This is a genomic window from Burkholderia sp. Bp9142 (assembly GCF_003853415.1).
GTDB lineage: Bacteria > Pseudomonadota > Gammaproteobacteria > Burkholderiales > Burkholderiaceae > Burkholderia.
Window position 1 is genome coordinate 111,545 of record NZ_QTPP01000007.1, and the last position, 56,001, is coordinate 167,545.

50 protein-coding genes, 1 tRNA gene and 1 pseudogene (2 of these 52 only partly in view) are annotated in these 56,001 nt (G+C 68.6%); 17 read left to right on the plus strand and 35 right to left on the minus strand.

The window, feature by feature from the left end:
* The 4 genes from DIE22_RS10440 to DIE22_RS10460 form a co-directional block, all read right to left on the minus strand.
* Nucleotides 1-25, minus strand: partial view of a hypothetical protein gene (locus DIE22_RS10440; RefSeq protein WP_124498086.1) — the 5' portion only. 563 nt of this gene lie to the left of the window's left edge; 25 of the gene's 588 nt are visible here — the first part of the coding sequence; the start codon lies at nt 23-25; the stop codon falls past the left edge of the window.
* 33 nt (nt 26-58) lie between these two features.
* Nucleotides 59-619 (minus strand): hypothetical protein, encoded by a 561-nt coding sequence (locus DIE22_RS10445; RefSeq protein ID WP_124605048.1) that lies wholly within the window; start codon nt 617-619, stop codon nt 59-61.
* A 480-nt stretch (nt 620-1,099) separates the two neighbouring features.
* Nucleotides 1,100-1,408, minus strand: coding sequence for a type II toxin-antitoxin system RelE/ParE family toxin (locus DIE22_RS10455; protein ID WP_124498088.1), 309 nt, complete (start codon nt 1,406-1,408; stop codon nt 1,100-1,102).
* A complete protein-coding gene (locus tag DIE22_RS10460) occupies nt 1,405-1,683 on the minus strand; it encodes a YlcI/YnfO family protein (RefSeq protein WP_124498089.1) in 279 nt (92 codons plus the stop codon). Before DIE22_RS10460 ends, DIE22_RS10455 begins: the two co-directional genes overlap by 4 nt.
* Before the next feature lie 168 nt (nt 1,684-1,851).
* Between DIE22_RS10460 and DIE22_RS10465 the strand changes: the two genes are divergently transcribed.
* From DIE22_RS10465 to mctP, 3 genes are all read left to right on the plus strand, one after another.
* Complete coding sequence (locus DIE22_RS10465; RefSeq protein WP_124498090.1) at nt 1,852-2,769, plus strand: spermidine synthase; 918 nt, start codon at nt 1,852-1,854, stop codon at nt 2,767-2,769.
* Between the two features lie 198 nt (nt 2,770-2,967).
* On the plus strand, nt 2,968-3,210 hold the full coding sequence (locus tag DIE22_RS10470; protein WP_011657556.1) for a DUF3311 domain-containing protein: 243 nt from the start codon (nt 2,968-2,970) through the stop codon (nt 3,208-3,210).
* The gene (gene mctP, locus DIE22_RS10475; RefSeq protein ID WP_124498091.1) at nt 3,207-4,757 is read left to right on the plus strand and encodes a monocarboxylate uptake permease MctP; all 1,551 of its coding nucleotides are present in this window, start codon (nt 3,207-3,209) and stop codon (nt 4,755-4,757) included. The genes DIE22_RS10470 and mctP overlap by 4 nt, the downstream gene beginning before the upstream one ends.
* An 87-nt stretch (nt 4,758-4,844) precedes the next feature.
* On the opposite strand, the gene DIE22_RS10480 is transcribed toward mctP, so the two are convergent.
* The 5 genes from DIE22_RS10480 to DIE22_RS10500 form a co-directional block, all read right to left on the minus strand.
* Nucleotides 4,845-5,300 carry a VOC family protein gene (locus DIE22_RS10480; protein ID WP_124498092.1) on the minus strand — a complete coding sequence of 152 codons (456 nt, stop codon included), beginning with the start codon at nt 5,298-5,300 and terminating at the stop codon, nt 4,845-4,847.
* Between the two features lie 245 nt (nt 5,301-5,545).
* Nucleotides 5,546-6,499, minus strand: a complete 954-nt coding sequence (gene tal, locus DIE22_RS10485) for a transaldolase (RefSeq protein ID WP_124498093.1) — start codon at nt 6,497-6,499, stop codon at nt 5,546-5,548.
* A 167-nt stretch (nt 6,500-6,666) separates the two neighbouring features.
* Nucleotides 6,667-7,878 carry a benzoate/H(+) symporter BenE family transporter gene (locus tag DIE22_RS10490; protein WP_124498094.1) on the minus strand — a complete coding sequence of 404 codons (1,212 nt, stop codon included), beginning with the start codon at nt 7,876-7,878 and terminating at the stop codon, nt 6,667-6,669.
* 57 nt (nt 7,879-7,935) lie between these two features.
* Entirely contained in the window at nt 7,936-9,111 is a 1,176-nt protein-coding gene (locus DIE22_RS10495; RefSeq protein ID WP_124498095.1) for a vWA domain-containing protein, read from the minus strand.
* Between the two features lie 20 nt (nt 9,112-9,131).
* Nucleotides 9,132-9,974 (minus strand): AAA family ATPase, encoded by an 843-nt coding sequence (locus DIE22_RS10500; RefSeq protein ID WP_124498096.1) that lies wholly within the window; start codon nt 9,972-9,974, stop codon nt 9,132-9,134.
* Between the two features lie 245 nt (nt 9,975-10,219).
* On the opposite strand from DIE22_RS10500, the gene DIE22_RS10505 reads away from it, so the two are divergent.
* Nucleotides 10,220-10,579: a c-type cytochrome gene (locus DIE22_RS10505; RefSeq protein ID WP_124498097.1), complete on the plus strand. Its 360-nt coding sequence runs from the start codon at nt 10,220-10,222 to the stop codon at nt 10,577-10,579.
* A gap of 40 nt (nt 10,580-10,619) precedes the next feature.
* Entirely contained in the window at nt 10,620-10,979 is a 360-nt protein-coding gene (locus DIE22_RS10510; protein ID WP_011885615.1) for a c-type cytochrome, read from the plus strand.
* A 72-nt stretch (nt 10,980-11,051) separates the two neighbouring features.
* Here the strand turns inward: DIE22_RS10510 and DIE22_RS10515 are convergent, their stop codons facing one another.
* Nucleotides 11,052-11,519 carry a DUF1841 family protein gene (locus DIE22_RS10515; protein WP_409364632.1) on the minus strand — a complete coding sequence of 156 codons (468 nt, stop codon included), beginning with the start codon at nt 11,517-11,519 and terminating at the stop codon, nt 11,052-11,054.
* A gap of 213 nt (nt 11,520-11,732) precedes the next feature.
* Between DIE22_RS10515 and DIE22_RS10520 the strand changes: the two genes are divergently transcribed.
* On the plus strand, nt 11,733-12,662 hold the full coding sequence (locus DIE22_RS10520; RefSeq protein ID WP_124498099.1) for a DMT family transporter: 930 nt from the start codon (nt 11,733-11,735) through the stop codon (nt 12,660-12,662).
* 98 nt (nt 12,663-12,760) lie between these two features.
* On the opposite strand, the gene nth is transcribed toward DIE22_RS10520, so the two are convergent.
* Both nth and rsxB read right to left on the minus strand, forming a co-directional pair.
* Nucleotides 12,761-13,405, minus strand: coding sequence for an endonuclease III (gene nth / locus DIE22_RS10525; RefSeq protein ID WP_124498100.1), 645 nt, complete (start codon nt 13,403-13,405; stop codon nt 12,761-12,763).
* Complete coding sequence (gene rsxB, locus DIE22_RS10530) at nt 13,402-14,418, minus strand: electron transport complex subunit RsxB (RefSeq protein ID WP_124605049.1); 1,017 nt, start codon at nt 14,416-14,418, stop codon at nt 13,402-13,404. The genes nth and rsxB overlap by 4 nt, the downstream gene beginning before the upstream one ends.
* Before the next feature lie 156 nt (nt 14,419-14,574).
* On the opposite strand from rsxB, the gene DIE22_RS10535 reads away from it, so the two are divergent.
* Nucleotides 14,575-15,207 carry a TetR family transcriptional regulator gene (locus tag DIE22_RS10535; protein ID WP_124498102.1) on the plus strand — a complete coding sequence of 211 codons (633 nt, stop codon included), beginning with the start codon at nt 14,575-14,577 and terminating at the stop codon, nt 15,205-15,207.
* Between the two features lie 96 nt (nt 15,208-15,303).
* On the opposite strand, the gene DIE22_RS10540 is transcribed toward DIE22_RS10535, so the two are convergent.
* Nucleotides 15,304-16,791 (minus strand): polyhydroxyalkanoate depolymerase, encoded by a 1,488-nt coding sequence (locus tag DIE22_RS10540; protein ID WP_124605050.1) that lies wholly within the window; start codon nt 16,789-16,791, stop codon nt 15,304-15,306.
* Nucleotides 16,792-17,000: 209 nt separating this feature from the next.
* Complete coding sequence (locus DIE22_RS10545) at nt 17,001-18,830, minus strand: glycoside hydrolase family 15 protein (RefSeq protein ID WP_124498104.1); 1,830 nt, start codon at nt 18,828-18,830, stop codon at nt 17,001-17,003.
* Between the two features lie 166 nt (nt 18,831-18,996).
* Here DIE22_RS10545 and DIE22_RS10555 point away from each other — a divergent pair, with 166 nt between their 5' ends.
* Nucleotides 18,997-20,244, plus strand: a complete 1,248-nt coding sequence (locus DIE22_RS10555; RefSeq protein ID WP_124498105.1) for a lactonase family protein — start codon at nt 18,997-18,999, stop codon at nt 20,242-20,244.
* 108 nt (nt 20,245-20,352) lie between these two features.
* Here the strand turns inward: DIE22_RS10555 and DIE22_RS39295 are convergent, their stop codons facing one another.
* The 3 genes and pseudogenes from DIE22_RS39295 to DIE22_RS10565 all read right to left on the minus strand — a co-directional run bounded on the left by DIE22_RS39295 (nt 20,353) and on the right by DIE22_RS10565 (nt 26,039).
* The gene (locus DIE22_RS39295) at nt 20,353-20,616 is read right to left on the minus strand and encodes a DNA translocase FtsK (protein WP_407061797.1); all 264 of its coding nucleotides are present in this window, start codon (nt 20,614-20,616) and stop codon (nt 20,353-20,355) included.
* A pseudogene (locus tag DIE22_RS38695) lies at nt 20,613-25,314 on the minus strand (DNA translocase FtsK); the annotation flags it as partial. The gene DIE22_RS39295 and the pseudogene DIE22_RS38695, both read right to left, overlap by 4 nt.
* Before the next feature lie 179 nt (nt 25,315-25,493).
* The gene (locus DIE22_RS10565; RefSeq protein WP_124498107.1) at nt 25,494-26,039 is read right to left on the minus strand and encodes an META domain-containing protein; all 546 of its coding nucleotides are present in this window, start codon (nt 26,037-26,039) and stop codon (nt 25,494-25,496) included.
* Between the two features lie 227 nt (nt 26,040-26,266).
* Here DIE22_RS10565 and purT point away from each other — a divergent pair, with 227 nt between their 5' ends.
* From purT to DIE22_RS10590, 4 genes are all read left to right on the plus strand, one after another.
* A complete protein-coding gene (gene purT, locus DIE22_RS10570) occupies nt 26,267-27,481 on the plus strand; it encodes a formate-dependent phosphoribosylglycinamide formyltransferase (protein ID WP_124605051.1) in 1,215 nt (404 codons plus the stop codon).
* A gap of 18 nt (nt 27,482-27,499) precedes the next feature.
* Nucleotides 27,500-27,694, plus strand: a complete 195-nt coding sequence (locus DIE22_RS10575) for a DUF6726 family protein (RefSeq protein ID WP_124498109.1) — start codon at nt 27,500-27,502, stop codon at nt 27,692-27,694.
* Between the two features lie 82 nt (nt 27,695-27,776).
* Nucleotides 27,777-28,160: an MliC family protein gene (locus DIE22_RS10580; RefSeq protein ID WP_124498110.1), complete on the plus strand. Its 384-nt coding sequence runs from the start codon at nt 27,777-27,779 to the stop codon at nt 28,158-28,160.
* Nucleotides 28,161-28,592: 432 nt separating this feature from the next.
* On the plus strand, nt 28,593-30,170 hold the full coding sequence (locus DIE22_RS10590) for a DEAD/DEAH box helicase (protein WP_124605052.1): 1,578 nt from the start codon (nt 28,593-28,595) through the stop codon (nt 30,168-30,170).
* 128 nt (nt 30,171-30,298) lie between these two features.
* On the opposite strand, the gene gluQRS is transcribed toward DIE22_RS10590, so the two are convergent.
* Nucleotides 30,299-31,192 carry a tRNA glutamyl-Q(34) synthetase GluQRS gene (gene gluQRS / locus DIE22_RS10595; RefSeq protein WP_124605053.1) on the minus strand — a complete coding sequence of 298 codons (894 nt, stop codon included), beginning with the start codon at nt 31,190-31,192 and terminating at the stop codon, nt 30,299-30,301.
* 22 nt (nt 31,193-31,214) lie between these two features.
* A complete protein-coding gene (locus DIE22_RS10600; RefSeq protein ID WP_124498113.1) occupies nt 31,215-32,072 on the minus strand; it encodes a sulfurtransferase in 858 nt (285 codons plus the stop codon).
* A 221-nt stretch (nt 32,073-32,293) separates the two neighbouring features.
* Between DIE22_RS10600 and dnaE the strand changes: the two genes are divergently transcribed.
* From dnaE to DIE22_RS10615, 3 genes are all read left to right on the plus strand, one after another.
* Entirely contained in the window at nt 32,294-35,827 is a 3,534-nt protein-coding gene (gene dnaE, locus DIE22_RS10605) for a DNA polymerase III subunit alpha (RefSeq protein WP_124498114.1), read from the plus strand.
* A 311-nt stretch (nt 35,828-36,138) separates the two neighbouring features.
* On the plus strand, nt 36,139-37,233 hold the full coding sequence (locus DIE22_RS10610; protein WP_124498115.1) for a glycosyltransferase family 9 protein: 1,095 nt from the start codon (nt 36,139-36,141) through the stop codon (nt 37,231-37,233).
* Between the two features lie 267 nt (nt 37,234-37,500).
* Complete coding sequence (locus tag DIE22_RS10615; RefSeq protein ID WP_124605054.1) at nt 37,501-38,679, plus strand: glycosyltransferase family 9 protein; 1,179 nt, start codon at nt 37,501-37,503, stop codon at nt 38,677-38,679.
* A gap of 138 nt (nt 38,680-38,817) precedes the next feature.
* On the opposite strand, the gene DIE22_RS10620 is transcribed toward DIE22_RS10615, so the two are convergent.
* The 3 genes from DIE22_RS10620 to DIE22_RS10630 all read right to left on the minus strand — a co-directional run bounded on the left by DIE22_RS10620 (nt 38,818) and on the right by DIE22_RS10630 (nt 41,975).
* The gene (locus tag DIE22_RS10620) at nt 38,818-40,098 is read right to left on the minus strand and encodes an O-antigen ligase (RefSeq protein WP_124498117.1); all 1,281 of its coding nucleotides are present in this window, start codon (nt 40,096-40,098) and stop codon (nt 38,818-38,820) included.
* A gap of 136 nt (nt 40,099-40,234) precedes the next feature.
* Complete coding sequence (locus tag DIE22_RS10625) at nt 40,235-41,077, minus strand: glycosyltransferase family 2 protein (protein WP_124498118.1); 843 nt, start codon at nt 41,075-41,077, stop codon at nt 40,235-40,237.
* A 145-nt stretch (nt 41,078-41,222) separates the two neighbouring features.
* Nucleotides 41,223-41,975 (minus strand): glycosyltransferase family 2 protein, encoded by a 753-nt coding sequence (locus tag DIE22_RS10630; RefSeq protein WP_124605055.1) that lies wholly within the window; start codon nt 41,973-41,975, stop codon nt 41,223-41,225.
* Nucleotides 41,976-42,198: 223 nt separating this feature from the next.
* On the opposite strand from DIE22_RS10630, the gene msbA reads away from it, so the two are divergent.
* Both msbA and DIE22_RS10640 read left to right on the plus strand, forming a co-directional pair.
* Nucleotides 42,199-43,950: a lipid A export permease/ATP-binding protein MsbA gene (gene msbA, locus DIE22_RS10635; protein WP_260426649.1), complete on the plus strand. Its 1,752-nt coding sequence runs from the start codon at nt 42,199-42,201 to the stop codon at nt 43,948-43,950.
* Between the two features lie 83 nt (nt 43,951-44,033).
* Nucleotides 44,034-44,426: an RcnB family protein gene (locus tag DIE22_RS10640; protein WP_124498121.1), complete on the plus strand. Its 393-nt coding sequence runs from the start codon at nt 44,034-44,036 to the stop codon at nt 44,424-44,426.
* Nucleotides 44,427-44,485: 59 nt separating this feature from the next.
* Here DIE22_RS10640 and DIE22_RS10645 read toward each other — a convergent pair whose 3' ends face one another.
* From DIE22_RS10645 to purD, 13 genes are all read right to left on the minus strand, one after another.
* Nucleotides 44,486-45,058: an aromatic acid exporter family protein gene (locus tag DIE22_RS10645; RefSeq protein ID WP_124605056.1), complete on the minus strand. Its 573-nt coding sequence runs from the start codon at nt 45,056-45,058 to the stop codon at nt 44,486-44,488.
* A gap of 36 nt (nt 45,059-45,094) precedes the next feature.
* Nucleotides 45,095-46,354, minus strand: coding sequence for an MFS transporter (locus DIE22_RS10650; protein WP_124498123.1), 1,260 nt, complete (start codon nt 46,352-46,354; stop codon nt 45,095-45,097).
* Nucleotides 46,351-47,316 carry a PRC-barrel domain-containing protein gene (locus tag DIE22_RS10655; protein ID WP_124605057.1) on the minus strand — a complete coding sequence of 322 codons (966 nt, stop codon included), beginning with the start codon at nt 47,314-47,316 and terminating at the stop codon, nt 46,351-46,353. The genes DIE22_RS10650 and DIE22_RS10655 overlap by 4 nt, the downstream gene beginning before the upstream one ends.
* 258 nt (nt 47,317-47,574) lie before the next feature.
* Nucleotides 47,575-48,687 (minus strand): collagen-like triple helix repeat-containing protein, encoded by a 1,113-nt coding sequence (locus tag DIE22_RS10660; RefSeq protein WP_124605058.1) that lies wholly within the window; start codon nt 48,685-48,687, stop codon nt 47,575-47,577.
* A 460-nt stretch (nt 48,688-49,147) separates the two neighbouring features.
* Nucleotides 49,148-49,483 carry a YggL family protein gene (locus DIE22_RS10665; RefSeq protein WP_124498126.1) on the minus strand — a complete coding sequence of 112 codons (336 nt, stop codon included), beginning with the start codon at nt 49,481-49,483 and terminating at the stop codon, nt 49,148-49,150.
* A 521-nt stretch (nt 49,484-50,004) separates the two neighbouring features.
* A tRNA-Met gene (locus tag DIE22_RS10670) sits at nt 50,005-50,081 on the minus strand.
* A gap of 204 nt (nt 50,082-50,285) precedes the next feature.
* Complete coding sequence (gene rng / locus DIE22_RS10675; protein WP_124605059.1) at nt 50,286-51,755, minus strand: ribonuclease G; 1,470 nt, start codon at nt 51,753-51,755, stop codon at nt 50,286-50,288.
* 8 nt (nt 51,756-51,763) lie between these two features.
* Nucleotides 51,764-52,396 carry a nucleoside triphosphate pyrophosphatase gene (locus DIE22_RS10680; RefSeq protein ID WP_124498128.1) on the minus strand — a complete coding sequence of 211 codons (633 nt, stop codon included), beginning with the start codon at nt 52,394-52,396 and terminating at the stop codon, nt 51,764-51,766.
* Between the two features lie 51 nt (nt 52,397-52,447).
* Nucleotides 52,448-52,918, minus strand: coding sequence for a 23S rRNA (pseudouridine(1915)-N(3))-methyltransferase RlmH (rlmH, locus tag DIE22_RS10685; RefSeq protein ID WP_044844705.1), 471 nt, complete (start codon nt 52,916-52,918; stop codon nt 52,448-52,450).
* A gap of 19 nt (nt 52,919-52,937) precedes the next feature.
* Complete coding sequence (gene rsfS / locus DIE22_RS10690; RefSeq protein ID WP_124605060.1) at nt 52,938-53,390, minus strand: ribosome silencing factor; 453 nt, start codon at nt 53,388-53,390, stop codon at nt 52,938-52,940.
* A gap of 4 nt (nt 53,391-53,394) precedes the next feature.
* The gene (locus DIE22_RS10695; RefSeq protein WP_124498130.1) at nt 53,395-54,108 is read right to left on the minus strand and encodes a nicotinate-nucleotide adenylyltransferase; all 714 of its coding nucleotides are present in this window, start codon (nt 54,106-54,108) and stop codon (nt 53,395-53,397) included.
* Nucleotides 54,109-54,148: 40 nt separating this feature from the next.
* Nucleotides 54,149-55,069 carry an oxygen-dependent coproporphyrinogen oxidase gene (hemF, locus tag DIE22_RS10700; protein WP_124605061.1) on the minus strand — a complete coding sequence of 307 codons (921 nt, stop codon included), beginning with the start codon at nt 55,067-55,069 and terminating at the stop codon, nt 54,149-54,151.
* 130 nt (nt 55,070-55,199) lie between these two features.
* Nucleotides 55,200-56,001 carry the 3' portion of a phosphoribosylamine--glycine ligase gene (gene purD / locus DIE22_RS10705; RefSeq protein ID WP_124498132.1) on the minus strand. It continues 479 nt past the right edge of the window, so the window shows 802 of its 1,281 coding nt (coding positions 480-1,281); the start codon falls outside the window, past its right edge; its stop codon occupies nt 55,200-55,202.

Consider the following 56,001-nt stretch of genomic DNA (forward strand, 5'->3'; position numbering starts at 1 on the left):
CTGCAATCATTCGAATCAATGCCATTGTGCTGGGTCTCTCGTAGCGTGGTGGGTAACGTTATTGAATTGCCTCGAGGAAGGCGGGATCGGCGTATAGCTCGCCGAGCAACTTCTGTACGGCGAGCGGATATTCTTCGCGTGCTTTCGGTACGGCAATCATTGCCGCGAACGCCGAATCCCATTGCGTGCGCGCGGATTTGACCTTGTCGTAGCGCACAGCGCCGGCGCGCATCACGATAAAGCGCGCCGACAGTCTCGCGGCGCCGGTTGCCATGCCGACGTCGATGTCGTTTTCCAATAGCGTCGCCTTGATCTCGACATCGCTTTGCGGCGAGAGCTTGCCGGCCAACAGCAATTCCTTCGTCATGGCGTCGGCAAGATAGGCGCCGAACGAATCCCCAACCGGGGATTTCATCAGGTTGGCGCGCAACGGGACCGGGTACCGATTGGTGGTATCCGCATGGGATTCGAACGTGCCGATTTTCGCGTGTGCCGTAGCGGCGTTCTTGAGCGACTGGATATTGTCGACAGCAGGGGAATACGGCGGAGCAACCATCGAGCAAGCGGCCAGTAGCACAATTGGCGTGATCAGGCCGACTGTACGGACAACGTTGCGCATATTTGAACTACCTCTGATTATTAAAATCGGCTTACACGGGGACTGTAAAACAATGCGGCCCGATGCGCGATCGGCGGATGGGCACCTGAGGTCTTGTCTGGTGGAATTCGATTTTGGCCTCCGTTCGGGAATATCGGCACGGAACCGCGAATCTTGAATGAACGGAAACGACGCACCGGGTCCAGGGCGGGCAGGCGAGCCGAGGCGGTTCCGGTTCGATGTCGAATCGGCCGGATCATCGATCCGTTCGGGCGGTTGCTCGGCGCGGTGCTTGGCGAGCCGGGGCTGCACGCGCTCGCGTATGACGCGCGGCTCGCGAGCCCGGCGAATGCGATGCTGTCGTTCGAGCAGAAGCTGGTGCAGTGGCGGGCGATTCGCGATCGACGCCCTGCCACGCGACCAGCAACCCCCATCCCCATCTGTAGCGCTTCGCCGGAAACCAGACAGTTTTGTCGTTCGGGGCCATGTGGCGCCACGTCGTCAGTGGTAGTCGCTTTCTCGTTGGTGGCGCACTGCGAGGATCGTCACCGTGCGACTGTCATCGATCTCGAACAATGCGACGTAGCCGGATGCCCCGAATGGAATGATCAACGCCCGCAGAAACGGCATGGACGGATGGACTTTACGGCAGGTGAACGGAGACGATTCGAGCGTGGCGATTCCTGAAACGATGGCCGCCAGTGCACGTTCGGCCCGTTCGACCTCCGCATCGTCGCGGTCGACGACGAAAGCATAAAGCCGGTCCAGGTCGTCCGATGCCGCGGACGTAAAGCGAACCGTATAGGTCATCGAGTCTGCCGCTTCCTGTCACGCAGCGTATCGAGTCGTCGACCCAGTCTCTCCAGCACTTCGGCCGACGACACATACTCGCCGGTGCGTCGAGCCTCGTCGCGCGACGCCATACCGCGCGCAATGAATTCGCTTTGGAGACGTCGACGTTCGATGCCTTCGCGAATCGACTGCTCGACGAAGCTCGACAGCGTTTCGCCTTCTTCAAGGACATTCTCGGCGGCATCGCGCAATTCCGGTTCGACCCGGACAGACGGAAAAGTCGCAGTTTTCATCGTGGCCTCTTTTGCATCGCAATTGCGATGCATTATCCCGTATGCCCGAATCGCATGCAAGTCGACCGAATGGCCGGCCGATCTGCCGTGCGCTCGCCCGGCGGCCGCCATCCCCCACCAATGCTATCCTCTCGTCCGCTCATCCAGCATCACCCAGCGAGATTCAACATGACCCGACTGATCAAGCGCGCGTCCGCCGAGGCGCGCGCATTCAAAAAACGCAAGCCGTCCGCCTACAACGGTTCCGAAAAGCTCCAGCCGCCGCGCGTGAAGCGCCGCCCGGAGATCGACGAACACGACGACGTGCCCGTCCTCGATGCGCCGCGCAAGCCGCGCTTCGCGCCCGTCACGTTCTCGGAGGAGCGCGGCGTGCGCTTCCTGCACTTCGGTACCGAATGGGTGCAGGGCGCGATGCGGATTTCCAAGCCGCTTCACATCGAGCTCGAATACGCGCAGCAGATGATGGCGTGGCTGCTGTTCCTCGAAACGCCCGAGCGAATCGTCCAGCTCGGGCTCGGCACCGGCGCGCTGACCAAGTTCTCGCACCGCTTCCTGCCGCACGCGAAGGTCGAGGCGGTCGAACTGAACCCGGCCGTGATCGTCGCGGCGCGCACGATGTTCGCGCTGCCGCCCGACGACACGCGCCTCGTCGTGCACGAAGCCGACGCATGGGATTTCGTGAACGACCCGGCCAATCGCGGCACGACGGGCGCGCTGCAGATCGACCTGTACGATGCAACCGCACGCGGCCCGGTGCTCGACAGCGTCGCGTTCTACCGCGCGGTGCGCGGCTGCCTCGCCGACGCGGGCATCGCGACGATCAACCTGTTCGGCGACCATCCGAGCTTCGTGCGCAACATGAAGCACCTGAACGCGGCGTTCGATCATCGCGTGATCGCGCTGCCGGAAGTGCACGACGGCAACCGGATCGCGATCGCGTTCTCGGGCCCCGCGCTCGACGTGTCGTTCGCGCAGCTGGAAGCACGCGCGAAGCTGATCGAGGACACGCTGAAGCTGCCCGCGCGCAAGTGGGTGAAAGCCTTGAAAGAAACGACGGGCGCACGCGAATCCTCGTTCGCGATCTGACGTGTCATGCACCGGCGGCATGCCGGTGCAACCACGCGACAAGGGGCGGATCACCTCGGGTTCGCCCCCGCTTGACCGCGTGCTCGCGGCTCCTATACTGGCGCGAAGCCAGGGGAGCCGCAGCCTACCCGTTTTGTGCTCCTCTCGGTGCCGTACCCGCTCAACAAGATCGATAACCGGGATAGATGAGGAGACGTCATGGCTCACGATGCCGACGCCAACCGGGCCGCCAAGCGCTGGCTCTGGCTGCTGGTGCTGCCGCTGATCGCGATGGTGTGGGTACCGTCGTACAGCAAGATCGAACCGCAATGGTTCGGATTTCCGTTTTTCTACTGGTACCAGCTGCTTTGGGTCTTCATCAGCGCGGTGATTACCGCGTTTGTATATTTCAAGACCAAGAACGCGTGGAAGGCGAGCGGCCCGCAAGGAGGTGCGCGATGAATCTCGGCGCAACCGTCGTCTTCGTCCTGCTGTTCATCGGTGTCACGATCATCGGTTTCCTGGCCGCGAACTGGCGGCGCGGCGATCTCGCCCACCTCGACGAATGGGGCCTCGGCGGCCGCCGCTTCGGCACGATCGTCACGTGGTTCCTGCTCGGCGGCGACCTCTACACGGCCTATACGTTCGTCGCGGTGCCCGCGCTCGTGTTCGGTGCCGGCGCGATGGGCTTCTTCGCGCTGCCGTACACGATCCTGATCTACCCGTTCGCGTTCATCGTGTTCCCGAAGCTGTGGAGCATCGCGAAGCGCCACGGCTACGTGACGGCCGCCGACTTCGTGAACGCGCGCTACGGCAGCCGCATGCTCGCGCTCGCGATCGCGGTGACGGGCATCCTCGCGACGATGCCGTACATCGCGCTGCAGCTCGTCGGCATCGAAGTGGTGATCGGCGCGCTCGGTTTCGACACGACGGGCTTCGTCGGCGACCTGCCGCTCATCATCGCGTTCGCGATCCTCGCCGCGTACACGTACACATCGGGGCTGCGCGCGCCCGCGATGATCGCGATCGTGAAGGACATCCTGATCTACGTCACGATCGCCGCGGCGGTCATCGTGATCCCCGCGAAGCTCGGCGGCTTCGGCCACATCTTCGCGTCGGTGCCGCCGGCGAAGCTGCTGCTGAAGGCGCCCGACGCGACGAGCCTGAACGGCTACAGCGCGTACGTGACGCTCGCGATCGGCTCGGCGCTCGCGCTGTTCCTGTATCCGCACTCGGTCACGGCGATCCTGTCGTCGTCGTCGGGCAACTCGATCCGCCGCAACATGGCGATGCTGCCCGCGTACTCGTTCGTGCTCGGCCTGCTCGCGCTGCTCGGCTACATGGCGCTCGCGGCGGGCGTGAAGGACATGCCGCAGTACGCGCCGTACTTCAAGGCGTTCGGCCCGAACTTCGCGGTGCCCGCGCTGTTCCTCGAGTATTTCCCGTCGTGGTTCGTCGGCGTCGCGTTCGCGGCGATCGGCATCGGCGCGCTGGTGCCGGCGGCGATTATGTCGATCGCGGCCGCGAACCTCTATACGCGCAACATCCACCGCGAGTTCGTGAACCGCAACATGACGCACGACCAGGAGACGCACGTCGCGAAGCTCACTTCGCTGATCGTGAAGGTCGGCGCGGTCGCGTTCATCCTCGGGCTGCCGCTGACCTATGCAATCCAGCTGCAGCTGCTAGGCGGGATCTGGATCATCCAGACGCTGCCCGCGATCGTGCTCGGCCTGTACACGCGGCTGCTCGACCATCGCGGCCTGCTGATCGGCTGGGCGGCCGGCATCGTGTGCGGCACGTGGATGGCGGTCTCGCTGAAGCTGGCGAGCTCGATCTTCACGATCCACCTGTTCGGATTCGCGATTCCCGGCTACGCGGCCGTGTGGTCGCTGGTCGTGAACCTGGTGGTGGCGGTGGCGGTGAGCGTGCTGGTGCGCGTGATGGGCATGGCGCATGCGGAGGACCGCACGCGGCCGGAGGACTATCTCGACGTCGTCGAGGGGTGATACGGACGGCGCGGCCGCGGGCCGCGCGTCGTGCGGGAAGCGACAACGACGCCCGCCGCTGCGAAGCGGCGGGCGTTGTCGCTGGCGTCAGCCCTGTGCGCGTTTCGCGAGATCCTCGCGCTGCGACAGGTCCTCGACGTTGACCATCCAGTGCACGCCGAAACGATCCTTCGCCATCCCGAAGCCGAGCGCCCAGAACGTCTTGCCGAACGGCATCGTCACTTCGCCGCCGTCGGCGAGCGCATTGAACAGCTTCTGGCCTTCCTCGACCGTCGCCGGATTCAGCGACAGCGAATAGCCGGCGTGCGTGCCGCCGCCCGGCTGGCTGCAGTCGCCGTCCGAGCACATGATCATCGAGTCGCCGATCGTGAAGCTCGCATGCATTACCTTGTCGGCCATCTCCGGTGCCATCGGGTGATCGGGATTCGGCGGCGCATCCTTGAAGTGCATCTTGAACATCGTCTTCGCGCCGAGCGCCTTTTCATAGAACTGCAGGGCTTCTTCCGCGCGGCCGTAGAACGTCAGATACGGTTGGACTTGCATCGTTGTCTCCTGTTGACCGGGCCGGCGTGTCGGTGCCGGCGCGGGTACTGCCAAGATTGACCGGGACGAGCACGCCGGGATGCGGCCGGCGCACTCGTGACGTGGATTGTAGTGCGCGCGCCTGACGATGGAATGAAAATAAAAACGGCCGCGAACACGAGGTTCGCGGCCGTTCGCGGCGCGTGCTGACGGCTGTTGTCAGGCCTGCTGACAGTTCAACTGACCGCGATGACGTGCCGTGCGGCTCAGCGCAGCGCGTCGATCAGCTTCTCGAGCTTCACCGCGTCGGCGGCGAACACGCGGATGCCTTCGGACAGTTTTTCCGTCGCCATCGCTTCGTCGTTCAGCTGGAAGCGGAACGAAGCCTCGTCGATCGCGACGCGCTCGGTCGGCTTGTCGTGCAGCGCGTCCGGCGACAGCTTGCGCTCGACCGTGTCGTTGCTGTCTTGCAGCGTCTGCAGCAAATCGGGGCTGATCGTCAGCAGGTCGCAGCCCGCGAGCTCGGTGATCTGGCTCGTCGTGCGGAAGCTCGCGCCCATCACTTCGGTGTTGTAGCCGAACGTCTTGTAGTACGTGTAGATGCGGCGCACCGACTGCACGCCCGGGTCGTTCGCGCCGCCGTTCTTCGTTTCATCCCAGTCGGCGCCGGCCTGCTTCTTGTACCAGTCGTAGATGCGTCCGACGAACGGCGAGATCAGTTGCGCGCCGGCTTCCGCGCACGCGGCGGCCTGAACCAGCGAGAAAAGCAGGGTCATGTTGCACTTGATCCCTTCCTTCTGCAGCACCTCGGCGGCGCGAATCCCTTCCCACGTCGACGCGAGCTTGATCAGGATGCGCTCGCGGCCGATGCCGGCGGCTTCGTACAGCTTGATCAGTTCGTGTGCCTTGTCGATCGAGCGCGTCGCGTCGAACGACAGGCGCGCATCGACCTCGGTCGACACGCGGCCCGGGATCAGCTTCAGGATCTCGGTGCCGAATGCGATCAGCAGGCGGTCGATGATGAAATCGGTGGGTTCGTTGCGGTGATCGCGGACGGTTTTCTCGAGGATCGGCTTGTAAGCGTCCTTCTGGACGGCCTTCAGGATCAGCGACGGGTTCGTGGTCGCATCCTGCGGCTTGTATTGCGCAAGCTGCTGGAAATCGCCCGTGTCGGCGACGACGGTCGTGTACTGCTTCAGCTGGTCGAGTGCGGTAGTCATGGCGATTCGGGAGGAGGGCGCGGGGCGCCGGGGTTCTCACGGGCCGCGCGAGCGCGGCAGCGAAGCGAGGCGGCGCCGGGCACCGCCTCCGAGCGGCTATTTTAGGCCCGATTCGCGTCGCGCACGTTTTGGCGTGCCGTTTGCAGTGCGCTCCCCGTCACACGGCGCTACGCGGGGCGCCGCGCGTTCAGGATCACCTGCGTGACGATCCCCGCGACGAGTCCCCAGAACGCCGAGCCGATCGACAGCAGCGTGAGGCCCGACGCGGTGACCATGAACGTGACGAGCGCGGCTTCGCGCTGCTTCACGTCCTGCATCGCGTTCGCGAGCCCGCTCATGATCGAGCCGAACAGTGCGAGCGCGGCGACCGACACGACGAGCGCCTTCGGCAGCGCAGCGAACAGCGCGGCGATCGTCGCGCCGAAGATCCCGGCGATCAGGTAGAACACGCCGCACCACACGGCGGCCGTGTAGCGCTTCGCGTGATCCTCGTGCGCTTCGGGGCCCGTGCAGATCGCCGCGGTGATCGCCGCGAGATTCACGCCGTGCGAGCCGAACGGCGCGAGCAGCAGCGAGGCGAGGCCGGTGGTCGCGATCAGCGGCGATGACGGTGTCGGGTAGCCGTCCGCGCGCAGCACCGCGATGCCCGGCACGTTCTGCGACGCCATCGCGACGACGAACAGCGGGATGCCGATGCTGACGATCGATGCGATCGAGAGCGCGGGCATCGTGAACACCGGTTGCGCGAGCGAGATGTGGAAGCGGCTGAAGTCGAGCAGGCCGAGGCCGCCGGCCACCGCGGTGCCGACGATCAGCGTCGTGACGATCGCATAGCGCGGCGCGAGCCGCTTGACGATCAGGTAGGTGAAGAACATCGCGAGCACGAGCGCGGTCTGGAACTGCGCGGCGCGGAAGATCTCGATGCCGATCTCGAACAGGATGCCCGCGAGCAAGGCGGCCGCGATGCCGGCCGGAATGCGCCGCATCAGCGTGTCGAACAGCCCGCTCACGCCGACCGCGGTCAGCAGCAGCGCGCACACGACGAACGCGCCGATCGCCTCCGGATACGGCACGCCGGGCAGCGACGCGATCAGCAGCGCGGCGCCGGGCGTCGACCACGCGACCACGACGGGTGCACGAAAGCGCAGCGACAGGCCGATCGTCGTCAAGGCCATGCCGATCGACAGTGCCCAGATCCACGACGAGATCTGCGCGTCGGTCAGGTGCGCGGCGCGGCCGGCCTGGAACATCAGCACGAGCGAGCTCGTGTAGCCCGTCATCATCGCGACGAAGCCGGCGACGAGCGCGGAGACGGACGTATCGGTGAAAAAGCGGCGGCCGCCGGCGCCGCCAGCGCTCGCGGTGGGCGAAGGGTTCATGCTATCTCCGGGGGGAGGCCGCGCGGACGCGGCCTTCGTGTCTGCAGGGTGGGTGCGTTACTTGCTGAGTGCGCGCATCGCGGTTTCGAGGCCCGCGAGCGTGAGCGGATACATGCGCTGGCCGAGCAGGTCGCGGATCACCGCGACCGATTGCCGGTATTCCCATAGCCGCTCGGGCTCGGGGTTCAGCCATGCATGGTGGGGGAACTGGTCGGCGAGGCGGCGCAGCCAGACGGCGCCGGCTTCCGGGTTGTTGTATTCGACCGAGCCGCCGGGCTGCAGCACTTCGTACGGGCTCATCGTCGCGTCGCCGACGAAGATCAGCTTGTAGTCGGGCGTGAACTTGTGCAGCACGTCCCACGTCGCGGTGCGCTCCGAGTGACGGCGGCGGTTGTTCTTCCACAGGTGGTCGTACACGCAATTGTGGAAGTAGTAGAACTCCAGGTGCTTGAACTCGGCCTTCGCGGCCGAGAACAGTTCCTCGGTGCGCTTGATGTGGTCGTCCATCGAGCCGCCGACGTCGAGCAGCATCAGCACCTTCACGTTGTTGTGGCGCTCGGGCACCATCCGCAGGTCGAGCCAGCCGGCGTTCGCGGCCGTGCTGCGGATCGTGCCGGGCAGGTCGAGTTCCTCGGCCGCGCCTTCGCGCGCGAAGCGGCGCAGGCGCCGCAACGCGACCTTGATGTTGCGCGTGCCGATCTCGACCGAGTCGTCGTAGTCGCGGTACGCGCGCGCCTCCCACACCTTGACCGCGGTGCGGTTGCCGTTCGACGGGCCGCCGATGCGCATGCCCTCGGGGTTGTAGCCGCCGTGCCCGAACGGCGACGTGCCGCCGGTGCCGATCCACTTGTTGCCGCCTTCGTGGCGTTCCTTCTGCTCGTCGAGCAGTGCCTTCAGGCGCTCCATCAGCTTGTCGAGGCCGCCCATCGCCTCGATCTGCGCCTTTTCCTCCGGCGACAGCTCGCGCTCGAGACGCTTCTCGAGCCAGTCGAGCGGAAGGTCGAACGCGTCGGACGGCAGCGCGGACACGCCGTGGAAATACGCGCCGAACGCCTGGTCGAACTTGTCGAAATACTGCTCGTCCTTGACGAGCGTCATGCGTGCGAGGAAGTAGAACGCGTCGATCGACGGCGAGATCAGCCCGGCCCTCAGCGATTCGAGCAGCGTCAGGTATTCCTTCACCGAGACGGGCAGCCTGGCTGCGCGCAGCGCGTAGAAGAAATTGAGCAGCATGGCCGGGCCTTCGCGGGGGGTTACCGGCTGTGCCGGTTCATGTAGACGAGCCGCTCGAGCAGGCTCAGGTCCTGCTCGTTCTTCAGCAGCGCGCCCGCGAGCGGCGGCACGATCTGCTTCGCGTCGGCGCCGCGCAGCGCGTCGGCCGGGATGTTCTCGGCGAGCAGCAGCTTCAGCCAGTCGAGCAGCTCGGACGTCGACGGCTTCTTCTTCAGCCCCGACACGCCGCGCAACTCGAAGAAACCCTGGAGCGCCGCGTGCAGCAGTTCCTCGCGGATGTTCGGGAAGTGGACCGCGACGATCTTCTGCATCGTCGACGCGTCGGGAAACTGGATGTAGTGGAAGAAGCAGCGGCGCAGGAACGCGTCGGGCAGCTCCTTCTCGTTGTTCGACGTGATGATGACGAGCGGGCGGTGCTTCGCGCGCACCGTCTCGCGCGTCTCGTACACGTGGAATTCCATCCGGTCGAGCTCGCGCAGCAGGTCGTTCGGGAATTCGATGTCGGCCTTGTCGATCTCGTCGATCAGCAGCACGCTCGGGTGCTCGGCGTCGAACGCCTGCCACAGCACGCCCTTCACGATGTAGTTCGAGATGTCCTTCACGCGCGCGTCGCCGAGCTGCGAGTCGCGCAGCCGCGATACCGCGTCGTATTCGTAGAGGCCCTGCTGCGCCTTGGTCGTCGACTTGATGTGCCATTGCAGCAGCGGCATGTCGAGCGCGGCGGCCACTTCCTCGGCGAGCATGGTCTTGCCGGTGCCGGGCTCGCCCTTGATCAGCAGCGGGCGTTGCAGGGTCAGCGCGGCGTTGACCGCGAGCTTCAGGTCGTCGGTGGCGACGTAGTGCGAGGATCCATCGAAACGCATGGCGGCGCTCTTTCCTGATCGCAAAAAAACCCAGTATAAGTCAGAAGGGCTGTCCGGTTGGGCCGGGGCCGCGTATCGTTGCGGGGCTGCGGCGGGGCGGGCCGGGGCGCCATATGGACGCGTTCCCCGCCGACGCGGTACAATCTGGCCGTTTTTTTTGGCCTGCGTGGCGATCCGATCAGCAAAACGGCGCGGGCCGTTGCCGCTTCGGCGCCAGTTTCCCCTCAAGCTAGGTTACAAGAGCTATGAACAAATTCGTCGGCAAACACGTCGTTGTCGCAGCGCTCGTGGCGCTCGCGGGCAGCGCGCAGGCGGCCGGTGTGGTCGGCAACCCGAAGGACGGGGCAGGCAAGGCCGCCATGTGCATCGGTTGCCACGGCATCCAGGATTACCGCGCGGCGTACCCGGAGGTCTACCGGGTGCCCGTCATCGGCGGCCAGAACCAGCAATACCTCGAGAACGCGCTGAAGGCCTACCGCAAGAAGGATCGTCACTTCCCGTCGATGAACGCGATCGCCGGTTCGCTGACGGACCAGGACATCGCGGATCTGGCGGCCTACTACGCCGCCCAGAAGGCCGACACGAAGGACAATCCCTACAAGTAAAGCGCGCGCCGCCGATCTGACCGGCGGGACAGGAGCATTCATGAACAACGCATTCAAGACGGCGGCGGTTGCACTGGCGGCCGGCCTCGCGATCGGTACCGCGCATGCGGCGGACACCACGAAGGGCAAGGAGCTGGTCGAGTCGCACAACTGCGCGGCCTGCCACGGCGCGCAGCTGAACAAGCCGATCAACGCCGAGTATCCGCGCCTCGCGGGCCAGCACGCCGACTACCTCGTGTGGGCGATGCGCCAGTACCAGATGGGGCTGACGAACCCGCTGCTCGGTCGCAACAACGCGATCATGCAGGCGCAGGTCCAGAACCTGTCGGTCAGCGACATGAAGGACATCGCGGCCTACATCGAGTCGCTGAAAGAGACCGATCTCGTCTTCAAGAAGTAAGCGCGCCCGGCCTTCCCGGTCCGTGCAGCAAGCATACCCCGCCGCGGCGGGGTATTTTTTTGCCCGCGCCGCTCAGTCGCGCGACGCGCGGCGCAGGATGCGCTGCAGGTACGCGTCCGTATCGGGCGGTGTGCCGGTGCGCTGCGCTTCCCAGATCGTCTCGCCGAGGCACTCCATGATCATGTGCTGCGCCTCGTGGGCCGAGTCGAGCTTCGCGGCCAGCTTGTCGTGCGCGGCGCGGATGCCGGGCGGCTGGTCGATCGACAGCTGCTCGCTGATCGCGAGGTGCATCGACAGGTGCAGGAACGGGTTCGTGCGGCCTTCCTCGGGCGTGTAGTCGCGCGCGGCGGCGCCGTCGGCGTCCGCGAGGTCGTCGTGGTATTCGGGGTGCTCGACGATCCAGTCGGCTGCCATCGCTTCCAGCGGCGTCAGGATCTCGCCGGCGCGCTGCTTGCGCCAGGTCTCGGTGAAAAAGCGACGGACTTCGTCGCGACTCGGATTGAACATGGTGGGGAAACGTCGTGATTCGGGCGGCGTCATGCCGCGTCGCGCATTGTACGCCGGGTCGGCGCACGGTGCTGGCGGCGGGTGGCGCGCGAGCGGGGCAGGCCCCGTGGCGCACCGCGGGCCGCGCCGGCCGGCGCCAGCCGCCGCGGCCGCGGCGCAACGCAACGGGTAAGCGCGGGGCTAGGCTGCCGGCCGGCGCGCCGCTACACTCCGACGATTCCCGTCGTCGCGCTCGCACCGTTCATCATGTCCGCCACCTCCCGCTCATCGTCCGCCGCGCTGCAGGGCGCGCTCTATGTCGCGCTGTCCGCCGCCGCATTCGGCGCGATGGCGATCTTCGGCCGTTATGCGTATGCGGCCGGCGTCGACGTGCTCGGGCTGCTGATCGTGCGTTTCGCGATCGGCGGCGCGATCCTCGCCGCGATCGCCCGGCACCGCCGCGTCGCATGGCCGCGCGGCCGCACGCTCGCGCCGCTCGTGGCGATGGGCGCGCTCGGCTACGTCGGGCAGTCGTTCTGCTATTTCAGCGCGCTCCAGCATGCGCAGGCGAGCCTCGTCGCACTGCTGCTGTACCTGTATCCGGCCTTCGTCACGCTGCTGGCCGCGTGGTGGCTCGGCGAGCGCCTCACGCGCGCGAAGGCGGTCGCGCTCGTGCTCTGTGTCGCCGGCTCCGCGCTGATGGTCGGCGGCGGCCACGGCGAGCCGCTCGGCATCGCGCTCGCGCTGGCCGCGGCGGTGATCTATTCGCTGTACATCGTCGGCGGCACGAAGGCGACGCGCGGCGTCGATCCGCTCGCCACCACCGCGATCATCTGCCTGTCGGCAACCGCGACGCTCGTGGCGATCGCAGTCGTGCGAACCGCGGCGTTCGGCGCGCCGCCGCGCTGGCCGGCAACGGCCGCCGGCTGGGCGTCGATGCTCGCGATCGCGCTGGTGTCGACGGTCGCCGCGATGCTCGCGTTCTTCGCCGGGCTCGAGCGGCTCGGGGCCGCGCGCACGTCGATGCTGTCGACGCTCGAACCGGTCGTGACGGTCGCGCTCGCGGCGCTGCTGTTCGGCGAGGCGCTGTCGCCGCTGCAGTGGGCTGGCGGCGTCGCGATCCTCGCGGCCGTGCTGGCGCTCGTGCGCGCGGGCGGCGCGGCGGCCGACGACGCGACGGCGACGTCCAACGCATAGCAGGGAAGGGGAAAGCCGCCGGCGCCGCAATGGCGCCCATGGGCGGTACCGCGCCCGGTTCGGTCGGCCGCGTGCGGTGCGTCAGCCGCAGCCGGCGCTCACTCGTTCGGCGGCGGCGTTTTCGGCCGGAATTCGCACAGCGGCTCGATCGCGCAGTGCCAGCATTCGGGCTTGCGCGCCTTGCACACGTAGCGTCCGTGCAGGATCAGCCAGTGATGCGCATCCTGCAGGAATTCCTTCGGCGTGAACTTCTCGAGTGCGGCCTCGACGGCCCGCACGTCCTTGCCCGGCGCGAGTCCCGTGCGGTTCGCGACGCGGAAGATGTGCGTGTCGACCGCGATCGTCGGCTGGCCGAACGCGGTGTTCAGCACGACGTTCGCGGTCTTGCGGCCGACGCCCGGCAGGCTCTCGAGCGCTTCGCGATCGGCCGGCACCTCGCCGTCGTAGCGCGCGAGCAGGAGGTTGCACGTCGCGATCACGTTCTTCGCCTTGGTGCGGTACAGGCCGATCGTCTTGATGTAGTCGGCGACGCCTTCCTCGCCGAGCGCGACGATTTGTCGCGGGGTGTTCGCGACCGGAAACATCTTCCGCATCGCCTTGTTGACCGACACGTCGGTCGCCTGCGCGGACAGCATCACCGCGATCAGCAACTCGAACGGCGTCGTGTATTCGAGCTCGGTGGTCGGGTGCGGATTGAGGCTTTGCAGCGTTTCGTAGATCGCGCGTCGTTTGGTGGCGTTCATGGACGGTTCTTGTCGGGCGGCGCGCACGGGCCGTTCCGGTCGGCGTTGTTGTCTGGATCGTCGCTGTCGTCACCGGCCGCCGCGGCCTCGGCATCGCGCTGCGCCTGCTGTTCGGCGAGCCGCTTGCGGCGGGCTTCGGCCGCGTCGATCTGCGCCTGCACGGCCGCGCTCACGCCTTCGGTGTTCTTCGGCCCGGCGCCTTGCTCGGAGAGTTCGTCCTTCTTCTTGCGTGCGCGTTCGAGCGCGGCGGCGATGATCGCGCGTTTCTTCGCGTCGGCGTCGTCGGCCGGGGCGGCGCCCGGCGTGCCCGGCTGCGTGCCGGGCTCTCCCGCGGCCGGCGCCGCCTTGGCCGCGCCGGCGCTGGCGCTGGCCGCGCGGCGGGCGGCGGCGCGCGCTTCCGCGGCCTCGCGTTCGCGGCGCTGGCGCGCGAGCCGGCGGTCGTGGCGTTCGCGCGCGGCGTCCGCCTGTTCCTGCGACCACGCGTCCCAGCCGGTGCGCTCGCCGGTCACGGGGACCATCGCGATGCAGTCGACCGGGCAGGGCGGCACGCACAGGTCGCAGCCCGTGCACAGCGATTCGATGATCGTGTGCATCTGTTTCGGCGCGCCGGCGATCGCATCGACCGGGCACGCCTGCATGCACAGCGTGCAGCCGATGCACAGGCTTTCGTCGATGAACGCGACGGCGCGCGGATGCTCGGTGCCGTTGACGGGGTTCAGCGGGATCACGGGCTTGCCGAGCAGGTTCGCGAGGCGTGCGATGCCTTCGGCGCCGCCGGGTGGGCACTGGTTGTAGTTCGCGTTGCTGGCGGCGATCGCGTCGGCGTACGGACGGCAGCCGTTATAGCCGCACTTCGTGCATTGCGTCTGGGGAAGCAGATCTTCGATGCGATCCGCGAGGGTCTTGGAATCGGTCACGGTGACAACGGGCGCAGCAGCGCCGAATGGCTCTCGGCCGCGTCGGGCGCGGCCGGAAAGGTTTGCCAAACCTTGATTATCGCCGATTTCCCGCATTGCGCTGGAGGCCGTCTGTGCGCATAATCGAACCGCTTTTTTGCAGGGGCTCAGCAGGAGGGCGGCCGCATGCGGCGCGCCCGTTCCAGGGCAGCCGGCGCCGAGGCGGTGGGGGTGCCGGTCCGGATCACGCGGCTCACATAGCAAAACGCCACCATGAATCAGCCAAAAATCAAAAGAGATCCTGAAGGTACACGCCGCCGCATCCTGATGGCGGCAGCCGAGGAGTTCGCGAGTGGAGGGCTGTTCGGCGCACGCGTCGATCAGATCGCGCGCCGGGCCGAAACCAACGAGCGCATGCTCTATTACTACTTCGGCAGCAAGGAGCAGCTGTTTACGGCCGTGCTCGAACACGCGTTCTCCGCGCTGACCGAGGCCGAGCGCGTGCTCGATCTCGATGGCGTCGCGCCCGTCGAAGCCGTCACGCGGCTCGCGCATTTCGTGTGGGACTACTACCGCGACCATCCGGAACTGCTGCGGCTCATCAACAACGAGAACCTGCACGAAGCGCGCTACCTGCACAAGTCGACGCGGATCCGCGAGATGATGTCGCCGATCGTCGCGAAGCTCGGCAACGTGCTGATACGCGGCCAGAAGGCCGGGCTGTTCCGCGGCGACGTCGATCCGCTGCACTTCTACGTGACGCTGTCGGGGCTCGGCTACTACATCGTGTCGAACCGCTTCACGCTCGCCGCGACGCTCGGCCGCGACTTCAGCGAAGCCGACGAGCGCGCGGAGATGGTCAGGATGAATACCGAGGTGCTGCTCGCGTATCTGCTGCGACGCTGAGCCGATGGGCCGATAGCGGCCCACCCGCGGCCGCCGGATGGAAAAACGCCGCCGTGCGCAAGCAACGGCGGCGTTTTTGCGTCGGAACGCGGGACGTCAGGCGGCCTTGCGCGCGCGAACGGGCTTGGCGCGCGTGCTGCCCGCGCGCTTCGCGGCCGGTGCGGCCTTCGCGATTGCCGTCTTGGCGGGCGCGACCGTCGCGGCCGGTGCCTTCGCGCGCGTGCGCTTCGCGGTGACGGTGCGCGCCGTCGCTTCAGGCTGCGGCTTGGCGGCAGGCACGGCGCCGATCGTCGTCGCGTCCTGTGCATCGGGGGGCAACTTCGTCGCGCCGTTCTTCGGTTCCGGCGCATGCTCGCGGATGAAGTCGCGCAGTTGCGGGTAGATGATCGTGCGCCAGCGGCGGCCCGAGAAGATCCCGTAGTGACCGCACTTCTCGGCGGTCAGGCTGCGGCGGTCGTCCTGCGGGATGCCCGTGCACAGCTCGTGCGCGACGTGCGTCTGGCCGCTGCCCGAGATGTCGTCGAGTTCGCCCTCGATCGTCATCAGCGCGGTGTGCTTGATGTCCTGCGGACGCACGCGCTCGCCTGCGACATCCCACGTGCCTTCCGCGAGCCGGAATTCCTGGAACACGACGCGGATCGTCTCGAGGTAGTACTCGGCGGCCATGTCGAGCACCGCGTTGTACTCGTCGTAGAAGCGGCGGTGCGCCTCGGCGTCGTCCTCGTCGCCGCGCAGCAGGCTCTGGTAGAAGTCCCAGTGCGATTGCGCGTGGCGTTCCGGGTTCATCGCGACGAAGCCCGTGTGCTGCAGGAAGCCCGGATACACGTGGCGGCCTTCGCCCGGATAGTTCGCGGGCACCGTGTGGATCACGTTGTTCTCGAACCACGCGGTCGAGTGCTGCGTCGCGAGCGAGTTCACCGACGTCGGGCTGCGGCGCGCGTCGATCGGGCCGCCCATCATCGTCATCGTGAGCGGCGTGTCCTCGCCGCGGCTCGCCATCAGCGAGATCGCCGCGAGCACCGGCACCGTCGGCTGGCACACGGAGATCACGTGCAGGTTGCGCGCGCCGATGTGACGGATGAATTCCTGGATGTACGCGATGTAGTCGTGCAGGTGGAACGGGCCGACCTCGACCGGCACCATCCGCGCGTCGATCCAGTCGGTGATGTACACCTTGTGATCCTGCAGCAGCGTGCGCACGGTGTCGCGCAGCAGCGTCGAGTGGTGGCCCGACAGCGGCGCGCAGACCAGCACGACCGGCTCGTCCTTCAGCTGCGTGACGGCGTCGGCGTCGTCCGAATAGCGCTTGAAACGCAGCAGCCGGCAGAACGGCTTCTCGACGATCGTCTGCTCGACGATCGGGATGTTGTGGCCGTCCTTGACGATCTGATGAAGGTTGAATTCGGGCTTCTCGTAATCCTTGCCGAGCCGGTACATCAGTTCGTAGGCGGCGGCCATCCGCGTCGCGCCAGGCACCAGCGAGAACGGGCTGGACGGATTGGCGAACGACTTGGAAGCGGCCTGGGCCCAGGCCGTGAGCGGGCTCAGCATGGCCCGCTGGAATTCGTGCAGTTGGTAAAGCATGCAGACTACTCCCGCTTGGGGGACGGTGCTGGGCGGCGTGGGGCGTCGCGGCGTGCCGTGTGGGTCAGCGACCGGCCATGGTGCAGTGCGGCCGGACAATCGAGTCGATCATATCGGACAACGATGAATGTTGCAATGCAACATTTCCTCGATTTTTCATCAAAGTTTTGCGAATTGACGATCTCTGACCAAGCTTGCCCCGCCGCCGGTCAGCGCCCCGTCGCCATGGCCGGCGCGGGCTGGCCCGCCGCGCGCGCCATTGCCTCTTCGTGGTGCATCAGGTTCATCGCGGTATGCACCAGCGCCACGTGCGAGAACGCCTGCGGGAAATTGCCGACGAGCCGGCCTTCCACCGGGTCGTATTCCTCGGCGAGCAGCCCGAGGTCGTTGGACAGCGCGAGCAGCCGGCTGAACAGCCGGTGCGCGTCGTCGATCCGGCCGAGCAGCGCGTAGTTGTCGACCAGCCAGAAGCTGCACGCGAGAAACGTGCCTTCGCCGGGCGGCAAACCGTCGTCGTACTCGGTCGTGCGGTAGCGCATCACGAGCCCGTCGTGCAGCAACTCCCGCTCGACCGCGTCGACCGTGCCGACGATGCGCGGGTCTTCCGGCGGCAGGAAGCCGAGCAGCGGCATCAGCAGCACGCTCGCGTCGAGCTCGTCGCTGCCGTAGCTCTGCGCGAACGCCTGCTTGCCTTCGTGCCAGGCGTTGTCGCACACGTCCGCGTGGATGCGGTCGCGCAGCGCGCGCCAGCGGTCGAGCGACGCGGGCAGCCGGAACATCTCCGCCGACTTGATCGCGCGGTCGAACGCGACCCACGCCATCACCTTCGAGAAGGTGAAATGACGGCGGCCGCCGCGCGTCTCCCAGATGCCCTCGTCGGGCTCCTGCCAGATCTTCTCGAGATGGTCGAGCAGCGCGCACTGCACGGACCATACCGTGTCGTCGGCCTGCAGGCCGCCCACGCGCGCGAGGTGCAGCGCGGCCATCACTTCGCCGAACACGTCGAGCTGGAGCTGGTTCGCGGCGCCGTTGCCCACGCGCACCGGTTTCGAATCCTGGTAGCCGGGCAGCCAGTCGAGTTCCATTTCCGGCAGCCGGCGCTCGCCCGCGATCCCGTACATGATCTGGATCTGCTCGGGCGAGCCGGCCATCACGCGGCCGAGCCACGTGCGCCACGCGCGCGCCTCGTCGTAGTAACCGCCGCGCATCAGCGCGAGCAGCGTGATCGTCGCGTCGCGCAGCCAGCAGTAGCGGTAGTCCCAGTTGCGGTTGCCGCCGATCTTCTCGGGCAGCGACGTGGTCGGCGCCGCGACGATGCCGCCGGTCGGCTCGTACGCGAGCGCCTTCAGCGTGATCAGCGAACGGCGCACGGCCGCCGCGTAGCGGCCCTGCACCTGGCAGCGGCCCGACCATTCGAGCCAGTAGTTCTCGGCGCGTGCGAGCAACGACAGCGGATCGCGCGCGGGCGGCAGCCGCAGGTGCGATGCCGCGTAGCTGAGCGAGAACGGCACGCGCTCGTCGGTGCTCACCGTGAATTCCGCGAGCGTATGGAGGTTCTTGCCGGTGAGCGCGACCGGCGTGCGCAGCACGACCGTATCCGGACCGGCGATTGCTTTCACCCCGTCCTCGCGCGACAGCTGCGTGACCCACGGAATCGAGAAACCGTAGTCGAAGCGCAACACCAGCTCCATGCGCATCTTCATCGTGCCGCGCCGGCCGACGACGATCCGCACGAGTTCCGACCAGCCATTGCCCGGCGGCATGAAGTCGATCACGGTGACGGCGCCGCCGGCGCTTTCGTAATCGGTTTCAAGGATCAGCGTGTCGCCACGGTAGCGGCGTGTCGTGTGCGTGATCGCGGCGTCGGCGGCCGGCGCGAGCAGCCAGCGGCCGTGCTCGGGGGTGCCGACCAGCGCCGCGAAACAGGCGCCCGAATCGAAGCGGGGCCAGCACAGCCAGTCGACGGAGCCGTCTTTCGAGATCAGCGCGGCGGTGTGGCCGTCGCCGACGAGGGCGTAGTCTTCGATCAGGGCAGGCATGGGCAAGCGGTCCTTGGGTTATTCGAGTTCACGATGCAGGCTGCGGCGCCCGGGCTTCACGCGTCGGCGTCGCGCCCCGTATACTCGGCCGGGCGGCGGAGCGCATGAACGGCCGGCGTTTCGTCCTATCTCAACACTTGAAGCGACTCGATGCAAGGAGGATTCAATGCCCAACCGTTTACGCGAGCATGACGCACGCGCTTCGACACGACGGTTCCCGCTTAGGCTCGCTCACTGGATGAAAGGTTTCGCGATCGTGCTTTCCCTGTCCGCGACCCACGCTTTCGCACAACAATCGCCGGCACCGGCCGACGGCGTCTACAACCTGCTCGTCGGCACCTATACGGGGCACGGCAGCGACGGGATCTATGTGTACCGCTTCGATACGAAAACGGGCAGCGTCGCGCCCGTGTCGTCGGCGAAGACCGTGAACCCGTCCTATCTGTTGCCGAGCCGCGACGGTCGCACCGTCTATGCGGTCAACGAACTGCCCGGCGACAATGGGCCGGCGGCGCAGCGCGGCGGCGTCAGCGCGTTCGGCTTCGATCCGAAGACGGGCACGCTCACGTTCATCGACCGCGTATCGTCGGAAGGGAACGATCCTTGCTATCTCGCGCTGTCGCCGGACGGCAAGTACCTTGTCACGGCCAACTACTCGGTCGCGGCCGATCCGGGCGGCAGCTTCGCGGTGTTCCCGGTCCGCGACGGCGGCGCGGTCGGCCCGGCCGTGCTGACGGCGCATCACGAAGGCACGGGGCCCGTGAAGGGGCGCCAGGACGGCGCGCACGTGCACTCGACGGTGTTCTCCCCGGATGGCCGCTACCTGTTCGTGCAGGATCTCGGCGCGGACAAGCTCTACGGCTACCGCTACACGGTGGACGGCAGCCGCGGGCTGATCAGCCCGACCGACACGCGCTACACGCCCGTGAAGGCCGGCTCCGGCCCGCGTCACCTGGTGTTCAGCGCCGACGGCCGGTTCGCGTACGTGACGAGCGAACTCAACGCCTCGGTCGAGGTGTTCGGTTACCACGACGGCAAGCTGACGCCGCTCGAGACGCTGCCGATGACGGTGCCGGGCTTCAAGGGCAAGGTCGGCGGCGGCGCGCTCCACCTGTCGCCGGACGGCCGCTTCCTGTACGCGAGCAACCGCGGCGACGTGAACGACATCGTGATCTACGCGGTGAACAAGGCCGACGGCCGGCTGAAGACCGTCGGCCGCCAGTCGAGCCTCGGCAAGACGCCGCGCGAATTCCTGATCGATCCGACCGGCAAGTGGCTGATCGTCGGCAACCAGGACAGCGACACGTTCTACGTGTTCAGCCGCGATGTCGAAACGGGGCAGCTCGGCCCGAATCCGCAGAAGGTGGCGCTCGGCAGCCCGGTCGACTTCAAGCTGGTGCCGGTCGCGCAGTAAATCGCGGTCCATGCAAGAAGGGCGCTGCCTCGGCAGCGCCCCCTTGGCGTTCGGGCGGCCGCTTGCGCGGCGCGCCCGTATCGGTCGGCGGCCGTGCGGCCGCCATGCTCAGTCGGCCGCGGCCGGCACGAGCACCTCGCGGCTGCCGTTGATGCCCATCGGCGACACGAGGCCGGCCGCTTCCATCTGCTCGACGAGGCGCGCGGCGCGGTTGTAGCCGATGCGCAGCTGGCGCTGCACCGACGAGATCGACGCGCGCCGCGTGCGCACGACGAACGCGACCGCTTCGTCGTACAGCGGATCGGCTTCCGCGTCCGGTGCGTCGCCGAACAGGTCCTGCGTCGCACCGTCGGCCGCCGGGCCGTCGAGAATCCCTTCCTCGTACTGCGGCTCGCCGAACTGCTTCAGGTATTCGACGATCCGGTGCACTTCCTCGTCCGCGACGAACGCGCCGTGCACGCGCTGCGGGTAGCCCGTGCCCGGCGGCAGGAACAGCATGTCGCCCTGGCCGAGCAGCGATTCGGCGCCCATCTGGTCGAGGATCGTGCGCGAGTCGATCTTCGACGACACCTGGAACGCGACGCGCGTCGGGATGTTCGCCTTGATGAGGCCGGTGATGACGTCGACGGACGGGCGCTGCGTCGCGAGGATCAGGTGGATGCCGGCCGCGCGCGCCTTCTGCGCGAGGCGGGCGATCAGCTCCTCGATCTTCTTGCCGGCGACCATCATCAGGTCGGCCAGCTCGTCGATCACGACGACGATCAGCGGCAGCTTCGACAGCGGCTCGGGATCCTCGGGCGTCAGCGAGAACGGGTTGCCGATCTTCTTTTCCTTCGCCTCCGCGTCGCGGAGCTTCTGGTTGAAGCCCGCGAGGTTGCGCACGCCGACGGCCGACATCAGCCGGTAGCGCTTCTCCATTTCGCCGACGCACCAGTTCAGCGCGTTCGCCGCGAGCTTCATGTCGGTGACGACCGGCGCGAGCAGGTGCGGGATGCCTTCGTAGACCGACAGCTCGAGCATCTTCGGGTCGATCATGATCAGGCGCACCTCCTCGGGCGTCGCCTTGTACAGCAGCGACAGGATCATCGCGTTGATCGCGACCGACTTGCCCGAGCCCGTCGTGCCGGCGACCAGCATGTGCGGCGCCTTCGCGAGATCGGTGACGACCGGGTGGCCGGTGATGTCCTTGCCCATCGCGATGGTCAGCTGCGACGCCGAATGCTGGTACTGGCGCGATTCGAGGATTTCCGACAGTCGAATCATCTGGCGTTTCGCGTTCGGCAGCTCGAGGCCCATGCAGGTCTTGCCGGGAATCGTCTCGACGACGCGGATCGACGTGAGGCCCAGGCCGCGCGACAGGTCCTTCATCAGGCCGACGATCTGGCTGCCGCGCACGCCGAGCGCGGGTTCGATCTCGAAGCGCGTGATCACCGGGCCTGCCGATGCGCCGACCACCGTCACCGGCACCTTGAACTCCTGCAGGCGCTGTTCGATCACCTGAGCCGTTTGCGCGAGGTGTTCCTCGGTGATCGTTTCGACGTCGCCGGAGGCGGGCTCGAGAAGATCGAGCGTCGGCAGTTCGACGTTGAATGACGCGGGCGCGTGGAATTCGAACGCGTTCGGGCGCGGCGGGCGCACCGCTGCGGCCGACGTGTCGGGGGCCGGGGCGCTCGATTCCGCGGGCGCGGCGGTATCGGCTGCAGTCGGCAGGGTGGCCGCGGGAAACGTTGTGGCCGGGAGCGGCGCGGTCGGGACGGGCGTGCCGGTCGTCGCGGGCGTTGCGCCGGCGCCGGCGCCGGGCATGGCCCAGCTCGCCGGCGAAGCGGCGGGAGCCAGCGGGGTGGCGAACGGCTGGGCCTGCGCCGGGGCGGACACGACGGCTTGCGACGGTGTCGCCGCGTCGACGGCTGCGCTAGGCGCGGAGAGGGTCGGCAATGCCGGCGCCGACGGGGGCGCCGCGGCCGGGCTCGTCGGGGCGAGTGCGCCGGAAGACGATGCCGGAACGGCGGCGGCAGGCGCGATGCCGGTTGCCGTTAGCGCTGCGCCAGTCGGCATGGACGGTTGACCGATCGCCGAAGGCGTGGCCGATGCGGCCGGCGTTGCGGTAAAGGGGCTACCCGACGCAGCGGAAGACCCGGCGGCAGGCGGCACCGGCGTGCTTGGCGCCGGTTGCGATGCGATTGCGCCGAAGGACGTGCCGGCCGATGCCGGGGCCGGGGTGGCCGCTGCGGTCGGAGCTGTCGCGACAGTCTGCGCGGTGGTCGTGCCTGAGGCGCCTGTCGCAGACGTCGCGGCCGCTGCGAACGGCGCGGATACGGGAGGCAGCGCCGTGATCGGGCTGGACGCGCCCACGGCGGACATCGGGACGGATGCCGCCCCTGCCGCGGTCGGTGTGGACCCGAAAGGCTGCGCGGCGGCCGATCCGGAAGCGCTGGTTGCCGACGCCGGGACGGAAGCCGCAGCCGCGCTTGGCGCGGCGGCGAAAGGCTGTGCGGCGGCCGGACCAGAGGTGCCGGTCACCGGTGTCGGGACAGCCGCCGCCGCGGGGGCGGACGGCTGCGTGGAGGGCAGGGCGGAGGCGCCCGTCGAAGGCTTCTCGGCCAGCGTCGTCGGTGCGGGCACTGGCGTCACCGTGCCGGATGCCGGGCCCGCAGCGCCGATCGCCGACGATGCAGCCGCCGGCGTACGATCGCTGGAAGCGTGGGTGGTGTCCGTCATACCCGCCGGCGTGGACGGCGCAACCGAGGCAACGGGTGCTGCCGATGCGGCCGGTTGCGACAGCGAACCGGACGCCGTGTTCGTTACGCCGGCAAACGAACGTGTGGCGGTGACAGGCGTGCTGTCCGAGATGTTCGCCGGTGCCGGCGCAGCAGAACCGGGCGCGGTGCCGACAGGCGACGACGCGCCAGCTGCCGAGGCCGTCTGCGCTGCCGCGAAGGGTTCCGCGGGCAACGGCTTCGACCACGACACGGGCGCAGTGCCATTCGCGCAAGCCGGTTCAGTGCTCGAGGAGGTCGACGCCGCAGGCGTCGGCGGCGTCGCACGTTGCGTGTCTGCGGGCAACGGCGCGGCTTCGCCGGCCTGCTGTTCCGCTGCGTTCCAGACCGTTCCCGTCACGGCGTCGGCCGGTGCGGGATTCGAAGCGGCCAAGGACGCCGTCGTTGCCGCTGCGACGGGCATCGCGTCGGCCAGCGGACGCGCCGGCGTTGCAGCGCCCGACGACGCGGGGAGGCGCGTGATCGGCGCAACCTGCTGGACGGGCTTCACGCCGTCGGGGGTTGCGGTTGCGTCTTGTTTCGCGTCGACCGCTACGGCGGTATCGGCAGGATGCGCGGATTGCGATTGGAACTGGCCGACGATCCCGGCGGCCGTTGCCGCATCCCTCGCATCGACGGGGTGACCCGTGTCGCTTGCCGTCGGTGCGACGACGGCCGCAGGCGCTTCGACGGCCGCGGGTGCCGTCACCGGCTCGCCCGTGCCCGACAGCGGTGCGGCAACCGGGCTTGGGTGCAACGCGCCGAATCCGGAAACCGGCTGGCTGACGATGTCTTCCCATGGCGCGAAGTCGATCGGCGCATCGAATACCGGCGCGGCAGCGACATCGGCGTCATGCCGATGCTCGCCGTCCGCATGACGCGTCGGCGCATTGGCCTCGCTGCCGAGATCAGACATGGCATGCCGCGCCGTCTCACCGAACGCCGGGGTGCCGGTATCGACTGCATCAACAGCAGGCGCGCGCAGGCTCGACTCGGCCGGCATGAACGCATCCAGCACGATCGGTGGGTCGTCGTCGTATGCCGCCGGCGCGGCGGCGAGCGCGTCCGGACGGCCTGCGTCGTGGGGGGCGACCTGATGCGCATCCGGAACGACCGCGGCCGGTACGGCCGTCGATGCCGACGCGGCCACGCTGCCTGCCGCGGCAACCGAGCCGGCCTCGGTCGCTGCGGCGGCCGGCGCCGGCGACGCATCGGCCGACCGTACACCGTCCAGCGCCGCCCACTGCGCGGTGCTGGCCTCGATGGAGCGTAGCGTGTCGTGAACGCTCGGCGCCGGCGTGATCGGCTCCGCGGGCTGTTGCACCCACGCGTAGAGCGGCGCGCGTGCCGGTGTCGGCGGCGCGGGGCGGCGTCGTGCCGCATCCGGCGACTGGCCGGCGGCGCCGGCTCCCGTTGCCGGGGTGACTGGGCGCGCGGGCGTGCGCGGCGGTGTCGCGCCGACCGGGCGCGGCGTGACCGCGGTGCGCGGCGCGGCCGGCTGCTTCAGCGCGGCCGCGGCCGGTCGCGCGGTGGCCGGTTGCGGCCGAACCGGCTCGAACCCGGCCGGAAGCGGGGCCGGGTTGGGGCGCGCTACCTGTGCGTTCGCGGCGGCGCGCGCGAGGCTGGCGGTGCTGCCGGTCGTCGGGGGCGGCATCGCACTCGTCGTGCCCGGTGCGGGCGGCGCGGGCATGCGACTGGCCGGCGTCGGCTTCAGCCAGCCCGACGGCGCGACCGGCTCCGCGAGCGGACGCGGCGCGGCCTTGCTGCGCGGCGTCGGCCGGGCCTGCGGATCGGGTTTCCAAAGCGTCGGGCGCGAATACCGGCCGTTCTGCCGCGGCGCCATCGAGTTGACGGTATGGGCGGTGGTCGGCTGCACGATGTCGTCGTCGCGGTGCAGCGCGCTGCGCGGCAGGTCGGCGACGCCGCGCACATCGTCGTCGTCGACGTCACGCGCGAGCTTCACGCCGAACGACGTGTCGACCCACGCGGCGAACTGCCGCCAGCCGATGCCGGTCAGCCAGGGCAGGCCCGCGAACAACAGCACGACCATCGCGACCGGCGTGCCGATCGGGCCGAGCAGATGCGCGAAGCCGTTCGAGAACGCGTGGCCGAGCGCATTCGTGTCGGGGCCCGACAACGGGCTCGTCAGCGCGCAGCTTGCGACGAACACGGCCGCGAAGCCGAGCCACAGGCGAATCGAGCCGCGCCCGGCGAGTCCGCCGCCGCCGGGCAGCATCGCCTGAACGAGACGCCAGAAGAGAAGGAGGAACCAGACGGCGGAGATGCCGAACCAGCCGAAGACAACCGTGTGCATGCTTTGATGAAACAGGAAGAGGGCGGGAGCGCGGTGCGCGACCCGCCGAGTTTAACCGGCCGGCGAACAGGACTCTAAGGCAGCATGAAGGCGTCGATGCGCTTTCATGCGGCGGGACGCATGCGTCCGGGATCCGCGCGTGGCGAAGGCGGCCGGGCGGCCTTCGCCCGCGCGCTGCATCAGGGGCTCCGGCGCGTGAAGGTCAGCGTCGCGCCGGCTTCGGTCACGATCTGCAATTGCTGCGGCTCGCGCATCTGCACGCCGGTCTTCCCGATGTGCGCGAGCGCATCGAGGTACGCGTGCTCGAGCTGGCCGCCGAGCGCGTTCGGGCATGCCATGCGCGTGCCGGCGAGCGGCCCGAAGCTCAGCAGGCCGTTCTTGAGCGCATAGGTACCCATGTAGCGGTTGCAGCCCGAAAAGCCGCTGGCGCGCCGGACGCCCGATTCAGTGGACAGCGCGAGCTTGATCGGCTCGCCGTTGTCGCCGTGCGGAATCGTGCGCGGCGTGCCGTCGGCGTTCAGCCAGCTCGTGAGCTCCCAGCTCGTGTCGTCGAGCAGCTGGACGGCGGCGGGGTTGTACGGGTCGGGTGCGGGGGCGGCGGAATCGGGGTGGGTCGGCATCGCGCAGGCGGCGAGAAGCGTGGCAAGCGTCAGCGTGCAGAGCGGCGCGCGCAACGGGCGAAGCAGGCCGGTGCGTGCGCGTGCGGCTGCGGACAGGTGGGACATGAGCCTCGTTCCTCATCGGATTCTGATCAAGGCGTAAGAGTAACGCACCCGCCCCGCGCGAGGCGAGCCGACACTTCGCGCGTGAAAACGTTCGCAGCCCGCCCGCGGGCCGCGCGCGGCGGGGCAGCGGCGCGACGAAACCGGCCGAACCGGTGCGGGTGCGCGTGGGGTGCGCGTGTTAACATCGAAGCCGTTTTCGTCCTCCAACAGAACCAGCGGGAAATCACATGCAGATCGGTCAGCGGCTCGGTACGCCGCTTTCTCCCTCGGCCACGCGCGTCATGCTGCTCGGCGCGGGCGAACTCGGCAAGGAAGTCATCATCGCGTTGCAGCGGCTCGGCGTCGAAGTCATCGCGGTCGACCGCTACCCGGACGCGCCGGGCCACCAGGTCGCGCATCGTGCGCACGTGATTGACATGACCGACGCCGCCGCGCTGCGCGCGGTCGTCGAGGCCGAGCGTCCGCACCTGATCGTGCCGGAGATCGAGGCGATCGCGACCGACGCGCTCGCGGCGATCGAGGCGGCCGGCCTGGCCGAGGTGATCCCGACCGCACGCGCGACGCAGCTCACGATGAACCGCGAAGGCATCCGCCGGCTCGCGGCCGAGGAGCTCGGGCTGGCAACTTCGCCGTACGCGTTCGCGGAGTCGTTCGACGCGTTCAGCGCGGCCGTCGCGCAGATCGGCATGCCGTGCGTCGTGAAGCCGGTGATGTCGTCGTCGGGCAAGGGGCAGTCGGTCGTGCGGACCGAAGCCGACGTGAAGCCCGCGTGGGACTACGCGATGGCGGGTGGCCGCGTGAACCACGGCCGCGTGATCGTCGAGGGCTTCATCGATTTCGACTACGAGATCACGCAGCTGACGGTGCGTGCGATCGACCCGGCGACGCTCGAGACGTGCACCTACTTCTGCGAGCCGGTCGGCCACGTGCAGGTGGCGGGCGACTACGTCGAATCGTGGCAGCCGCAGCCGATGAGCGCGCTCGCGCTGGAAAAGTCGCGCGAGATCGCGCACCGGGTGACCGAGGCGCTCGGCGGGCGCGGGATGTTCGGCGTCGAGCTGTTCGTGCGCGGCGACGACGTCTGGTTCTCCGAGGTGAGCCCGCGGCCGCACGACACCGGCCTCGTCACGCTCGCGTCGCAGCGCCAGTCGGAGTTCGAACTGCACGCGCGCGCGATTCTCGGGCTGCCGGTCGATCCGACGCTCGGTTCGCCGGCCGCGTCGGCGGTGATCTACGGCGGGCTCGACGAGCGCGGCATCGCGTTCGAGGGCGTGCGCGACGCGCTGGCCGTGCCGGGCGCCGACCTGCGCCTGTTCGGCAAGCCGGAAAGCTTTGCGAAGCGGCGCATGGGCGTCGCGCTCGCGACCGGCGCGACCGTCGACGAAGCCCGCGAACGCGCGAAGCGCGCCGCGGCGGCCGTGCGGCCCGTGTCGGCGCGCTGACCGGACCAGGAGAGAAAGATGGCGTCGGCATTGCGGCGGATCGGACGTATCGGGAAGCTCGGCGCCGCGCTGGCGCTGGTCGCGAGTCTCGCGGGGTGCGGCCTCGCGGCCGCGCCGTGCCGGGTCGTGTCGGCCGGGCTGAAGATCGTGCCGGTCGTCGGCCATGTGGCGGCCGCGCCGACCGACGCGTGCGCCGACGTCATCGATCCCTGAGCGACCAACCATCGACACATGACCAACGATGACAGCGCGCCCCGCGAGGGCGCGCTGTCACCCGTCCCGTGAGAGGACCTGCATGATTCGCCAAACCGTCACCGCGCTCGCGCTGGCCGGCACCGCCGTTTCCGTCGCGCATGCCGCGCAACTGACCGTCGAGGAAATCGACGCCGATGCGCGCCAGCAGACCGTCTATCAGTGCGCGAACCAGAAGCAGCCGGTACGCGTGTCGTACTGGCGCGCGGGCAACGGCCAGAGCTTCGCGCTGGTGCCGGTCAACGGGCAGCAGCTGTTGTTCGTCGACACCGTTTCGGCATCGGGCGTGCGTTACCAGGCCGGACGCTATACATGGTGGACGAAGGGCAAGGAAGGGACGCTGCGCGACGAGATCGCCGACCCGCATGCGGCACCGCTGCTTGGCGACTGCGTACAGGTCGAAAAGAAGAAAAAGAACCAGGGCTGAGCGCTGCGCGTGATCGGATGCGTCATGCGAGCGTGCCGATCGCCGTAACCGGCGCGGCCAGCCGGGTGGGGTCCCGAACCCGACGGTGGCTCGGGCCGCGTCCCGGACTCGCTGGCCGCCTGGTGATTGTTCGATCGACGTGACCGGGATTTGACCCCGAATGCCGGCCGTCGGCCAATGGGGATAGTCCGACTGCCCAACGCATCGCCCGCGCCCAGCCTGCCGGCGCATGCCGCGAACCGTCATCGGGGCTGTTCGCGGTGTTGTCACGGACAGATGGCCGCGCAGTGCTACAATACGCCCCTTTCCGCCGGCATTCGCGCCGAACGGAGTCCGCACGGCCTGTGGCGCCCGCTGTTCGAATCGAACCGGTCCCAAGCGCCAGAGCGGCGCCGCGCGGCGCGCCGCGGCTCCGTCTACTTCCGAAATGAGATGAGCGCAGGCCCGGCCGGCCTGACGCACGATGTCCCCGCCGCGCCTTTTGAGCGAAACGCCACCATGTCCGATTCTGTCGCCAAGCCAGCCGACGCAACCTTCGATCAATTCGGCCTTGCCGCCGATATCCTGAAAGCCATTGCGGAGCAGGGCTATACGACGCCGACGCCGATCCAGGCGCAGGCCATTCCGGTCGTGCTCGCCGGCCGCGACGTCATGGGCGCCGCGCAAACGGGTACCGGCAAGACCGCGAGCTTCTCGCTGCCGATCATCCAGCGGCTGCTGCCGCAGGCCAACACGAGCGCGTCCCCGGCGCGCCACCCGGTGCGCGCGCTGATCCTCACGCCGACCCGCGAACTCGCCGACCAGGTCGCCGCGAACGTGCACGCGTACGCGAAGCACACGCCGCTGCGCAGCGCGGTCGTGTTCGGCGGCGTCGACATGAATCCGCAGATGGCCGAGCTGCGCCGCGGCGTCGAGATCCTGATCGCGACGCCGGGCCGCCTGCTCGACCACGTGCAGCAAAAGACCGCGAACCTCGGTCAGGTCCAGATCCTCGTGCTCGACGAAGCCGACCGGATGCTCGACATGGGCTTCCTGCCCGACCTGCAGCGCATCCTGAACCTGCTGCCGAAGGAGCGCCAGACGCTGCTGTTCTCGGCGACGTTCTCGGGCGAAATCAAGAAGCTCGCGTCGACCTACCTGCGCAGCCCGCAGACGATCGAAGTCGCGCGCAGCAACTCGACCAACGCGAACGTCACGCAGATCGTCTACGACGTCGCCGAAGGCGACAAGCAGGCCGCCGTCGTGCAACTGCTGCGCGATCGCGGGCTCAAGCAGGTGATCGTGTTCTGCAACAGCAAGATCGGCGCGAGCCGGCTGGCCCGCAACCTCGAGCGCGACGGCGTGGTCGCATCGGCGATCCACGGCGACAAGACGCAGATCGAGCGGATGCAGGCACTCGATGCGTTCAAGCGCGGCGAGATCGAGGCGCTGGTCGCGACCGACGTGGCCGCGCGCGGTCTCGACATCGCCGAACTGCCGGCCGTGATCAACTTCGACCTGCCGTTCAACGCGGAAGACTACGTGCACCGGATCGGCCGCACGGGCCGCGCGGGCGCGACGGGCGATGCGCTGTCGCTGTGCAGCCCGAACGAGCGCAAGCAGCTCGCCGATATTGAAAATCTGATCAAGCGTCCGCTCGACGTGCAGACGCTCGCGCTCGACAAGCCGGCGCGTCATCGTCAAGACGACCGTGGCGGCGAGCGCAGTGAGCGCGGTGAGCGTAGCGAGCGCGGTGAGCGCGGTGAGCGTAGCGGCGATCGCGGCGGCCGGCGCGAGCGCGACGAGCATCGCGGTGCGTCGGGGCGTCGTTCGGGCGGTTCCGAGCGCGGCCATCACCGTCGCCACGAGGCGCCGGTCGACGATTTCTTCCTGAAGCCGTACGAACCGTCGGCACCGGCGACGCAGCCGGAAGAGACGAAGTCCGCGCAGCAGCCCGAGAAGAAGGGGCCGAAGCGTCAGGTCGCCGCGCTGCTCGGCGGGTTCGGGATGCCGCGCAAGCCGTCGGCGTAAGCGGGCGGTTCAGGCGGTCGGTGCGGCGCGTGAGCGCTGCCGCACAAGCGGGTGCATGCGATGAGCATGTGCCCGTTTTTCATTGGGCGAGACGATGGCGAAGGGGCGAGAGGCGGCCTGCGGGCGATTCAACCGGCGCGCGGCCCGAAGCGCCGTGCCCACGCATCGGTCGCGGCCGCGTAGAACGCATCCAGCGTATCGCCCGGTGGGTCGCCATCGGCCGCAAGGCCGAGATGCGCGGCGGCCGCCCGCAGCGCCGGCAGCGGATCGTCGCGTTCGAGCGCGATCGCACCCGTCTGCTTGCTGAGCTTTTCGCCGTTCGCATCGACGACGACGGGCACATGCAGGTAGCCGGGCGTCGGCACGCCGAGGCAGCGCTGCAGATAGATCTGGCGCGCGGTCGAATCGAGCAGGTCGGCGCCGCGCACGACGTGCGTGATGCCAGCGTCGGCATCGTCGACCACGACCGCGAGCTGATACGCCCATTGGCCGTCCGCACGCTTCAGCACGAAATCGCCGACGTCGGTCGCGAGGTTCTGCGCTTGCATGTGCTGCCAGCGGTCGTCGAACGTGACGATCGCATCGGCGCCGTCCGGCACGCGCAGCCGCCATGCACGCGCGGGCTTGCCGTGCAGGCCGGAGCGGCAGGTGCCCGGGTACGCGAGCGTCGTGTGGCGCTCGTGCGCGGCGCGCAGCGAATCGGCGATTTCCCTGCGCGTGCAGCCGCACGGGTAGACGAGCCCCGCGGCGACGAGCCGTTCGAGCGCGGCCGCATAGGCGGCATCGCGCGTGCTTTGCCAGACGGGTGGCTCGTCGGGCGTCATGCCGAAATGCGCGAGCGTCGCGAGGATGTCGTCGGCGGCACCGGGCACCGTGCGCGGGCCGTCGATGTCCTCGATGCGCACGAGCCACGCGCCGCCGTGTGCACGCGCGTCGAGCCAGCTCGCGAGCGCACCGACCAGCGAGCCGAAATGCAGCGGGCCGGTGGGCGACGGCGCGAAGCGGCCGCGGTAGCCGTTCATCGGGGCGCGGAGCGACGCGCGCCTACGCGGCGGCGCTGGCTGCCTGCGCGCAGGCCGGGCACGACTTGCCGGGCACGTAGCTCGGCGATTGCTGGGCTTCCGGCGTGACGACCGCGCGGCACGCGAAGCACGTGACGTTCTCGGTCGGCTGCAGCTGCGGGTTCAGCGCGGTGCGGTAGTCGAACACGAAGCAGTCGCCGTGATAGTGCGCGCCGCCGACTTCCTCGAAATACTTCAGGATTCCGCCCTCGAGCTGGTACACGTTCTCGATGCCGATTTCCTTCATGTGGATCGCCGCCTTCTCGCAGCGGATCCCGCCGGTGCAGAACGACACGACCGTCTTGCCCTCGAGATCGGCGCGGTTCGTGTCGATCACTTCCGGGAACTCGCTGAACTTGTCGATCCGGTAGTCGAGCGCGTCGTCGAACGTGCCGACGTCCACTTCGAATGCATTGCGCGTGTCGAGCATCACGACCGGGCGGCCGGCATCGTCGTGGCCGCGGTCGAGCCACGCCTTCAGCGTGCGCGCGTCGACCGACGGCGCGCGGCCGAGCTCGGGCTGGATCGCCGGCTTCTTCATCGTGATGATCTCGCGCTTCAGGCGCACGAGCATCCGCCGGAACGGCTGCGAATCGGACAGGCTCTCCTTGAACTGCAGCGTCGCGAACTTGCCTTCGAACAGCGGATCGTGGCGGATGTAGTCGATGAACGCATCGGCCGCTTCGCGCGGGCCGGCGATGAACAGGTTGATGCCTTCCGGCGCGAGCAGGATCGTGCCGCGCAGGCCGAGTTCGTTGCAGCGCGCGGTGACGAGCGGGCGCCATTGCTCGGTCGCGTCGAGCGACACGAAGTGGTAGGCGGCGAGGTTGACGATGGTCATGATGGTCCGACGGAAAACGGCCGCGGCCGTGCGGCGGGCGCACGGCGGCCCCGCAAAAAAGGGTGCGAAGCCGGGGCGATGATTCGAAAACCCGTATTATCCCGCAAACTGCGCATGCGCCGGCACCTGAGCGTTCGGCCGACGTCGCGGGCATCGGCCGAACGGCCGGGCGCGGGGATTTTTTGGGCAGCCTGCGCGACGACGCGGCTACAATAACGCCCATGTCAGATCCCCGCTTCGTCCATCTTCGCGTTCACTCCGAATTCTCGATTGCCGACGGCATCGTGCGTCTCGACGACATCGTCCAGGCGGCGGCCGCAGACGGCCAGGGCGCGCTCGCCCTCACCGATCTTGGCAACGCATTCGGCCTCGTCCGTTTCTACCAGGAAGCCCGCGGCAAGGGCATCAAGCCGATCGCCGGCTGCGACGTCTGGATCACCAATCCGGACGATCGCGACAAACCGTCGCGCCTGCTGCTGCTGGTGAAGGACAAGGTCGGCTACCTGAACCTGTGCGAGCTGCTGTCGAAGGCGTGGCTCACGAACCAGTACCGCGGCCGCGCGGAACTCGACGCGAGCTGGCTCGACGGCGAACTGTCGCAAGGGCTGCTCGCGCTGTCGGGCGCGCAGCAGGGCGATATCGGGCTCGCGTTCGCGGCCGGCAACGAGGAAGCCGCGCGCCGTCATGCCGAGCGCTGGGCGAAGGTGTTCCCGGGCGGTTTCTACATCGAGCTGCAGCGTTACGGCCAGCCGGGCGCCGAGGCGTACATCCAGCAGGCTGCGACGCTCGCCGCGTCGCTGAAGCTGCCGGTCGTCGCGACGCATCCGACGCAGTTCATGACCGACGACGATTTCACCGCGCACGAAGCGCGCGTGTGCATCTCGGAAGGCGACATGCTCGCGAATCCGCGGCGCCAGAAGCGCTTCACGACCGACCAGTACTTCCGCACGCAGGACGACATGGCCGCGCTGTTCGCCGACCTGCCGTCGGCGATCGCGAACACGGTCGAGATCGCGAAGCGCTGCAACCTGAAGCTCGAGCTCGGCAAGCCGAAGCTGCCGCTGTTCCCGACGCCGGACGGCATGTCGCTCGACGACTACCTGGTCCAGCTGTCGAAGGAAGGGCTCGAGAAGCGCCTCGAACAGCTGTATCCGGATGCCGCGGAGCGTGACGCGCAGCGCGACACGTACTACAAGCGGCTCGAATTCGAGTGCGGGACCATCACGAAGATGGGCTTCCCGGGCTACTTCCTGATCGTTGCCGACTTCATCAACTGGGCGAAGAACAACGGCGTGCCGGTCGGCCCGGGCCGCGGCTCGGGTGCCGGTTCGCTGGTCGCGTACGCGCTCGGCATCACCGATCTGGACCCGCTGCGCTACAACCTGCTGTTCGAGCGATTCCTGAATCCGGAGCGCGTGTCGATGCCCGACTTCGACATCGACTTCTGCCAGCACGGCCGCGATCGCGTGATCCAGTACGTGAAGGAGAAATACGGCGCGGACGCCGTGTCGCAGATCGCCACCTTCGGCACGATGGCCGCGAAGGCGGCCGTGCGCGACATCGGCCGCGTGCTCGATCTCGGCTACATGTTCACCGACGGCGTCGCGAAGCTGATCCCGTTCAAGCCGGGCAAGCACGTGACGATCGCCGACGCGATGAAGGAAGAGCCGCAACTGCAGGAGCGCTACGACCACGAGGACGAAGTGCACCAGCTGCTCGACCTCGCGCAGCGCGTCGAGGGCCTGACACGCAACGTCGGGATGCACGCGGGCGGCGTGCTGATCGCGCCCGGCAAGCTGACCGATTTCTGTCCGCTGTACACGCAGGGCGACGACGGCGGCGTCGTCAGCCAGTACGACAAGGACGACGTCGAAGCCGTCGGCCTCGTGAAGTTCGACTTTCTGGGTCTCACGACCCTGACGATCCTCGACTGGGCCGAGCGCTACATCCGGCGCCTCGATGCGTCGAAGGCCGACTGGTCGCTCGCGCAGGTGCCGCTCGACGATCCGGCATCGTTCCAGATCCTGAAGAAGGCCAACACGGTCGCCGTGTTCCAGCTGGAAAGCCGCGGGATGCAGGGCATGCTGAAGGACGCGCAGCCCGACCGCTTCGAGGACATCATCGCGCTCGTGTCGTTGTACCGTCCGGGCCCGATGGACCTGATCCCGAGCTTCTGCGCACGGAAGCACGGCCGCGAGAAGGTCGACTATCCGGATCCGCGCGTCGAACCCGTCCTGAAAGAGACCTACGGCATCATGGTCTATCAGGAGCAGGTGATGCAGATGGCGCAGATCATCGGCGGCTACTCGCTCGGCGGCGCCGACTTGCTGCGTCGCGCGATGGGCAAGAAGAAGCCCGAGGAGATGGCCAAGCACCGCGAGATCTTCGCCGAGGGTGCGGCGAAGAACGGCCTCACGCGCGAGAAGTCCGACGAGATCTTCGACTTGATGGAGAAGTTCGCGGGCTACGGCTTCAACAAGTCGCACGCGGCGGCCTACGCACTGCTCGCGTATTTCACCGCGTGGCTGAAGGCGCACCATCCGGCCGAATTCATGGCGGCCAACATGACGCTCGCGATGGACGACACCGACAAGGTGAAGATCCTGTTCGACGACTGCGTCGTGAACAACCTCGCGGTGCTGCCGCCGGACATCAACCAGTCGCATTACCGGTTCGAGCCGGTCGCCGAAGCCGACGGCAAGCGCTCGCGCACGATCCGCTACGGCCTCGGCGCAGTGAAGGGCAGCGGCCAGAACGCGATCGAGGAAATCCTGCGTGCGCGCGAGGAAAAGCCGTTCAGCGACCTGTTCGACTTCTGTGAGCGGATCGACCGGCGCGTCGTCAACCGCCGCACGGTCGAGGCGCTGATCCGCGCCGGCGCGTTCGATTCGCTGAACGCGAACCGCGCGCAGATGCTCGCGTCGGTGCCGCTCGCGATGGAAGCGGCCGAGCAGGCCGCGGCGAACGCGATGCAGGCTGGCCTGTTCGACATGGGGGCCGAGTCGCCGCACGCGCATGCGCTCGTCGACGAACCCGCGTGGGACGACAAGCGCCGCCTGCAGGAAGAGAAGGGCGCGCTCGGCTTCTACCTGTCAGGCCACCTGTTCGACGCGTATCGCGACGAAGTGCGCCGGTTCGTGCGGCAGAAGGTCGGGGACCTGAAGGAAGGGCGCGACAAGCTCGTCGCGGGCATCATCGCGTCGCTGCGCACGCAGATGACCCAACGCGGCAAGATGCTGATCGCATTGCTCGACGACGGTTCGGGCCAGTGCGAGATCACGATCTTCAACGAGCAGTTCGAGGCGAACAAGGCGCTGTTCAAGGAAGACGAGCTGCTGATCGTGCAGGGGCAGGCGCGCAACGACGCGTTCACCGGCGGCATCCGCTTCACGGCCGACACGGTGATGGATCTCGAGCGCGCGCGCAGCCGCTACGCGCAGGCGGTGCGGCTCACGATGAACGGTAATGCCGATGCGGCGGCGCTGCGCCGCGTGCTCGAGCCGCACGTGTCGAAGGACGATCCGGCGGCCGCGCCCGCGGTCGAGGCGCCCGCGCCGCGCGGCGGCGGGCGCGACGGCGGCCGTCGCCCGCAGGCACCGCTGCCGAACGGGCTCGCGGTCCAGGTTCACTACCGCAATGCGCGCGCGCAGGGCGAAATGCGTCTTGGCGACGCGTGGCGCGTGAAGCCGAGCGACACGCTGCTCGCGGAGCTGCGCGCGACATTCGACGGCAGCGTCGTCGAAATCACGTACTGACCGCGTCCCCACCTGACGGTGTCGCATCCGCGGCCCGTCGCATCGCCATCGTGCGGTGCGGCGGGCCGTTTTCATTTTGGCGGATGCTTGGGACTGTCATCCGGACGCTATACAATCCGTCGCGCACGACGCAGATGCGGCGCCGTCCGCGGGCCAGGCGGCATCGCGCGCTTGAAAACGGGGATGGTTCCACGCGGCGCGCCATGCAGCGCGGTGCCGCGAGCGACCACGCGACATGGCCGGCACGGACGGGGGCGCCAGGATGCCGGTCGGTACGCGACGATAAAAATGCCGATAGCTGGACCAAGACAATGGCCAACGGGAAACCGACGCGGCGGATCCTCGTGATCCGGATTGATTTTCTGGGCGACATGCTGTGCACGACCGCTTTCCTCGGCGCGCTGAAACAGCGCTGGCCGGACGCGGAACTGCACGTGGTCGCGAACCGCTACAACGCGGCCGCGCTGGCCGGCAACCCGGACGTGCACACGGTCCACACGTATGTGTACAGCCGTCAGTGCGAGCGCAACGACCGCCCCGGACGGATGCGCGCATTTTTCGACCGGCTGCGGCTCGTGCGCCGGCTGCGCCGCCTGCGGTTCGATCTCGTGGTCGTGCCGAACGGCGGCATGCATTGCAGCAGCATCCAGTTCGCGCGGCAGCTCGGCGTGAAGGATTGCCGCTGGCACGATGCCGATTCCGAATTCGACGATCGCCAGCCCGAACATGTCGCGTCGCGGCCGATATGCCATGAAGCGCTGTCGGGATTCCGGCTCGTGCCCGAACTCGGCCGCACCGGTCTCGACGGTCTCGCGCTGTCCGTCCACCCGGACCGCGCGCTGCAGGACACGTGGTATCGGCTGCTCGGGCCGCGCACGAAACCGCGCGTCGGGCTGTTCGTCTCGAACAAGGCGGCCGAGCGGCGCTGGCCGGCCGATCGCTGGCGCGACCTCGGCCGGCGGCTCGCGCCGGTCGCCGATGTGATCGTGTTCCGCGACCCCGCCGTGTCGGCCGGTGCCGACACCGACGGCGACGCGTGGCGGGACGTGAACGCCCGGCACGTCACGCCATCGTCGGTGGTCGAACTGGTGGCCGCCGCGAGCCTGCTCGACGCGATCGTGTCGGCCGACAGCGCCCCCGTGCATCTCGCGTCGGCGCTCGGCGTGCCGGTCGCCGGGCTGTTCGAGGACCGTCCCGAGAAATACCTGCGCTGGCATCCGCTCGGCGTGCCGCACGTGATCCTGCGGGCCGGCGCGACGGTCGATGCGATCGGCGTCGACGCGCTCGAGCGCGCGGTGCTGCATCTGTTGACGCCGGCCGGGCAGGCCGGCGACGCGACGAGCGCCGCGATGCCGCTGCCGGGTATCACGCTCGCGGCACCCGGGGTTGGCGCGATCGTTTCGTAGCGGCCCGGAACGCGGGCGGCGCCGGCATTGCCGGCACTGCCATTGGACGGGCAAGCGGGAGCAAACGCGCGCAAGGAGAAGCAGAGGCCGCAGGCCGCGTCGCGAGCGTCGCGTCGTTGCCGCGTTGCCGCAAAGGGCGGCACCGGCTACCGGCCGCCGCCGAGACGTGCCACCCACACCCGAAGCCCGCGCCCCGGCGCCACGCCATCGGCCGCAAAATCCTGTACATTGCGAGCCTTGTCCAGCCAGCTAGACGGAACGATCGCCGTGGCCCTGTTTTCTTCCGCCCGCCCGCCCAGAACCATCCTCGTCGCCGCACCGCGCCGCATCGGCGACGTGCTGCTGACGACGCCGCTCGTGCGTTCGCTGAAGGCGCGCTGGCCCGATGCACAGATCGACATGCTGGTGTTTCGCGGCACCGAGGGCGTGCTGGAGCACAACCCCGACGTGCGGCGCGTGATCGTCGTCGCGCAGCGCGCCGGGTTCCCGGAGCGGCTGCGCGATGCGCTGTCGATGTGGCGCCGCTACGATCTCGCGTGCGCGGCACTGAGCTCCGACCGGCCGCGCTTCTATAGCTGGTTCGCCGGCCGCAAGCGCGTCGGCCTCGTCGATCCGAACCGTGTCACGCTGCTTACGCGGATGATGCTGAACGGCATTGCGATCAATCACCACGAGTCCGCGCATACGGTCGTCAGCACGCTGGCGCTCGCGCCGGTGATCGGCATCGAGCCGGTGTCCGAGGTCGTCGCGCCGGGCATCGGCGACGATCCCGCGCGGCGCGCGCGATTCGACGCGTGGCTCGCGGAGTCGCCGGCCATCCGCGACGGCAAGCCGCTCGTCGTGCTGCATCCGTATCCGATGTTCCGCTACAAGCAATGGCGGCTCGAAGGCTGGGTCGAGATGATCGAATGGCTGCGCGCGCAGGGGTTCGCGATCGCGCTGTCGGGCGGCCCGGCCGATCGCGAGCGCGAGTACGCGGAGCAGGTCGCGGCCGAGGCGGGCGGCGACGTGCTGAACCTGGTCGGCCGCCTGACGTTCGGCGAAAGTGCGGAGCTGGTGCGGCGCGCGCGGCTGTTCATCGGGCCCGATACGGGCGCGACGCACGTCGCGGCCGCGACGGGCACCGACACGATCGCGCTGTTCGGTCCGTCCGACCCGGTGCGCTGGGGGCCGTGGCCGCAGCACTGGCCGCCGACCGAAAACCCGTGGGCGCTGCGCGGCTCCGCGCGGCACGGCAACGTGTGGCTGCTGCAGGGTGAGGGCGATTGCGTGCCGTGCCGGCACGAGGGCTGCGAGCGCCACGTCGACAGCCATAGCGACTGCCTCGTCAATCTTGGCACGCAGCGTGTGAAGGCGGCGGCGGCGGAGATGCTCGGGCTGAATCCGCCGGGCGCCGCCGACACGGTCGTCGACACGTCACGGCTGCATCGCGCGCGCTCGGACTGACGCGCGAAAGCCGGACGTTTCCTGATTAGACAAGCGGAGCGTGGCGACGCGTCGCGTCGATGGCGCGCGGCCGCGCGTGTGTCGCCATCGAGCCGATCCGGCCGCGCCCCGCGCCGGTCCGGTGCGAGGCGGAGCGGGTTACGCGCTGCGCCGGATCGCCGACGTCTCGCGCGGCAGCGCTTCGCCGCGCTCGGCGCAGCCGAGCAGGATGCCGGCGAGCAGCACCAGCAGGTGACCTTCGGCGAAATCGAGCAGCAGCGAATTCGCAAGGCTGCCGATCGCGAAGATCGCGAGCCACGCGAGCAGCAAGTGCTGCGAACGCGGGTCGAGCGTGCGGCTGCCGCGCGCGATCTGCACGATCAGGTTCAGGAACAGCAGTACGCCGAGCGTGCCGAGCTGTACGGCCATCAGCAGGTATTCGTTATGCGGGTTCGACGTGAGCTGGCCTTCGGCGGCCGTCTTGCCCGCCGTGAGCTTCTGGAACTCGAACTCGAGACCGCCCGAGCCGTAGCCGATCACGGGGCGCTGGCGGTACAGCTCGAGCCCCTTCTTGTACCACTCGAGACGCAGCCCGGTCGACGTGGCCGCATCGGTCTGCCGATACTGCTGCACTTCCGTCACGACCTTCACGAGGCGGCCGTCGTGCACCGTGCACGCGGCGACGACGAGCGCGACGCCGGCCAGGACCAGCGCCCCGGCGGCGAGCCCCGCGCGCAATGCCGACCGGCGGCGCAGCAGCAGCACGAAACGCACCGCGACGACGAGGATCAGCAGCAGCGCGATGAGCTGTCCGGTGCGCCCCTGCAGCATCACGAACACGTTGATCAGCGACCACGCGGCGACGGCTGCATACGCGGCGCGCGATAGCGCGGTGCGGGCCGACAGCGCGAGGTCGGCGGCCTGATAGAACAGCAGCGCGCCGAACATGCCGGCCGCGATGTGGTTCTTGAACACCCACGCGCGCGACAGCGGCAGATCGGTCGCATGCGCGGGCCCGATCGCGGTCAGGCCGAGATAGTTGGTGGTCGACAGCAGCAGGATCACGCACAGCGTGCCGAACCACGCGCGCCGCACGATCGGCGCCCAGTTCGAATGGCGGAAGGCGAGTACGGCAAACGGCAGCAGCAGCAGCTTGTCGTACTTGGCGACCCAGTTCCACGCCTTCGGGTGCGGCGCGACCGTATAGGCGACGCTCGCGGCCAGCGCCGCGAGGATCAGCAGCGCGGCGAGCGATGCCGGTTCGGTGACGAACGAGCGCAGGTCGCGCCAGAATTCGGGGGAGATCACGAGCGCGGCCGCGAACAGCCCGCAGAACACGTTGGTCAGCGCGGTCGAGACGGGCACCATGCAGAGCGCGATGACGGCGAAGGCGCGGGCGGCGGTCAGGCGCCGCGTGGCGGGAGCGGAAAACGAAAGCATCGGAACCTGTCGAATGGACGAATGCGGCATGCGGGCACCGTGCTGCGCGCCGCGCGCCCCGCGGCGGCAGTGCCCGGGACGAAGCGCGCAGTATACGCGAAGCGGCGTCCGTTTCCGCGTCGTTTCCGGGGTCTGATCAGCTGAATGCGCGCTTGATCCGCGAGCGCAGCAGCGCGCGCTTCAGGCGCCCTTCGACGGCCGGCGTGTCGAGCGCGACGCGCGAGCCGGCCGGCTCGCCGCGATGCAGGTAATAGCGGTCGAACGTGGCCTGCGTCATGCCCCATTTGTTGAGGAACTGGCGGCGGCCGTCGTTCTTGACGATCTTGCCGGTGCTCTTCTGCTGGAAGTGGTAGACGAGGCTGTCGCCGACGCCAAGGAAGATCCGGCAGCCGGCGTCCCAGAATTTCATCGAGAAGTCGTTGTCGCTGCTCATCCCCGGCGACAGCTCGCTGCTGTAGCCGCCGATGCGGTTCCACCAGTCGCGGTGCACGAGCGTCGGCGGCCAGGTCGAGCCGAGCCAGTCCGCGCGCGCGAGCCGCGGCGTGGCCGCGACGAGGCCGGCCGCGTCGAACTGTTCGGCGTCGCGGCCGAAATTGCTGACGACGACGCAGGGGTTGCGCGTGTCGACCGGCTCGACCATCGTGCCGGACAGCATGAACAGGTCGGTCGGCATCTGCTCGATGCGCCGCGCGAGCGCCGCGTCCCAGCCGGGGCAGCAGTACATGTCGTCGTTCATGTAGACGACGTAGTCGCGCGTCGCGCGCGCGGCGGCCAGGTTCACCGCGTGGCAGATGCCGATGTTGGCCGGCGACGCGGTGTGCTCGATGCCTTCGCTGCGCACCCAGTCGAGCGTGCCGTCCGAGCCGTCGTTCACGTGCACGATGATCTGGTGGTCGTACGCCGAATGACGGCGCAGGCTGTCGACGACGAGCTTGAGGTACGGCAGGTTGTTCCAGGTCGGGATGATGATGGAGAACATGGCGGTCGGATTCGGTGGTCGTCGTGTCGGTGGCGCGTGGCGCGGCGCCGCGCTCGGGCGCGCATGGCACGCGGGCAGCCCGGCATTGTAACGCCGGGCCGGCCGCATGCCGGCGGCGTCAGGGGGGAGGCAGGGCGGGGCGTGCTCAGCGGGCCGCTTCGTGGCCGAGCTTCAGGAACCGGTAGTACACCGTTTCCGCGTTGAACACGGCGATCATGAAGCCCGCCCGGCCGTCGAGAAACCCGCGTCGCAGCACGTAGGTCCTGACGAACGCCCATGCGCCGCGCGCGAGCGCCTTGCCGAAGCCGCCGCGCTGGCCGGCCGCGCGGCGCTGGCGCGCGCCGGCCGTCGAATACGCATCGAGCTTGCGCACGACGGTTTCGAAATCCTCGTACGAATAATGCATCAGCTTGCCCGGCAGCCGCTGCGCGGGCGTGTCGAACACGAGTCGTTCGTGCACCAAGTCGTCGGAGAAGCGCGCGCTGCCGCGCCGGAACAGGCGTGGCACCCAGTCCGGATACCAGCCGCTGTGGCGGATCCACTGGCCGCAGAAGCTCGACAGCCGGTCGAGCGCGTAGACCTGCGCGGCCGGCGTGCGGATGGCCGCGCGGATCGACTGCGCGAGTTCCGGGCTGACCACCTCGTCGGTGTCGAGCGACAGGATCCAGTCGGTGTCGAGCGCGTCGAGCGCGCGGTTCTTCTGCGGGCCGAAGCCGGGCCAGTCGCGCTCGACGATCACGCGGGCGCCGTGCGCGCGGGCGATCGCGACGGTATCGTCGGTGCTGCCGCCGTCGATCACGACGACGTCGTCGGCGAAGGTCAGCGCGTCGAGGCACTGCGCGAGCCGCGCGGCCGCGTTGAGGGCGATGAGGGCGACGCCGAGGGTGGGTTCTGCCATGAAATCGTCGAAAAGGCGGAGAAAACGGTGAGCGGCAGTATACCCGCGCGCCGGCCGGCGGCCGCTTCGGCAACGGCCGTGCCGGCGGGGGCAGTGCAGCTATAATGTTGGGCCTTTTTCGGCACCCGCCGGACGGGGCGCATCCCGGGCAGCCATGCCCCGGGCGCCGCGTCGCGGCTCAAGAAGGATTGCCTTGGAAACCCAGAACACTCTTCGCAAACCGATGGACGGCACCGGCACGTCGCCGGTCACGGTCCTCAAGCGCCTGTGGCCGTATATCCGGCCGCTCATCGGCATCGTGCTGCTCGCCGTGATGACGATGGGCGTCGTCGCGGCCACGGAAGCCGGGATTCCTGCGCTGCTCAAGCCGCTGCTCGACCACGGCTTCGGCTCGCACGGCAGCGACCGCGCGAAATGGTACGTGCCGATCGCGGTGATCGGCCTCGCGCTCGTGCGCGGCGTGTCGCAGTACACGTCCAACTACCTGCTCAACTACGTGTCGAACCGCATCCTGCTGCAGCTGCGGCTCGAGATGTTCCAGCGGATGCTCCACACGGGCGCGTCGTTCTTCCAGCGCGAGACCGCGAGCACCGTGATCAACGCGATCGTGTTCGAGGTCAACCAGATCCTGTCGGTGCTCACGGGCGTGATGGTCACGCTCGTGCGCGACTCGCTGACCGTCGTGTTCCTGCTCGGCTACCTGTTCTACCTGAACTGGCGGCTCACGCTGATCGTCGCGGTGATCCTGCCGGGCATCGGCTGGCTCGTCAGCAAGATCAGCCGCCGCCTGCGCCGCCTGAACCGCGAGCACCAGACGCTGACGAACGAGCTGTCGTACATCGTCGAGGAGACGGTCGGCGGCTACAAGGTCGTCAAGGTGCACAACGGCGAGGCGTACGAGATGGACCGCTTCACGACGATGAGCAAGCGCCTGCGCGGCTACGCGATGCGCATGACGATCTCGGGCGGGCTCGCGCAGCCGCTCACGCAGTTCCTCGCGTCGATCGCGCTCGCGGTCGTGATCACGATCGCGGTCGTGCAGTCGTCCAACGACCAGACGACGGTCGGCGGCTTCGTCGCATTCGTCACGTCGATGCTGCTGGTGATTTCGCCGCTCAAGCACCTGATCGACGTCAACCAGCCGCTGCAGCGCGGGATGACGGCCGCCGAACTGATCTTCGGGCTGATCGACGAGCCGGCCGAGCCGCAGGGCGGCGGCCGCGCGCTGCCGCACGCGCGCGGCGAGATCGAATTCCGCGACGTGTCGTTCGACTACGGCGCATCCGAGCGGCCGACGCTCGACCGCATTTCGTTCAAGGTCGCGCCGGGCGAGATGATCGCGCTCGCGGGGCCGTCGGGCAGCGGCAAGACGACCCTCGTGAACCTCCTGCCGCGCTTCTTCGATCCGACGGGCGGCGCGATCCTGGTCGACGGCGTGCCGGTGGCCGACTACGACATCCACGCGCTGCGCGGCCAGATGGCGATGGTCAGCCAGGACGTCGTGCTGTTCAACGACACGATCGCCGCGAACGTCGCGTACGGCCAGACGCCCGATCGCGCACGCGTGCAGGCGGCGCTCGAGGCCGCGAACCTCGCCGACGCGGTCGCCGCGATGCCAGACGGGCTCGACACGCTGGTCGGCGGCAACGGGATGCGTCTGTCGGGCGGCCAGCGGCAGCGGCTCGCGATCGCGCGCGCGATCTACAAGGACGCGCCGATCCTGATCCTCGACGAGGCGACCTCCGCGCTCGATTCGGAATCCGAGCGCCACGTGCAGGCCGCGCTCGAGCGGCTGATGGAAGGGCGCACGACGCTCGTGATCGCGCACCGGCTGTCGACGATCGAGCGTGCGGACCGGATCCTCGTGCTCGAGGCCGGCAAGATCGTCGAAACGGGCAGCCACGACGAACTGCTGCGCCATGGCGGACTGTACGCGCACCTGCACCGGATCCAGTACCAGCAGCAGGCGGCGTGACGGCGGGTCGTGCGGGTGTGCTAGTCTTGACCGGGCAGGTCCAGTTGTTTCCGATTCGACGTGACGACACGGAGGAAAGAACGATGAGGAAGATGCACGGGATGATGCTGGCCGCGCTGATCGCGGCGGGTGTCGCGGCACCTGCCGCGATGGCGCAGGGGCACGGCAACGACGACAACCACGGCAATCACGGTGACCGCGGCATGCAGCGCGGCCACGGCCCGAAGCACATGCCGCCCGGCCAGGCGATGCATCGCGACGACGACGTACCGTCGCGCTGGGCCGATCAGCCGCGTCGCGACTGGCACAAGGGCGACCGGCTCCCGAACGAATTCCGCGATCGCCAGTACGTGGTCGACGACTGGCGCGGCTATCACCTGAGCCCGCCGCCGCGCGGCTATCACTGGATCGGCGTCGGCGGCGACTATCTGCTCGTGCAGATCGGCTCGGGCATCGTGCTGCGGGTCGGCCCGTAGCGTTTCCCGCCGATCATCGATTCATCCGGCTGCCGGGGCCGTGCGTCCCGGCAGCCGCGTCACTTCTTGTGGTCCGCCGCCCGGCGGAACCAGCGCCGCTCGATCCGCGACATCGCCCAGCACACGGCCAGCGCGCAGACGGTGCCGAGCGCAACTTCCCCGAGCCGCATCAGCGGAATGTCCCATAGCGGGCCGTTGCCCGGAAACAGCAGCACGATCGTCGCGGTCACGCCGCCGAGCCGTGCCGCGCTGCCGACGTTCAGGCACCAGCAGCCGACGATCGTGATCGCGACCGCAAGCGCATAGGCGACGAGGCGGTCGCCGCCGAGCGCTGCGCCCGCGAAGCCGACCAGGCCGCCGATCATCGCGCCGATGAACTGGTCGCGCGACAGCGACATCGTGTCCGAATAGTTGTGCTGCGTGACGGCGATCGCGGTGATCGCCGCCCACACCGCCTGCTCGGTGTGCAGCGCACGGCCGATCGCGTACGCGAGGCACGCGCCGCAGACGGCCTGCAGCGCCATCAACGTGCCTTGCGTGAGCCGTTCACCGAAGGTCAGCCCCTTGAACAGATCGAAGATCGACTGCTGGATCTGCTGGCGGGCCTCGTTGAGTGTCCTGATCGTATCCATCGTGTCGGGCCTGGAATCGGGTGCGGTGCGAGCGCGTCAGTGCGCCTGTTCGGACGATGCGGCGGCCGGCTCGCCGGTGGTCGCATCGCCGTTTTCGACGCGCGTCTCGGGCATCGCGAGCCAGACCAGCAGCGCCGCGAGCGCGCCGGCCGCGGCGAGCCCGAAGAAGCTGATCGCGTTGCCGAAGTGATCGGCGACATAGCCGGCCACGGCCGTGCTGAGTGTCGCGCCGATCCCGGCCGCGAGCCCGAACAGCCCGATGCACAGGTTGTAGCGGCCCTTGCCGCCCGCGACGTCAGCCGCGATCAGCGGCAGCATCACGCCGAACACGGCCGCGCTGATGCCGTCGAGCATCTGCACCGGTACCAGCAGGTACGGGCTGCTCACGCCGGCGAACAGCAGCGCGCGCACCGGCAGCGCGGAGAAGCCGAGCAGCAGGATCGGCCGGCGTCCCCAGCGTTGCGCGGAGCGGCCGACCCACGGCGACAGCATCGCGACGATGGCCTGCGGCACGATGATGCACGCGGCGATCACGAGCTGCACGTTCTCGCCCATCCCGGCCGTCACTTCGCCCGCCGCGAGGTTGAGCATCGCCGCGTTCGACAGGTGGAACAACACCACGCATGCCGCGAAGATCAGCATCCGGCGATCGCGCAGCAGCTCGAGCAGCGTCTCGCGCTCCTCGCCTTCGTCGTGATCGTCGGGCGTCGACGCATGCGGGATCACCTCGTGCGTCGGCTGGATCATCGCGAGCGCGAACAGCGCGGGCAACGCCAGCACCGCGGTCAGCCAGAACACCGCGCGCGCGGAGAAATACTCGCCGGTGAGCCCCATCAGGCCCGCCGCGACCGCGCTGCCGATCGACGCCCAGCGCGCATTGCGGCCGAGCCGGTCGCCGAGGTCGGCGCGGCCGACCAGCGAGAACGAGATCGCGGCCATCGCCGGCACGAGCATGCAGCTCGCGAAGCCGTGGAACACTTCGGCCGCGATCACCGGCACGATCGTCGGGCTCGACGCGAGCAGCACCGCGGACAGGATGATGGCCGCGATCGCCCATGCGGCCGCGCCTTTCTTGTTCTTCAGCGCGTCGACGGCGGCGCCGCCCGGCACCTGGCTGACCATCGCGCTGATCGTGCCGATCGACAGCACCATGCCGATCTCGCCCTGCGTCCATTTGTGCGACGCGAGGTAGGACGCGATGAACGGACCGAACCCGGTTTGAACGTTTGCAACGAAAAAGTTGAGCCAGTCGAGGGCCCGGAGACTGCGAACGCTGACGGAATGCTTGATCGTCATCGGGCGGCACTCGCAGACGAAGCCGGCGCGGCGGCAGTGGCCGGCGGCGAGACCGCGACGATCGGCTTGTCGGCCGCGTAGGGCGGCGACGCCTTGATCTGCGCATCGTTCAGGTCGAGTTGCGGACGCAGCGCCTTGTCGCGCGTGACGAAGCGCAGCGCGCCCCAACTCGCGGCGATCGAGCGGCGGTCGGTGTTCACGAGCCCGCCGAGATCGAGCACGACGGCTTGTGGCTGCGCGGCGCGATCGATCAGCACGTCGACGACGCGCCCGATCTTCGTGCCGTTCGGGCGCTCGACGTCGCTGTCGAGCATCGGCAGCCGCGTGGCGGGCGACGCCGCGGCCGACCCCGACAGCGGCACGGCCTTGGGCCGCGCGGCAGGCGGCAGGTCGCCCGACGGCACGTCGAGCACGATCGGCTCCTGCTTGCCGCCCGGCGTGAAGCGGAACACGCTCCACGGGAAGATGACCTTGCGGTCGCCGACGCCCATGAAGCCCTGCAGGTTGACGATCATCTCGCGCGGCTTGCCGCTTGCGTCGGCCACCATGTCGACCGCGCGGCCGATCACCTTGCCGTTGCGGCGCGCGACTTCGCTGTCGAGCAGCGCATGGATCTGGGTGCGCTCGAGCGTGCGGGTCGCGACGAGCGGGGCCGGCGGCGGAGGCGGCGGCGGAGGCGATTCGGGGCGCTGCACCGGCTTCGGCCGTGTCACCTCGCGGTGCGGCTTTTTCGGCGCTTCCGGTTCCTCCGGCTGCACGAGCGGCGGCACGGGCGGCATCGTCAGCGGTTCGCCGGCGGTTTCCTCGACGGGCTCGACGAGCGCCTCGCTGATCGGTGCGGGCGGATTCTGGGTCGGCAGCAGCCCGCAGCCGGACAGCAGCGCGGCGGCTGCGAGAACGAGGAAGACCGTCGAGGACGGGAACGACATGCGGGATGCGGGAAACGGAAGTCCGCCGCTCATTGACACTCACTCCATGGGTCGGGGGCGGGCCCGGAGGCTCGCGGCTGGCGATGGATGGCGGGTGCGGGCGGCGCACCACGCGAGGTGAGAGTTTAACGTGTCTTCCTTTCAGGACCGATTTCCGCGGAGGGGTCGGGAGCGGGATGGCGGGGAAAGTGCGGCGATCGGTCGCGGGGCGGGCGACATCGGGTGCCGCAACGCGCGCGGCGCCCGACCGTCGACGACGGGACGGACGCCGCACGGGTGGCCGGCGTGGCGTTACTTGGCCAGCGCGCCGAGCGTCGTCGTCACCGGAGCGAGCAGGCCGCCGCCGGTCTTCGACAGCGCGCCGGTGCCGCTGCCGCTGCCGCCCGTCAGGCCGCCGACCGCCGACGTGAGCGCGCCTGCCGGGTTGCTGCCGCCCGTCGTGCCGCCGAGCGCACCCGTCGACAGGAGCCCCGTCACCGGTGCGAGCGGATTCGTCGCGGCGCCGCCGCCGCCGAGCAGCGCCGTGCCCGCGGTCGCGACCGTGTTGCCGGTCGCGGTCACGACGTTGCCGACGCCGGTCGTGACCGGATTGCCGCCGGTCTTCGCGAGCGTCGTGCCGGCGTTCGCGACGCCGTTGCCGACGGTCGTCACGAGGTTCGTCAGCGGCGCGCCGAGCGGCGTGCTCGCCGCGACCGTCTGCGTGACCGAACCGACCGTCGTCGTGATCGGCGTGATCGCCGAGCTGGCCGCGCCCGTCACCTGGGCGACCGGGCCGGTCGACAGTTGCGTGCCGAGCGTCGCACCGGCGCCCGCGATCGTGTTGCCGAGCGATGTCACGGCGCCGCCGACGGGCGACGTGACGGGCGCGAGCGGCGCCAGCGCCGAACCGCTGGCGCCGAGGCTCGACACGACCTCGCCTGTCGCGGCGACGGCCTGGCCGAGATTCGTGACCACGCCCCCCGTGCTCGCGACCGTCGTGCCGACCGGATTCGACGTCGCGCCGAGCTGGCCGAGGCCCGAGCCGAGGCCGGTGCCGAGCGTCGTGACGGCCGCGCCGACATCCTGCACGACTGCGCCGAGCCCCTGTGTCGTCGCGGGGTTCGTGCCGGGCAGCGACTGCGCCGCGATCGTCGTGCCGACGCCCGATATGGCGCCGCCGCCGGCCGTCACGATGTTGCTCGACGCAGCCGTTGTCTGACCGACGCCATTGGCCGATGTGCCGTCGGCGCCGTTGCCGGTGCCGACGGTCGACGCCGTCGTGTCGCCGGACCCCGATCCGGAGCCGCCGGTGCCCTGGCTCAGCGTGCCCGAGCCGCCGCACGCGGACAGCGACAGCAGCGCCGCAACGCCTGCCGCGATCATGATCATTCGGAGTCCTGCCTGATGAATGGTGGGCGTGTTCATGTCGTCCTCGTCTCGATTATGGAAATGGATCAGGCGGCCTTCGTGTGCGCCGACGTGTCGTCGCTGCGGAAGTGAAGCGGCGGGCGCGTCGTTGTCGTCTCCCTGATTGACCTGTCGCCGTGTCGCGTCTTCGCCTGAGTCGGAACCCGGAAGCGCATGCAGGACGAATCGTTTGCATTCTTTCGTCTTGCTTGCCGATCGTGCCGGAAATCACCGGATTCGTGCGATCAGAGTAGGTCCGTCGACGCGAGACGTCTTTTAATGATCGTTAAATTGAAGTAAGCGTCCGATTCACGGCCGGAGTTGGGGTAATCACGATCGACGCGATGCGCGTCGTGTGATTGGTGCGGAAGGGAAGGCGGAAGGGCGGGGGCGTGCAGGGGGCCGGCGGCGTCTGCCTGGCCCGCCATCACGGCGGGCCAGGCGCGGGTGCTGCCCGAGGGGCGGAGCAGTCCGAGCGTCAGGCGTCCGGATACCACGCGTCGCTGAATTCGCTGACCTCGACGTCGGTCAGTTCCGGACGGGCGGCGAGCCATGCGCGCACGTTCTCGCGGTCGGCATCGGTCGTCGTGCCGCGCGGCGCGCCGGAGATCACGTACGCGCCGATCCCTTCGTCGGCGGACGCGACGGTCAGCAGCCCGTTCGCTTCGACGAAATCGATGAACGCATCGATCAGCTGGCCGCGCTCGAGGTCGGACAGTTCGCCGCGGTAGTGCGCGGTCGCGTTGAACGCGAGTTCCTGGAACTCGGCGATGTGGAGTTTCTTGCGCTGGCGGCGGTTGTGGCGTTGGCTCATGGTGTGTGACGAGTGAATGAGAGGTGGGACAGGATAGCGCGGCGGCGGGTGCGGGCACGATGTCGACGTGCCGCGCGGCCCGGGCCCGCGCGAAAAAGTGATGCGTTGCGCCGTCGCGATATCGGGTTGTCGCGCGGTCGATCAGGAAACCGTTGTTAAACAATGGATCGACTTGGCTTTCGCGGTGCGGCTTGGCCCGGCGGCTGATTGCACGCATGACCGAATGATACAGGGATGGCGAGCCTCTTCGGCTTTGCCGAGGTCGGCGACTAGTCGAACAACAACGAGGGCCGTAGGTTGGACGAATCGCCATGCGTGCAATGGGCGTGTCGATCTCACGCCGGGAGATCTGGTTTTCCGGGTCCCGGTCGATAAGATTCAGACGCGCATCGAACATCTCCTCCTTGGCATCAGACTTGACCGCGCTCGTCGGCTTTCCCCGTTTTGAGCGGCGGGATACGAACAAACGAATCGGCGAAATGCAAAAAGCCCGCTTGCTGTCGCAAAGCGGGCTTCGATATTGGTTGCGGGGATAGGATTTGAACCTATGACCTTCGGGTTATGAGCCCGACGAGCTGCCAGACTGCTCCACCCCGCGGCGCGAATTGTACTGGCACTGCTGCGGTGCGTCAAACGGTCAGTGAGCCACGTTGAACTCAAGCGACCGTGCTTCGCCCGCCAAGGGGTGTTCGCTTACGTTGATCGAGCCTTCGAAGATCGGCGCGATGACTGATATTTTTGCGCGACGCCCGCGGCAAGGGTTGGCGGCGATCTCCCTGTTCGGAGATCGCCACGGATTACCCTACATCAGCACGATATCGTACTGCTCCTGGCTCAGGTTCGACTCGACCTGCAGCGACACCGGCTTGCCGATGAAGTCGATCAGCATCGCGAGATGCTGCGACTCCTCGTCGAGGAACAGGTCGATCACCTGCTGCGCGGCGATCACGCGGAATTCGCGCGGGTTGAACTGGCGCGACTCGCGCAGGATCTCGCGCAGGACGTCGTAGCACACGGTGCGCGACGTCTTCACCTGGCCCTTGCCCTGGCAGGTCGGGCACGGTTCGCACAGCACGTGCGCGAGCGATTCGCGCGTGCGCTTGCGCGTCATCTCGACGAGCCCGAGCTGCGAGAAGCCGTTGACCGTCACGCGCGTGCGGTCGCGCGACAGCGCCTTCTTCAGCTCCGACAGCACCGCGTCGCGATGCTCGGCGTTCTCCATGTCGATGAAGTCGATGATGATGATCCCGCCGAGGTTGCGCAGCCGCAGCTGTCGCGCGATCGTATGCGCGGCCTCGAGGTTGGTCTTGAAGATCGTGTCGTCGAAGTTGCGCGCACCGACGTAGCCGCCGGTGTTCACGTCGATCGTCGTCATCGCCTCGGTCTGGTCGATCATCAGGTAGCCGCCCGACTTCAGGTCGACGCGGCGCGACAGCGCGCGCTGGATCTCCGTCTCGATGTTGTACAGGTCGAACAGCGGCCGCTCGCCGGTGTAGTGATGCAGCTTTGGGCTCACCGCCGGCGTGAACTCGCCCGCGAATTCCGCGAGGCGCTGGTACGTCTCGCGCGAATCGACTTGGATGCGCGTCGTGTCGTCGTTCGCGAAATCGCGCAGCACGCGCTGCGCGAGATCGAGATCCTGGTACAGCAGGCTCGTCGCCGGCAGCCGCTGCGCTTGCGCGACGATGGTCGCCCAGGTCTTGCGCAGGTAGGCGACGTCGCCGGCCAGTTCGTCGGAGGTCGCGTCCTCGGCGATCGTGCGCACGATGTAGCCGCCTTTCTCGTCCGGCGGGATCACGGCGGTCAGCCGCGCGCGCACGGCCTCGCGCTCGGCCTCGCTCTCGATCTTCTGCGAGATGCCGATGTGCGGCTCCTGCGGCAGGTAGACCAGCGTGCGGCCCGCAATGCTGACCTGCGTCGACAGCCGCGCGCCCTTCGTGCCGATCGGATCCTTGATCACCTGGACCATCAGCGTCTGGCCTTCGAACACGATCTTCTCGATCGGCTGGTGCGGCGTGCCCGACTGCGGCTCGCCGGCGAGGCGCGGATGCCAGATGTCCGCGACGTGCAGGAACGCCGCGCGCTCGAGACCGATGTCGATGAACGCGGACTGCATGCCGGGCAGCACCCGCACGACCTTGCCGAGGTAGATGTTGCCGACCCGCCCGCGCGACAGCGTGCGCTCGACGTGAAGCTCCTGCACCGCGCCTTGCTGGACGAGTGCGACCCGCGTTTCCTGCGGCGTGAGGTTGATCAGGATTTCTTCGTTCATGGTGGGATTCAGAAGGCGACGCGCGCGGTGCGCAGCAGCGCAGCAGTCTCAAAAAGGGGCAGACCCATGATACCTGAATGGGAACCGTCGATTCGCTCGATGAATTCGGCCGCGCGTCCCTGGATCGCGTATGCGCCCGCCTTGCCGAACGGCTCGCGGGTTTCGATGTAACGCTCGAACGCGTCGCGCGGCGCGGCCGCGAAGCGCACCGACGAACGCGACAGCGCGGGCGGCAGCAGTTCGCCGTCGGCGCCGATCACGGCGACGGCGGTCAGCACCTCGTGTGCGCGGCCTGCGAGGCGGGTCAGCATCGCGAGCGCGTCGTCGGCATCGGCCGGCTTGCCGAGGATCGCACCGTCGATCGTCACGGTGGTGTCCGCAACGAGCACCGGCGCGGCCGGCTTGCCGCTCGCGACGAGGCGCGCACGCGCGGCCTCGGCCTTCGCGACGGTCACGCGCTGCACGTACGCGTCGGCGGCTTCGCCGGGCAGTTCGGCTTCGAGCGCCTCGGCGTCCTCGTCGGCGCGCGGCAGCAGCAATTCGAAGCGCACGCCGATCTGCTGCAGCAGCTCCTGGCGGCGCGGGCTTTGCGAAGCGAGATAAAGGGTCGGGAAAAGGGCGGGGGACGTGCTGGACGGCATGGTGTCGTTATCTCGTTGAGCGCGCGCGGCGCGCGTCCCGAGGACGACACGTCATGCGCGGTGATAGGGATGATTCTGCGTGATGCTCCACGCCCGGTAAAGCTGTTCGGCAAGCAGCACGCGCACCATCCCGTGCGGCAGCGTCATGCTCGAGATGCGCAGCAGCAGGTCGGCGCGCGCCTTGAGTTCCGGATCGAGCCCGTCGGCGCCGCCGATCACGAACGCGACGTCACGGCCGTCCTGCTGCCAGCCCGGCAGCGCCTGCGCGAGCTGCATCGTGGTCCAGTCGCGGCCACGCTCGTCGAGCGCGACGATGCGCGCGCCCTTCGGCAGCGCGGCCTCGATCTTCTGCCGCTCGGCCGCCATCACGCTTTCCGCGCTGCGGCCGCCCGAACGCAGTTCGGGCTTGATCTCGCGCAGTTCGATGCGCAGTTCCGGCGGCATCCGCTTCGTGTATTCGTCGAAGCCGGACGCGATCCAGCCAGGCATCTTGTGGCCGACCGCGAGGATGAAAAGCTTCATCGGGACGACTCGCTGCGACTCAGCGGCGGCGGGCGGCCGTCTTGCGCGCCGGAGCCGGGCGTGCGGGCGCTTCTTCCTCGTCGTCCTCGTCCTCGCTGGCCGTCGCGAAACCGTTCGGGCCCTTGCCGCCGCCGAGCTTCATCCGCACGGGTTTGTCGCCCCAGATTTCCTCGAGGTTGTAGTACTGGCGCAGCGCCGGTTGCAGGATGTGCACGATTGCGTCGCCGCAATCGACCAGCACCCATTCGCCGGTGTCTTCGCCCTCGGAGCTGACGATGTCGCCGCCGGCTTCCTTGACCTTGTCGCGCACGCTCGACGCGAGCGCCTTGGTCTGGCGGTTCGACGTGCCGGACGCGACGATCACGCGGTCGAACAGTTCGGTCAGGTGGCTGGTGTTGAACACCTTGATGTCTTGCGCCTTGATGTCTTCGAGAGCGTCGACGATCACGCGCTGCAGTTTGCGGATATCCATGGAATCAGGAATGGTAGAGACGGTGTTGAAGAATATAGGCCCAGACGGCGGCCGGCACATGCTCGGCCGACGCATCGGGCATTTGCGCGTGACGCGCGATGCATTCGCGCAGGTGCGCACGAATGTCGGTTGCGGCGATATCGAACGCCAGCGTCGTGTCGATCAGCAGGCGGCCGGCCGGCGTCGCCTTCAGCACGTCGGCGCCGGCCTGCCGCCGCGCGATTTCCTGCGCGACGTCCGGCGGCGCCGCGCCGAGGTCGAAGCCCGGGCGCGTCGACGCACAGATGTGCGCATGGTCGAACAGCTTGCGCCAGTCGCGCCAGGTGTCGAGCCGCACCAGCTGGTCGGCGCCGATCAGCAGCGACAGCGACGCATCGGGGCCGATCCGCTCGCGCCAGCGCGCGAGCGTCTCGACCGTATAGGTCGGCCCCGCGTGCTCGATCTCGTCGGTCGCGACGGTGACCGTCACGCCGGGCAGCGACAGCGAGCCGGCAGCGGCGCGCGTCATCGCGAGCCGATGCTCGGCGGCCGACACATCGCGCTTCTGGTACGGCTGCCCGGCGGGCAGCAGCGCGAGCTCGGTCAGGCCGAGCACCTCGGCGAACCGGCGCGCGAGCGCGAGGTGGCCGTCGTGGATCGGGTCGAACGTGCCGCCCAGCAGGCCGATGCGACGTAACGGCGGGCGCGGCTGCGGGGTGGGGCGGGCGATGGTGTCCAGAAAAACGTGTCCTGTTCTTGGGGCGGTGGTGCGCGGCGGGTCAGACCCAGTCGCGCGGCACGAGGAAGTCGCTCAGGCGTGCCTCCGGCGAGCCCGGCTCGGGTTGCCAGTTGTAGCGCCAGTTCGCGACCGGCGGCATCGACATCAGGATCGATTCGGTCCGGCCGCCGCTTTGCAGGCCGAACAGCGTGCCGCGGTCGAACACCAGGTTGAATTCGACGTAGCGGCCGCGCCGGTAAGCCTGGAACTCGCGCTCGCGCTCGCCGTACGGCAGCTCGGCACGGCGCTCGACGATCGGCAGGTACGCGTTCAGGAACGCGTCGCCGACGCTCTGCATCATCTCAAACGAGCGTTCGAATCCGGGTTCGGCGAAATCGTCGAAGAAGATCCCGCCGATCCCGCGCGTCTCGTTGCGGTGCTTCAGGAAGAAATACTCGTCGCACCACGTCTTGAAACGCGGGTAGAGCTCGGCGCCGAACGGGTCGAGCGCGTCCTTGCAGGTCTGGTGGAAATGCCGCGCGTCGTCCTCGAACGGATAAAACGGTGTCAGATCCATCCCGCCGCCGAACCAGAAGATCGGCGCCTCGCCCGGCTTCGTAGCGATCAGCATCCGCACGTTCATGTGCACGGTCGGGCAGTACGGGTTGCGCGGGTGCAGCACGAGCGACACGCCGAGCGCCTCGAAGCCGCGGCCGGCCAGTTGCGGGCGCGCGGCGCTCGCCGACGGCGGCAGCGCGTCGCCCGCGACGTCGGAAAAACCGATCCCCGCGCGCTCGAACACGCGGCCGCCTTCGAGAATCCGCGTGCAGCCGCCGCCGCGCAGGCGCTCTTCAGGCCCGCGCTGCCATGCGTCGGTCGCAAGCGGCGTGCCGTCGAGCGCGCCGAGCGCGTCGGCGATGCGTGTCTGCAGGCCCTGGAGGTACGTGCGCACGCGCGCCACGTCGTAGGTCGAATCGGTCATGTCTGGACTGGGTGCCCCCGCACGAAGCGGGGGCCTTGAAATAGGCATCTGCCGGGCATTCTATCGAACCCCGGCAGCAGGAACAGGCCCCGCGCGCTGCGCCCGCGCGGGCAGGGCGGCGCTCAGGGCGTCACGCGCTCTTGCGGCTCAGCGCGCGGAAGCCGATGTCGCGGCGGTACTGCATGCCTTCGAAATTGATCTGGTTGATCGTCTCGTATGCATGCTGCTGCGCTTCGCGCACCGAATCGGCGAGGCCGACCACGCACAGCACGCGGCCGCCCGACGTGACGAGCTTGTCGCCTTCGGCGAGCGTCGTGCCCGCATGGAACGTCATGGCCTGTTCGGTCTCGGCCGGGATCCCATTGATGCGGTCGCCCTTGCGCGGCGCGTCCGGATAGCCGTGCGCGGCCAGCACGACGCCGAGCGCGGTGCGGCGGTCCCAGTCGAGCTCGACCGTGTCGAGCGTGCCCGCGATCGCCTGTTCGACGACCTTCGAGAAATCGCTCTTCAGGCGCGCCATGATCGGCTGCGTCTCGGGGTCGCCCATCCGGCAGTTGAACTCGAGCGTGCGCGGATTGCCTTCCTTGTCGATCATCAGGCCCGCATACAGGAAGCCCGTGAAGCGGATGCCGTCCTTCTCCATCCCGCGTACCGTCGGCATGATGATCTCGCGCATCACGCGTGCGTGCATCTGCGGCGTGACGATCGGCGCGGGCGAATAGGCGCCCATGCCGCCCGTGTTCGGGCCGCGGTCCTCGTCGAGCAGGCGCTTGTGGTCCTGGCTCGACGCCAGCGCCAGCGCGTGCTTGCCGTCGACCATCACGATGAAGCTCGCTTCCTCGCCGTCGAGGAATTCCTCGATCACGACGCGCGCGCCGGCGTCTCCCAGCTTGTTGCCCGACAGCATCATGTCGACCGCGGCATGCGCTTCT

What these genes read in the sequence shown, in the direction of transcription:
- DIE22_RS10445 (WP_124605048.1), bottom strand. Translation starts at nt 619, where the DNA reads ATGCGCAACGTTGTCCGTACAGTCGGCCTGATCACGCCAATTGTGCTA.
- DIE22_RS10455 (WP_124498088.1), bottom strand. Translation starts at nt 1,408, where the DNA reads ATGACCTATACGGTTCGCTTTACGTCCGCGGCATCGGACGACCTGGAC.
- DIE22_RS10460 (WP_124498089.1), bottom strand. Translation starts at nt 1,683, where the DNA reads ATGAAAACTGCGACTTTTCCGTCTGTCCGGGTCGAACCGGAATTGCGC.
- DIE22_RS10465 (WP_124498090.1), top strand. Translation starts at nt 1,852, where the DNA reads ATGACCCGACTGATCAAGCGCGCGTCCGCCGAGGCGCGCGCATTCAAA.
- DIE22_RS10470 (WP_011657556.1), top strand. Translation starts at nt 2,968, where the DNA reads ATGGCTCACGATGCCGACGCCAACCGGGCCGCCAAGCGCTGGCTCTGG.
- mctP (WP_124498091.1), top strand. Translation starts at nt 3,207, where the DNA reads ATGAATCTCGGCGCAACCGTCGTCTTCGTCCTGCTGTTCATCGGTGTC.
- DIE22_RS10480 (WP_124498092.1), bottom strand. Translation starts at nt 5,300, where the DNA reads ATGCAAGTCCAACCGTATCTGACGTTCTACGGCCGCGCGGAAGAAGCC.
- tal (WP_124498093.1), bottom strand. Translation starts at nt 6,499, where the DNA reads ATGACTACCGCACTCGACCAGCTGAAGCAGTACACGACCGTCGTCGCC.
- DIE22_RS10490 (WP_124498094.1), bottom strand. Translation starts at nt 7,878, where the DNA reads ATGAACCCTTCGCCCACCGCGAGCGCTGGCGGCGCCGGCGGCCGCCGC.
- DIE22_RS10495 (WP_124498095.1), bottom strand. Translation starts at nt 9,111, where the DNA reads ATGCTGCTCAATTTCTTCTACGCGCTGCGCGCAGCCAGGCTGCCCGTC.
- DIE22_RS10500 (WP_124498096.1), bottom strand. Translation starts at nt 9,974, where the DNA reads ATGCGTTTCGATGGATCCTCGCACTACGTCGCCACCGACGACCTGAAG.
- DIE22_RS10505 (WP_124498097.1), top strand. Translation starts at nt 10,220, where the DNA reads ATGAACAAATTCGTCGGCAAACACGTCGTTGTCGCAGCGCTCGTGGCG.
- DIE22_RS10510 (WP_011885615.1), top strand. Translation starts at nt 10,620, where the DNA reads ATGAACAACGCATTCAAGACGGCGGCGGTTGCACTGGCGGCCGGCCTC.
- DIE22_RS10515 (WP_409364632.1), bottom strand. Translation starts at nt 11,519, where the DNA reads ATGACGCCGCCCGAATCACGACGTTTCCCCACCATGTTCAATCCGAGT.
- DIE22_RS10520 (WP_124498099.1), top strand. Translation starts at nt 11,733, where the DNA reads ATGTCCGCCACCTCCCGCTCATCGTCCGCCGCGCTGCAGGGCGCGCTC.
- nth (WP_124498100.1), bottom strand. Translation starts at nt 13,405, where the DNA reads ATGAACGCCACCAAACGACGCGCGATCTACGAAACGCTGCAAAGCCTC.
- rsxB (WP_124605049.1), bottom strand. Translation starts at nt 14,418, where the DNA reads ATGCGGGAAATCGGCGATAATCAAGGTTTGGCAAACCTTTCCGGCCGC.
- DIE22_RS10535 (WP_124498102.1), top strand. Translation starts at nt 14,575, where the DNA reads ATGAATCAGCCAAAAATCAAAAGAGATCCTGAAGGTACACGCCGCCGC.
- DIE22_RS10540 (WP_124605050.1), bottom strand. Translation starts at nt 16,791, where the DNA reads ATGCTTTACCAACTGCACGAATTCCAGCGGGCCATGCTGAGCCCGCTC.
- DIE22_RS10545 (WP_124498104.1), bottom strand. Translation starts at nt 18,830, where the DNA reads ATGCCTGCCCTGATCGAAGACTACGCCCTCGTCGGCGACGGCCACACC.
- DIE22_RS10555 (WP_124498105.1), top strand. Translation starts at nt 18,997, where the DNA reads ATGCCCAACCGTTTACGCGAGCATGACGCACGCGCTTCGACACGACGG.
- DIE22_RS10565 (WP_124498107.1), bottom strand. Translation starts at nt 26,039, where the DNA reads ATGTCCCACCTGTCCGCAGCCGCACGCGCACGCACCGGCCTGCTTCGC.
- purT (WP_124605051.1), top strand. Translation starts at nt 26,267, where the DNA reads ATGCAGATCGGTCAGCGGCTCGGTACGCCGCTTTCTCCCTCGGCCACG.
- DIE22_RS10575 (WP_124498109.1), top strand. Translation starts at nt 27,500, where the DNA reads ATGGCGTCGGCATTGCGGCGGATCGGACGTATCGGGAAGCTCGGCGCC.
- DIE22_RS10580 (WP_124498110.1), top strand. Translation starts at nt 27,777, where the DNA reads ATGATTCGCCAAACCGTCACCGCGCTCGCGCTGGCCGGCACCGCCGTT.
- DIE22_RS10590 (WP_124605052.1), top strand. Translation starts at nt 28,593, where the DNA reads ATGAGCGCAGGCCCGGCCGGCCTGACGCACGATGTCCCCGCCGCGCCT.
- gluQRS (WP_124605053.1), bottom strand. Translation starts at nt 31,192, where the DNA reads ATGAACGGCTACCGCGGCCGCTTCGCGCCGTCGCCCACCGGCCCGCTG.
- DIE22_RS10600 (WP_124498113.1), bottom strand. Translation starts at nt 32,072, where the DNA reads ATGACCATCGTCAACCTCGCCGCCTACCACTTCGTGTCGCTCGACGCG.
- dnaE (WP_124498114.1), top strand. Translation starts at nt 32,294, where the DNA reads ATGTCAGATCCCCGCTTCGTCCATCTTCGCGTTCACTCCGAATTCTCG.
- DIE22_RS10610 (WP_124498115.1), top strand. Translation starts at nt 36,139, where the DNA reads ATGGCCAACGGGAAACCGACGCGGCGGATCCTCGTGATCCGGATTGAT.
- DIE22_RS10620 (WP_124498117.1), bottom strand. Translation starts at nt 40,098, where the DNA reads ATGCTTTCGTTTTCCGCTCCCGCCACGCGGCGCCTGACCGCCGCCCGC.
- DIE22_RS10625 (WP_124498118.1), bottom strand. Translation starts at nt 41,077, where the DNA reads ATGTTCTCCATCATCATCCCGACCTGGAACAACCTGCCGTACCTCAAG.
- DIE22_RS10630 (WP_124605055.1), bottom strand. Translation starts at nt 41,975, where the DNA reads ATGGCAGAACCCACCCTCGGCGTCGCCCTCATCGCCCTCAACGCGGCC.
- msbA (WP_260426649.1), top strand. Translation starts at nt 42,199, where the DNA reads ATGGACGGCACCGGCACGTCGCCGGTCACGGTCCTCAAGCGCCTGTGG.
- DIE22_RS10640 (WP_124498121.1), top strand. Translation starts at nt 44,034, where the DNA reads ATGAGGAAGATGCACGGGATGATGCTGGCCGCGCTGATCGCGGCGGGT.
- DIE22_RS10645 (WP_124605056.1), bottom strand. Translation starts at nt 45,058, where the DNA reads ATGGATACGATCAGGACACTCAACGAGGCCCGCCAGCAGATCCAGCAG.
- DIE22_RS10650 (WP_124498123.1), bottom strand. Translation starts at nt 46,354, where the DNA reads ATGACGATCAAGCATTCCGTCAGCGTTCGCAGTCTCCGGGCCCTCGAC.
- DIE22_RS10655 (WP_124605057.1), bottom strand. Translation starts at nt 47,316, where the DNA reads ATGAGCGGCGGACTTCCGTTTCCCGCATCCCGCATGTCGTTCCCGTCC.
- DIE22_RS10660 (WP_124605058.1), bottom strand. Translation starts at nt 48,687, where the DNA reads ATGAACACGCCCACCATTCATCAGGCAGGACTCCGAATGATCATGATC.
- DIE22_RS10665 (WP_124498126.1), bottom strand. Translation starts at nt 49,483, where the DNA reads ATGAGCCAACGCCACAACCGCCGCCAGCGCAAGAAACTCCACATCGCC.
- rng (WP_124605059.1), bottom strand. Translation starts at nt 51,755, where the DNA reads ATGAACGAAGAAATCCTGATCAACCTCACGCCGCAGGAAACGCGGGTC.
- DIE22_RS10680 (WP_124498128.1), bottom strand. Translation starts at nt 52,396, where the DNA reads ATGCCGTCCAGCACGTCCCCCGCCCTTTTCCCGACCCTTTATCTCGCT.
- rlmH (WP_044844705.1), bottom strand. Translation starts at nt 52,918, where the DNA reads ATGAAGCTTTTCATCCTCGCGGTCGGCCACAAGATGCCTGGCTGGATC.
- rsfS (WP_124605060.1), bottom strand. Translation starts at nt 53,390, where the DNA reads ATGGATATCCGCAAACTGCAGCGCGTGATCGTCGACGCTCTCGAAGAC.
- hemF (WP_124605061.1), bottom strand. Translation starts at nt 55,069, where the DNA reads ATGACCGATTCGACCTACGACGTGGCGCGCGTGCGCACGTACCTCCAG.